Genomic DNA, 57,671 nt, shown 5'->3' on the forward strand with positions numbered 1-57,671 from the left:
TGCGCGGTTCGAAACGGTAGGTCGCACCCGCATAGGAGCGGATAGGGCCGTATGGCGTTTCAACTTGTGTATTCAGAAACGTGCCTTCATTGAAATACAATGCCCCGTCCTGCCCGAAAGTAAACGCATGCGTGGCATGATGGCTGTCTTCGGAGCCGAAGCCGCTCAGGACCACCTCGCGGATATCAGCCTTGTCGTCGCCATTGGTGTCTTTGAGAAAAACAATGTCGGGCTCCTGCGATACATAAACCCCTCCATCGCCGAATTCGAAGCCCAACGGCAGGTAAAGGCTGTCGGCAAAAACCGTATGCTTGTCGGCCTTGCCGTCCCGATCGGTATCTTCGAGGATCACGATTTTGTCATGCACAGGGATGCCAGGGAAATACTGCGGATAAGTGGGCATCGTGGCCACCCAAAGCCTTCCTTTTACGTCGAAGTTGAAGGCCACCGGCTTTTCAATCGGGAAGTCTTTTTCGGAAGCGAATAAATTGATGTTATAACCGGGCGGTAATGTAAAATTATCAATAGTGGCTGGCGATGCACTGCTATGCCCCTCGTGTACGGCGGCGGCTTTTGCGGCTTCGCCCTGTCGGCCAGTCATATTCACAGTCGTTGCCAATGCCGGATCGAGCGGTTTGCCCCGCTGATCCACGATGGAAAGCGCCTCGGCGAAATGTTTCGGATCATCGCTTTTCGCCATTTTCCAGATCACCGAATCCAGTGCTGCGGTCATGTGGTTGAGTTTCCGGAGTTCAGGCGGGAAGGCAATCACGCCGAAAGGCTCCCTCCGCCGCCCGTATATATATTCGCCATTCACTGCCCGCCAGCGGTAGAAGAAATGGGCATCCTTCATTTTCACTACCGCCGCGAGAGTGCTGTTCGCCGGGCTGTTCAAATCGGGTACTTTCCGGGTTGGCGACAACGCACGGCCCATCCATCCTGCGGCAAGCCGATAGCCTCGGTCATTGAGATGAATGCCGTTTATCGTCAAATGATTATTTTGAGAAGACTGCATGGCGGCCAGCGACGGGGCATAGAGATCGATAAATCTGATCCCCAGCCGTTTTGCCGTTTCTGCCATGGCCTGCGTATATATTGCAAGGTTACGATTATGTCCGGTCGGATCAGGAAAATGGCCTCCCAGCTTTTCGTGGGCGATGGGCGACACCAGAACCACCTCAGGCGCTTTGCGGCCATTATAGCGGTGATTCTGCAAGTTTTGTATGAAAGTCTCGAGGCTCCTGCGAAACGCCGGTAACCCTGTTTCCCCTTTGAATGCCTCATTCATGCCAAAGCAGAGGAATATAATGTCGGCCTTCTGGTCCGTCAGGTCCTGGTTCAACCCGGGGAAGTTGAGGGGCACAGGCATGACGATTTTCTCGCCTTCGTGGGTAAATCCCTGAAACTTTATATCGTTTTTGCCTTCGGTCAACCGCGTTGTTTTCTCTCCGAAGCCCGGGAAATTAAGTGGGCGGGGTTGCAAACCCACTTCATCGGCGCTCCAACCCATATTACGGAATGTGAGGTTGCGGTCGGGGAATTGTTTTTGAAGTAATGTCTCGAAATAGCCATAATGCCGCATCCGGTCGGCAAAGGTATTTCCCAGAATGACTATATGGCTGTCCTTGGCCGGAGAGAACACCGGAGCCGGTCCCTGGGCTTGCAGTGAAGCCACGGATGAAAAAAGGAGCCACAATGCTGGAAGGTAGGGGAGAAGTAGGGTGCGCATATCCAGGCGGGATTGAGTTACGTACAAAAGAAATGGCCGGTTATTTTCTCCTTTAAGAAATTTCAGCCACAACCCGCAACGGATCGGTATGATGCGAGTGCCTTGATTATAAGGCTCATTTTATAGCACAATAATAGCCGCATTTCATTTGAAGTGCCTCCCGAAATGAGGGACTTGAGGCCCTGTTATATTGTTAGGCAGCAACTGGCGATCCCGAGAGCTTCCGGCACATCGCTCTTCCTGATCGTCAGACAAGCGAATGACCAAGAAGTTTAATAAAAACGCCGGAGGAGAACCACCGGCGTTCGAGGTTGAGCGTGTGTAGTAAAAATAAAACGGTTTAGGAATAGTAGCGTTATACGTCGAACAGAAGGGGAAAGAACTGCCCTTTTAGTTTTTCCCCTTTTGGTACCACCGGAACGCCGTCGAGTAATGGAGAGTCGGTGTCCGACAAAGTGCCGTCGGCAAAGACATTCAGTACAAATGCACGCCGGGAGCGTTCTGAACGGTTTTGGTAAGAGCCGTGGACCATCAGTGGATGATGAAAAGTGCCGTGCCCACGCTTCATTTCAATGGGGATCGGCCTAAATTCCGCTTTTTGCTCGTCTGTCAGGTACTGCATGAGGCCTTCCATGTCGCCAGCCAGATCAGGTTTATCCAGAAGGCCCCAGCGGTGGCTTTTGGGTACATAATACAGGCAGCCGTTTTCGACCAGGGAATCGTCCAGACCAGTCCAGCAGGTTAGGTGTTGCATCGGTACCGACCGTGTCCAGTAGGAATAATCCTGATGCCATGCCACCACACCTCCATGGCGTGCGGGCTTGCAAAAAAGCTGGTCATGCCAAAACCTCACCGACTTATTATCCAGTAACTGGCTAGCTGCCATCACGAAAGCCGGGTTCCAGAGAACGTCATGAAACCCCTCGGTGACACGCCATGCGCCCAATGCATGCAGGAGCACCGAATTCGGATCGGCGGATTCGTTGGAATGAAACTCGTAATATAAATGATGTCCGGGGTGTGAAGGATCGGTGCTGACGGCAAGTTCGTCGTTCAAAGCATCCACCTGCCAGTCTTCGAGGAGCTTGATGTCCGACAGATAGCCGTTTTCATGGAAAAATGCCACTTGCTCCTCGCTAAGCCGGTATTGTTCCCATTCCTCCCGACTAGCAGGCTGTTTGAAAAGGTCGGATATCAACTCATGATACCGCGAAAGGTCTCGGGTGGCTACTTCCATGATTTTTGTTCGGGATTAGTTTTAGTAATGCAAATATGAGAAGGTCAGGCCTTTTCGGTGTTGCTGATTTTGACTAATAAGTAAACTATTTTGTGGTCCGATAGTGTATGATGACGTAATGGATGTCTAAATAAGGTATAATTAAGTATTTTAGGCTCATGAAAGCACAATTCGAAGCGTTTCAGCCACTGCCAGCATCCTCTTTCCGTATTTTTGGCTATGAGGTGAAAGAATTCGATGCGCCCTGGCACTATCACCCAGAGTATGAATTGACCATCATTTTGCGAAGCGAAGGAATTCGCTATGTAGGCAACAGCATGGAAAGCTTTGAAGCCGGCGATCTGGTGTTGCTCGGGCCGAATCTTCCACATTGCTGGAAGAATGCGCCGGATCATCCTGGGCCGGCCAGCTCCATTGTCGTTCAATGGCCCGCGGAATTTATGGGCGCAGGGTGGCTGGATGTTGAGGAATTTAAGTCGATCAGGCGTTTGTTGCAATTGGCTGGGCAGGGTATCCGGTTTAATCTCGAAGTGTCGGCGCGTGTAAAGCCCATGCTAGACGAAATGCTTGAAATGCAGCCGTTCACACGTTTGATGAAGTTTCTGGAAGTGCTCGAATTACTGGCCGGTGTAAAAAACATCCATTTTCTTTGCGAGCAGGGTTTTGCATATCCACTCAATTACGAGGATAATCAGCGCATTAATACTGTTTACAATTACATCCGCGAGCATTATGGCGAACGTATTACACTCGCTACGCTTTCAGGATTGGTACATATGAGCGAGGAAGCGTTTTCACGTTTTTTCAGCAGGACCATGCAAAAACCGCTTTTTACCTTTCTGAACGAATACCGTATAAATATGGCCGCCAAATTGCTCATTGAAACCGATATGCAGGTAGCCGAGGTCAGTTTTGCATGTGGTTATGATAGTCCACCCTTCTTTTTCAGGCAGTTCCGTAAATTCGGCGGCATGACCCCCGCCGCGTATCGCAAGCAATTCAGGAGTACGGAGACCGCAGGATAATTGGTGATAGAACTAAGGTGAAAGTGCTTTTTCTTTTGGAATGGAAGCAATAGATTCGTGGCATCGAAAATCTAAACTCACACTGGAAAATGGAAATAGCTGACTTGCTTTCGACCGCGATACTTATTGCCACAGGAGCTCTGATAGTCTTTAAATTAGGTCGTTTTTTGTTCAATCTCTTTTATGGAGATATTGTCCTGACCAATCCGAGGACCGGAAAGTCGGTCACTTTGGGTCGGCATCACCGAGACGGCCTTTCCCAGGAAATTCAAGACGTGCTTGAATAATGCCAGCGCGGCAAAAGCCTCCGATTCCCTATCCGAAGAGTAAAGCCATTGCTACGCTTACAACGGCCTTTAGCGCTATCATTTACAAATTTCCTGACGGGAGAATCAAAGAAATCCTGTTGGTTTCGGTAGGCTTGATAGCTTATTTTACTTACGATAGTTTTGTGATAGTCAAACGCTTCGTTCTGCACGAAGTTAGCAGCTGGATTTCACTTAGTATTACTGAAAAAAGGGTAGGGAAATACGTCCACGAACTGGAAATTGAGCTTAGGTCTCCCAATACATCTTCTGAGCGACTTTGCGAGATCAAAAGTGAAATAAAGCGATATCGCGACCAGTTGGCCAGCCAGCGGTTTGAAAGCCTGAAAGGATAGGAACAGACGCGCATTCTACTGCCTTTAAATCCCTTCATTTCTATTTTCCGAGTAAATACTTAAAAAAAAGTGCTTAGACCAGTAGTAAACTTGGGTTAAGTACCTGTAATCTGTATATCCATTTCCTAAATCAAATAATCACGTACATGGAAAAAAAGAATACCGTTCAAGAGCAGCCTTCTTCTTCGCGGAGGGATTTCATTAAAGCAGCCGCAGGTACGGCAGCAGGTGTGATGATCGTTCCCCGCCACGTGCTGGGCAAAGGATATGTGGCACCCAGCGACAAGCTGACTGTGGCAGGAGTGGGTGTAGGCGGAAAAGGAACTTCCGACATCGCCAATTTCTTCAAAAGCGGTAAGGCCAATATCGGCTACCTGTGCGATGTGGACGACAGACGTGCAGCGACCTCCGTTAAAAATTTCCCTCAGGCCAAATACTATAAAGACTGGCGGGAAATGTTCGAAAAAGAAGCCAAAAACTTTGACGCTGTATCGGTGTCAACACCCGACCACACTCACGCGGTAGTGGCTATGGCAGCAATGCAGCTAGGCAAGCACGTGTATGTGCAGAAACCGATGACGCACGATATTTTCGAGGCGCGCATGCTCACGGAAGCTGCCGCCAAATACAAGGTAGTAACCCAAATGGGTAACCAGGGCTCATCCGGCGATGGCGTACGCCAGTTGCACGAATGGTATGATGCCGGTGTGATCGGGAATGTGCATTCGGTGTATATCTGGACCAACCGGCCCATCTGGCCGCAAGGTATTCCCTGGCCAACCGAAAAGCCTGCCGTACCGTCGGAGCTTGACTGGAACCTGTGGCTGGGTACCGCGCCGTACAAAGACTATGTGGACAACCTGATCCCGGGAAGCTGGCGTGGATGGTGGGATTATGGAACCGGCGCATTAGGTGACCTTGGTTGCCACCTGATGGAAGCTCCATTCCGCATTCTGGACCTTAAATATGCCGTAGACATGCAGGCCAGCGTTGGCAGCGTGTTCACTGCGTTTGGTAAACGCGGTATTTTCCCTGATAGCTGCCCACCGTCGAGCCACGCCACGCTCACGTTTCCTAAAACATCTAAAACCAAAGGACAGGTAACGATGCACTGGATGGATGGCGGTATCAAACCCGAACGTCCGGAAGAACTTGGCCCGAACGAGTTGTTTGGAGACGGTAACAGCGGTATTCTGTTCGTGGGTACAAAAGGCAAGATGATGGCCAGCGAATATGCGGCCAATCCGCGCCTGCTGCCGCTTTCGCGTATGGAGGAAGTGAAAGTGAAACAGAAATTCGCACGCGTGCCTGGCTCGGCAGAGGGCCATTATGCACAGTGGGTGGAAGGATGTATCGCCGGTTACGGTAAGATGGAACTGAGCTCGTCGTTTGAAAAAGCTGGGCCGCTGACTGAGGCAATCCTGATGGCGAACCTGGCCATTCGCGGTGCTGATATGCCAAAAGCGCGTGCAACTGGTAACGGTTTCGACTATCCGGGCTCGAACCTGAAAATGTTGTGGGATGCCCAAAATATGAAAGTGACCAACTTCGACGAAGTCAATCAATGGGTGAAACGCAGCTACCGTGAAGGCTGGAGCCTGGGTGTTTGATCGGTATGATAGATTGCTTACATTACTAAAATACCCTCTGCGAAAGCAGTAGGGTATTTTTTTGCTAGAACCGTGAGCGCTTTTTTGCATTGTCATGAATAATTTTCACGGCACAGGCAGCAATCGTTTCTCGCAGGCGATAGCCTTTACCGTGAAATTCTTCGTATTTCATTTGCTGACTGACATTTTTCGCAACATTCCTTATTTAGAATGGACTGCTGAAAGGTTGTCGGGGCCTGGTAACCATTTGGCTGCGGCCGTTTTAATGCATGTATTTAAGAAAAAGTATTTCAAAAATTATCTCAACAAGCGTATCCGCTGTGTGGGCTTTTACGGTTTCGGCCCAAAATACCGAATTATATGCCCCCACAGTCACGCCCGACCGCATTGTGCTTAACGTTACAGTCGATCCATCGACTTCAATGGCGGTCAACTGGCGGACTGCCGGAGCCGCATCGGAAAGTTTTGCAGAAATCGCGGTCGCAGAGGCCGATCCGAGGTTTGTCTCGAAGGCCAAACGGTTCAAAGCCAAAACCGAGAAACTGATTTGGGAGGACACGCCGACCGCGAATTACCACTCGGTGATCTTCGAAAAGCTGCAACCCGGTACCAAATACGCGTACCGCGTAGGCGCGGAGCCGGGATGGAGCGAATGGATCCACTTTACAACGGCGGGTACACGCGATCAGAAGCTGTCGTTCATTTATTATGGTGATGTACAAGTAAATATCTCGTCGCTGTGGTCGCGCGTGGCGCGCGAGGCATACGCAAAGGCGCCCGATGCGCGCCTGGCCATTTACGCGGGCGATCTTATCAACAAGGCCAACCGTGATGTGGAGTGGGGGGACTGGTTTCGGGGCGGTAGTTTTATTCATTCCATGATCCCCGCATTCCCGACGCCCGGTAATCACGACCATTTCGACACGCCGGAGGGCATCAATACGACGTCCGTATTCTGGCGGCCTCAGTTTACATTGCCCGAAAATGGCCCGAAAGGCCTAGAAGAAACCTGCTATTATTCGGATATTCAGGGTGTGAGGTTCATTTCGTTAAACTCAGACCAGGTGGATGTTTCGGAAAAATGGACGCAGGTCCAGAAAGAATGGCTGGAAGGAATCTTGCAGATCAACCCGAATAAATGGACGGTGATCACTTTCCATCATCCGATTTTTTCACCCAAAACCACTCGCGACAATATCCGCATGCGCGAGACTTTCAAACCATTGTTCGATCAGTACAAAGTAGATCTTGTATTGCAGGGGCATGACCACACCTACGCCCGTGGCATGGCCCATATTCCGATGAAGGAAAAAGGTGCGCAGTCAGGGACGATGTATGTAGTGTCGGTGAGCGGCCCGAAAATGACCGATTCAAATATCGAGCGCGCAGCCTGGATGGACCGTTCGGCGATTTACACCCAACTTTTTCATGTAGTAAATGTGCAGGGCGAGAAGCTTTCATTTGATACTTATACCGCTACCGGTGAACTATACGACGCATTTGATTTGATCAAACAAAAAGGAAAGACCAACCGCATCCTCGAACGAATCCCGACAAACATAACCGAGCGCCGCTAACGACCTCTGGCGACCACCTGACAACTCCCGACCAACATTCCCATGAAACGCATTGCCCTGTTTGCATTATCCGGTTTACTTGGTGCCTCGCTGCTGCTGGCCCTACACCCGCCGATAGCGGAAGAATTCCCCGCCGAAATTATCAAATTCAAGGCTTATGCAGGTAACCCGCTGTTCGAAGGCACGGGCGATTCGAAAACCTGGGACGAAAAGATCCGCGAACGTGGCTACATTCTCCGCGAGGGTAATAAATATTACATGTGGTACACCGGCTACACCAAAGCCACCGGCGACGATATCAAATACCTGGGCCTCGCTACTTCCGAGGATGGCCTGAAATGGACACGCTATGCGAAAAACCCTATTCATACAACATTATGGGTGGAAGATATGTGTGTGTTGAAAGACGGTAATACTTATTACATGTTTGCCGAAGGCAAGGACGACATCGCGCATTTGCTCACGTCCACCGACCGTATTAACTGGAAGGACCAGGGTGCCATCAATATCCGGCTTAAAGACGGCTCGCCCATGAGCGAAGGCCCTTACGGCACGCCCACTATTTGGAAAGAAAAGGGCATCTGGTATCTGTTTTACGAACGAAACGACGCGGCTGTGTGGTTGGCAACCAGTAAGGACCTGAAAATATGGACGAACGTGCAGGACGAGCCAGTCCTCGACGCCGGTCCGGAAAAATACGACGCATTTGCCGTCGCATTCAACAAGGTGATCCTGCATAAAGGCCTTTATTATGCCTATTACCACGCATCTGCATTCAAAGACTGGCGCGAATGGACAATGAACGTGGCCGTTTCCAAAGACCTCGTTCATTGGAAAAAATACGAAGGCAACCCCATCTTAGGCAGCGACTCGTCGAGCGGTTTCCCGGTATTCGACGGCAAGCAATACCGCTTTTACACCATGCACCCCGATGTGCGGGTTTATTTTCCTGAAAAACCTGGGAGATAAGTTGGTAAGAGACATGCAACATTGCATTTGCGGACCTAGATCAAATTCATGATTTTTTCTCTATTAGATTCATTTTCAATCCAACTAAAATTATCTACATTTACGGGCACGTGCCCGTAAATATTCCTTAACCTATTCTGACCCATGATCCAACCACCTACATCCAGAAGAGACTTTATCACAACAGGCCTTGCTGCTGTGGCAGGTGCTGGTCTGTCGGCCGCTTTTACACCGGCATTCGCCGTAACCGTCCGTCCGGCCGACAAGATCCGCCTCGGCATTATCGGAACAGGCTCGCGCGGTGCGGGCCTGGCGACGCTGATTCGGGAAATAACGGATTACGACCTGGTCGCTTGTTGTGACATTATTCCGGAAAACCTGCAAAAAGGGTTAAGTTTGGCCTCGGCGAACGCCAAAGGTTACACCGATTACCGCAAGCTGCTCGACGACAAGTCAATAGACGCCGTCGTGATCGCCACGCCTTTATACCTGCATTATCCCATGGCCGTAGCCGCATTGCAAGCCGGAAAGCACATTTACCTCGAAAAATCAATGACCTACGATATTACGCAGGCGATTGATCTCGTGAAGAAAGTAAAGGCCTCGGGCCTCGTGTTTCAGGTTGGCTACCAGTATCGCTACTATGGTTTGTACCACCGGGTGAAGGAAATCATGAAAGAAAACTGGCTGGGTAAGATCACCCATTTCGAATGCCAGTACAACCGCAATTCCAATTGGCGTTTCCCGGTAAAGGACCCGAAAATGGAGCGGGCAATCAACTGGCGTATGTACCGCGAATATTGCGGTGGCCCGTTGTCGGAGCTTTGTGCGCATGAGATCGATGTCGTCAATTACTTGACAGACAGCCGTCCCGTGAAAGTGGTGGGCTTGGGAGGCATCAACTATTGGAAAGATGGCCGCGATACTTACGACAACATCCGCACGGTGTACGAATATCCTAACGGCGTAAAGGCGAGCGTAACTTCTGTGCTTTCCAACGCGTATAATGGATACAGCATCCGCATTCTGGGCGATAAAGCGACAGTCGAGATCCTTCGTGACAAGGCATTTATTTATCCTGAAAGTACCAACAATGCCAAAGGCGTGGTAGACGGCGTTACCGGGGCAACCATTGCTGTTACGACTCAGGGAAAAGGTGTCGAGGTAAAATTTGGCAAGCCGGGAGAAGCCGAACTCGAACCGACGGTTTTCGCGCTGAAAGACTTTGCTGAATGCGTAAAAAATAAAAAAGAGCCGACTTCGAACGTCGAAACCGGCCGCGATGGCTCCATTGCGATCCATATGGGCAATGCGGCCGCCGATACGGAAAAAGTACAATACTGGAAACCTGAATATTCCGCATGATGAAACAAAAGGCATATTCCACATGGCTTGCCGCATTAGCAATATGCCTTTTTAATATTGCATCACGGCCCGGTGGTGCCCTGAAAACCTTCCGGATCAACGGTCGGGCGCAGGGGACTACTTACGCCGTCACCTATTATGCCGAACGGGAGGCCGTTTCGCAAACACAAACCGATAGCATTTTTAAAAGCCTCGACGCGTCATTGTCCATTTATCAGCCCGGCTCGTTGATCAATACTTTCAATGCATCGCGGGAAGGTGTTGAAATGGATTTGCATCTCAGCCGCGTTGTTGAGCGGTCGATGCAGATTTATAAGCAAACAGGTGGGTTGTTTGATATTACCGTGTACCCGCTTGTTAATGCTTGGGGCTTTGGTACCAAAGACGAAGATGGGCTTCCCGACAGCGCTGCCATCCGGCGAATTTTGCCCTGTGTGGGTTCAGTGAATTTGCAGACCAGCGGGAATAGCCTGGTCAAATCGAATCCCTGTATCCAAATAGATGTAAACGGCATTGCACAGGGTTATTCCGTCGATATTGTTGCCGACTTTCTGGAAGTGCGTGGCGTAAGTAACTACCTTGTCGAGGTGGGAGGGGAAATCAGGACGAAGGGTCGAAAGTACCCCGGCAAGGAAAAAATGTCGATCGGGATCGAAACGCCCTCGGCCACCGAGTTCGACACGCCCGTGATCCGCGAGGTTATCAGCATTGGCGACGGGGCCGTGACGACCTCGGGCAGTTACCGCAAATTCCGCCAATCAGGCGGCTTGCGGCTTTCACATATTATTAATCCAAAAAGCGGTTTTCCTGTGCAGCGCGAGATCATCAGCGCAACCGTAGTAGCGCCCGACGCGATCACAGCCGATGGTTTCGATAACGCGTTACTGGCAGCAGGCGTCAACGGGGCATTTGAAATACTCAAAAAACACCCCGAAATGGATGCTTACCTCATTTACAAAAAGACTGACGGAAATGTTGCCGACACCGCTTCGGCGGGTTTTGCGAGGCATGTAGTGCGTTAAATGTCCGAAGGCGCACCATGGACCATTGCCAAAGGATTAGTTTCGGCGGGTTTGCGGTGCTCTTCTTTATTGACGATGGATGAATTTAATAATCCATTGCCTTTTTGGAAATATACAAAGTGCCGCGGACGTCTTTGTCGTCGCACAGGGTAAGGTATCCATTCCTGTCGCAAAGCGGCGCCGAAGCAGCCACATACAATCTTGATTTTTGATCGAAGTAAACGTTCGTCAGCGCATGACGTTGCGGCAGGCTGATCTTGCGGCCGTTTTCGGTTTTGAGGCCGATGTCCTCTACAATGCCGCTGGAATGATAAACGCGGTCGATGCTAAAACGGATGCCATTACCGGAATTTGCATAATTGAGCGAAACTTTCATGTCAGGCATCGTCCAGCGCAAGGCAAGCTCTTCCCAATGTGTGCCTCCATCAACGCTGAAATAATAAGGACGGATCGCGTAACGATTGCCCGGGTCGCTGCTATTGCTGGTTTCTGTGTCCATCACAAAAAGCGTGTCGTTGCGCGACCCAAATCCCGACAAGCCAATACTGTTTTTGTAATCGGCTTGTGTCCACGTTTTGCCCTTGTCTCGGGTGTAGTAAATGCGGAGCCGGTCTGTGATGAGCAACGTGCCGTCGATATCGCCATAAACGGCCTGGATCTCGCGGTTATCGGGCGAGCGGAGGATGTGCCAGTCTTTGTCTTCCACTTCTGCGCCCGGTCCTGGCGTGTCTTTATCGTTACGGCATCCCAAAAACGACAATACAGCAAATAGGATGATAAATAATTTTTTCATGGCCAGATGGATAATAGCAAGTGTAAGTCGAGTAATGGTTACAATGTAGACATTGCCCGGTTAATAAGTAAAGCTGCAATATGATTTTATTGTAAATTTTATAAGTACCTAATAGTCAAGAAAATATAACTAAAATCAGTCCCCGGCCAACCGCAACAAATCCGACTGTGCGAGTCGGTAACTAAGCTGTGCAGCGAGGAGATCGGCCTCGGCTTTGGCGAGCAATGATCGGGTGCTGAGCATATCCGCTTCGAGGTTCAGGCCGGAAGCCTGCTTGTCGGTTTGCACTTTGAGTTCCTCAGTCCGGTATTTCACGGCTTTTTCTGCCACGGCAATCAGCGCCGTGGCCTGCGCGAGTTTACGGTGGGTTTTTGCAACATCGTTTTTGACCTGGTTTTGGGTATTGATCAGGTTCTCACGCGCCTGCTCGCTCAGGAAATGCCTTTGCCGGATCACGTGCTTGTTGGCGGCAAGGTCCTGGATATTCCATTTGAATTGCGCGCCTACAAATGGATTGTTGTTCGGGAAAAGCAGGTTGCCGGTCTGGTAGGAGTAACCTGCTACAAGGCCGACGTCGGGTAAACTGCTCTGTTCCGCGGCACGGATCGCTTTTTTTGCCTTAATCTCGGTGAGGCTCGCGATTTTGATGTCCGTATTTCCTGTGGCTGCATTGGACAAATAACCATCCAGTGGGCCGGCGGTCGTTGTAATGCCATGGACCGGCGTGAGAGCGACGCTATCGGCTTGAATGCCCGTCAGTTGTTTCAGGTCAGCAATATAATCCTCCGTTTGAATATGCAATTTGAGAAGATTTTGCTCCTCGTCGGCAATATTCGCTTGCAGGCCGGCTTTGCTTACGTCGATGGTTTTGCCTGATAGCAATGCGCTTTCCACATCATACAGCCGCATTTGCGCCAGACGGATCTTGGCAGTCGCTTCCTCTTCCTGCTTATGGGTGATCAACAAACCATAATACAGTTTCTCGATCGCCTGCCGGATTTGCAACGATGCCCTCGACTGCTCCTGCCTCGCCAATTCAGTATCCGTTTTTGCCACCTCAATGCCGGTTTTGATTTTTCCGAGTTGGGTGATCGGCTGGTAAAGCGTTACACCTGCATTGAAATTGTGGTGTTTACCCAAAGGAAAAGTCTTTTGCTCGTTGGGCAGTTCGATGCTCGTCCCGCCCAGTGGCAATGCGCCAAACGAGCCCTGTTCGATGACGAGCGAGCCCAAATTGACATTGTATTGGTACGAAGAACTGACCGACGCCACCGGAAAACGTTTGATCGCGTCTTCGGCTACCTTAGCTTCCTTTTCCGCCACTTGCAGTTTCCTGACATTCAGTAAATGGTTGTTCTGCAATGCAAGCTCCACAGCCTGGTCGAGCGTGAGCAACTGTGCCTGCTGCGCGTGTGTATGCGCCAGCGGGGACGCTAGAAGAGCGAGTATAGGGAGAAACAGCTTAGTTTTCATGGTGTTCAGCAACTGGGGTTACCATCAGGTCTTTTTTGTCGTGTGGTTTAATCATCGCGATGTAGAGCACTGGCACAGTGAGCAATGCCATCACCATCGACCATATTACCCCCACGGCGATTACGCTCGCGAGCGGGCTCCACATCGGCGAGCCGGATAGAATCATCGGCAACACACCGATGGCGGCAGCCATGGCTGTGAGGAATATCGGACGTAGGCGTCGCTTACCCGACTCGATGGCGGCGGTGCGGATGTCCATCCCGTGGCCGAGCAGTTCATTGGTATGATCCACCAGAATGATCGCATTCCGAACCACAATGCCCGAAAGACTGATCAGCCCCACAAACGCCGTAAAGCCGAAGTTGTTATGGGTAATATAAAGGCCGATCAACGCCCCGAAAAGGCTGAGCGGGATCGTCAGCATCACCAGTAAGGCCTCTTTCAGGCTGCGGAACTGGAATAGCAGAATGAAGAAAATAAGTACAAGGCTGATCGCCAGCACCACCATCATCTGGCTGAATGTTTCGTTCTTATTAAACTGCTCGCCGCCGTATTCAATGCGGTAACCGGCGGGTAAGGGTATCTCGGCAATTTTAGGGCTTACTTCTTTCACCAGGTCAGCAGGAAGCACGTCGCCTTCGGTTTCGCTCAGAATGGTAAGCGTGCGGACGCCATTGCGGTGCATGATCTTGCCGGTCTGCCATTGCGGTTTCAGGTCGGCAATCTGGCGGAGCGGCACGCTAGCCTCGGTAACCGGCGAGGTTAGGTAGATATTTTCCAGGTTATCGGACGACTGACGGTTCTGTTCGTCGAGACGGAAAACGATATCGAGCGGGTTGTTACCTTCGTACATTGTCGACACCGGTGCGCCGTTAAAACCGGTGTAAACCATTTGCGAAATGCTGCCCGTCGTGAACCCTAGCTTGTTGGCCTCATCTTTGAGCTGAATGCTGATGCCGTAATAGTCCTCCCGGAAATCCGGCTTAACCATTGCGCTGCCTGTGGCATTTTTGAGAATATCCTGCACCTGGGTACCGATGGCTTTCAGGCGGGTAATGTCGTCCCCCACAATGCGGACCTCCACCGGCGACTTGTAAGGCGAACCCTGTTGCATGAGCTTCACTTCCGGCGAGCCTTCCGGGATGAGCGACGCCAGTTTGCCTTCGAGCTCGTGCGCGAATTCCTCGGCGAGTTTGTCGTCCGTGGTGTTGATCAGGATCTGGGCGTAATTGGTAACCGGTACTTCGGGAGAGAAGTTGTAATAGAACCTTGGCGCGCTCGTGCCCGTGAACGTTGCGTAGGAAGTCACGCGCGGGTCGCCTTTGACAAGCTGCTCGGCTTTCAGGATTGCCTGGCCGGTTTGGTCGAGTTTGGTGCCGGTCGGCATCCATAGTTCAATCACAAACTGATTACGTTCTGCGGCCGGGAAGAATTTTTGTTTAATACCCTGATATACAAAAAGCGATACCACTATGGTTATCAAACTGACGCTGATGGTGAGCGTCGAATGCCTTACGCACCATTCGAGCGCCGCGTTATAACCATTTTGCATGCGATCGAGCAAGGTGACGCGTTTTTTCTTGTCGGTTTCCTGAGCGCTATGGTCGTGGAGACCTTTTTTGATAAATGTGTAGCAAAGCAATGGGGTCAAAATCATGGCCACGATAAAGGATGCCGCCAATGCGATGGTGACTGTGATGGGCAACGTATGTATGAACTCGCCCACAGAACCTGTCAGGATTACCATTGGCATAAACGAAGCGATAATGGTTACAGTAGCGGCCAAAACCGGGATCACCAGATCGGTCGCGCTACGCCAGGCGGCGGTCCAGCGCTCGACGCCCTCGTCCAGCAACTCTACATAATTGTCGGCGATCACAATGGCGTCGTCCACAACCATTCCCAACACGACGATCAATCCAGCGAGTGAGACCTGATGCAGCTCGATTCCAAATGCATTCAGCAACGCGAAAGTTACAGCGATCGTCATCGGGATCGCCATGGCTGCTACGGCGGCAATGCGGAGTGGCAGGAGCAATATTACTACGATCACAACCGAAAAAATGGCAAGAAAAAACTCCCGGATAAAATGCGTAATGTTTTCATCTACGAGATGCGGCTGGTTTACGACTGTCGTCAGTTTCACGTCGGCCGGCAAACGCTTTTCGGTTTCGGCCAGTTTGGCGGTCACTTCTTCCCCGAATTTCACGATGTTGTTCCCTTCCTGCATTTGAATGGCGAGCATCATGGCATTGTTGCCATTCACGGTTGTTTTGCTGGTTGGTTCGGTATATTCTCGCTTCACCCGGGCAATATCGCCAAGCCTGATCAGCTCTCCGGTTTGTGTTGCGCCCACGATCTGGTTGGCAATCTCGTTCTCGGTGTTATAGTAACCCGAAGTGTAAAGCGGCGTCTGACTCGTTGCCGTTTTGATATCGCCCGTCGGACTGATCACATTCTGCGATTGCAACACCTGTATGACCTGCGATAGCTTTACATTATAATGAGACAGTTTTTCGGAACTGCAGGTAACCGTGATCTGCTCCTTTTGCTCGCCAATGCGTTTGATCTTCGAAACCGATTTGACCGTTCGCAGCACGTCTTCAAGCTTTTGGGTATAATCCTTTAATTGCGAATAAGTGGCCTTGCTGCTTTCAATACCAATCACCAATGCCTCGGTATCGCCAAAATCGGAGTTGACGATCGGGCCGCGGACGCCTTTGGGAAAATCCACCTGTTTAGCCACCAGCAGCTGGTGCCGGAGTTTGCTCCAAAACACATCGGGGTTCTTTACATTTTCCCCCAGTTCCACATTCACGACCACCATGCCGTCCTGCGATGTGGAATAGGTTTTGTCCTTACGGATTTCTTCGAATTGAAAGAGATATTGTTCCAGTTTCTTGGTAACCTGGTCTTCCACCTGGGCCGAGTTAGCACCGGGGAAATAGGCGAGGACCAGGCCCTGCCGCACGGTGATTTTCGGATCTTCGCGCCGGGGCATATTGAGCAGCGAATAAACGCCGACTGCAAACACCAGCAACAATACCGACAGCGTGACCTGCGGATATTTGAGGGATGATTTGACGAAGTTCATAGCGCGGCTTATTGAGTGATGGAAATCGTGGTTCCGTCGGTGAGCTTGTGCTGCCCGCCCGTTACCACGTGATCGTTTTCGGTGATACCCGATGTGATCTCGATCTGGTTCTCGGTCAGTTGCCCAAGGCTGACCTTTCTTTTCAATGCGATTTTTCGGTCGGTATCGGCCACGAAAACATAGCTCTGGTTGTCCAGGTCGCGTAAAACAGCCTCGGTAGGCAGCACCATTGCTTTTTTCGACTGGTTGGAAGCCATGGTCACCTCGGCGATCATGCCGGGGCGGATCAGCAATTTCGGGTTGTTCAATACAATTTTGATGGTAAACGCCCGGGAGGCCGGATTGGCAGCGGAACCCACCTCGGTTACTTTGCCGGTAAATGTCTCGCCGAGCGACGAAACAAGCACTTTCGCTTGCTGCCCGAGTTTAATATTATGTAATTCACTTTCCGGGATATACGCATTGACTTTGACCGTCCGGATGTCGGACACCACAAACAGCGGCGTACCTACGCCGACGATCTCACCGACCTCCGCCATTTTTTTTAACATTACTCCACTGATGGGCGCGATGAGTCTGGTATCGGACAGGTTCCTGGCGTGTAATTTCTCTTGTGCGCGAGCCTGTTGCAGACCAAAACCTACTTTCGCAAAATCACTTTCGCTCAGGCTCCGCCGGTCGTGCATGACTTTCAGACGGTCGTATTCGTCCTGAATCTGAGCTACTTGCACCTCCGCTATCTCTTTGGCAATGCTATAATTCCCAGGATCCAGGCTGGATAGCAGTTGCCCTTGCTTCACCAACTGGCCTTCCGCAGCGGCAATGTAGTTGACTTTACCACCCACCATAAAACCCAGGCGGACGGTCTTGTTACCTTCGATATTTCCACTGACGGAGATCTGGTTGTTGGCGGTAATGTTCCGGGCTTGCTGGGTTAGGACGGGAACCGGTTTTTCAACTGACTTGGCCTGATCGCCGGGTTTGTTACAGCCCGCGAGCGCAGCCACTGTGAGGATGAGGTAGATAGGATTGCTTTTCATATATATGGACGACCGTTAGGTTGAGAAGTAATGCCATATGCGTATATGCCCGACCGCATAGACCGGCCAGAACCCTAACATAACCAATTCGCACCGAATACCCGCAATTCTCTACCAGATTTGGACTCACTTTCACCGGTAACAAAGCCAAACCGGCCTAACGTATAATGGATTGCATGTAGTATCTCCTAAACGCTAGCTTTGAATCGTCAAATCACTACTACACAACTTAACTTGATGACTAATTATGAAAACATTTAGCCTTCTCACTATGCTTTCCACCCTGGCTCTCACTATACGCACTATTCGTGGTTAAATTAATCGTAAACCGATCATTTCTATTCATCCAGCTCTATCCCCCGACATTATGAATGCGCTTAACTCAATCGAATCCGCCTCGCCCAAGGCACCGCAGGCGGTCGTTAACCCAATGCAAATTTCCGTGCATTTTATGGGCCGCACCATTACTCTTCACGCCGAACAGATCACTTTGCTTGAAGGGGATGGCAATTACACCTACGTATATACATGTGCGGGCACAAGATACCTGATCTGCAAAACACTGAAATCCCTGGCTTGCAAGCTGGACGATAATTTCATTCGCGTCCATAAATCATTCCTGGTAAACTCGAATTATGTAATCGGTTGCGCCCACGACGGCCGCGCGCTTAAAATGCGCTGTGGCAATAAGGCTGTGGTGAGTCGGCGTAAAACCAAAGAGATCATCAGCATATTTGGCGAGCGCACGCAGCGGATCAGCGCGTAAGCAGGCTGTCCTTGCGGATCATATCGAGCAACGCGTCCGAAATTTTATGATGACCTGAAGCTTTGATATGACCGTCGATAGGATAATAGTCCTGTGCTTTAAGCAATCGATCGGTGTGCATGAAAAGCAATCGCGCGTCACCGGTCCGTTTACCCTCTGCTTCAAAAGCGCTGATCATTTCCGGACGGGTATAACGGCCGTCGAGGTGCAGCACGATGATATTCCCCTGATAAAACCGCCGGATCTTAGCCAGTGATTTGAAAAAATACTCGGTATGGGCCTTCGTTTCCGAAGGGGTTTTAATATCGGGCGGTGTCACTACCGCGAGTTGTTTGCCGTTGATCCACGAAGTCAACGCACCTTGCATTTCCTCTAAAACCGCGGACGGGCTTGTCCATATCCGTTTCAAAAGGTCTTTTTCCCGAACAAAAAAATAAGTGTAGCGCATCGGGTAGTAGGTTTCGTTGATGCGGTTGAAAATGGTCGTATTTTCAAAACTCTCCGGGGTGAGCATTTGTCCTTGATTACTGGGTTCGTTGCGTGCCTCGTTTTCCTCGCGGTCGTTATCGCAGTATTGCAGGATCATTAGCTTGCAGGAATCCCTTTTTATTTTAGAAAAAAGAAGCATTTCCCGATAGGTACCATACGAGGAAATGCCCGCATTCAAGCTCTTCACACCCAGTTGCCGGCCAGTCAGATCTGCATAGGTCTGATCCTGGTCCACACCCCAGCCCATAGTAAACGAGTCGCCAAGGAACACGACTTTGGGGTTATCGAGCGAATTTTCATCATCGCGCACGCCAAAACTGTTGATTTTAAATGCATTGCTATATTCCAGGCTGGAATGCACGCCCTCGCTTTTCGGCCGGAGCACATATCCCAGATCAGGCGAATAGCTGGCGAATTGGCGATTGAACTGGATCACATCCCGGTAATTAATCCATTTGTTGAGCACACCCGTTTCGTGCCGGTCGGCAATCCGATTGATATTGATCACGTGCCGGATATAAAAGTACGATGCCATTTCAAGGGCTGCCAGGACAACGAGCACCGGCCAGAGCGGCCATTTGAACAAGCGTGCAATCGACCAGAAAAGCAGAAGAAAAGCAATTGGTACCAGTGCCTTAAAAAGGAAGATTGTCCAGGTAAAGTGTGTGAAAAATTGCCAACGGTACACTGTGATGGCAAGGAGCAGATAGCCGGAAAAAACAGATATCAGTCCTGTTTGTCTTCGTGTCATAAAATCACTGTAAGGGTTAGGCGCGCGGCTAATTACACCGGTTACTTATCTACAAAGCGCCTGAAAAGCCTGATTTATTCTTTAATTTCTCTTATTTTTTATCAAATATTTATAAATGATTGATCATGTGGCCAATAGAAATGAGCTAACGCAAAAACGGGTTACACTTTCGCATAACCCGTTTGGTGCAGCAGAATGTTGTCAAAACTTATTTCAAAGCCTCGCGGATAGCGGCTCCGGCTTGGAGCAATGCACCCTGTACAGCAGGTACTTGGGCCAGCGGGTTCAACAAACCGTAATCGTGGATCAGGCCCTGATATCTTGTCAATGTGGTTTTTACACCTGCGGCCTCGAGTTTGCGTGCATAAGCTTCGCCTTCGTCGCGTAGGACGTCGTTTTCAGCAGTTTGAACAAGGGCAGGAGGAAGGTCTTGCAACTGTTCGGTAGTAGCTTGCAGCGGTGACGCGTAGCGGTGTTTTCTTTCTTCGGGATCAGTCGTGTAGTTATCCCAGAACCATTTCATCATGTTTTTGGTCAGAAAACGGCCTTCGGCGAACTGGTTGTAAGAACCAGTTTCAAAATTGGCATCCGCAACCGGCCATAGCAGCACCTGCAATTTGATTTCCGGGCCATTGTTATCTTTCGCTTTCAGCGCCGTCACAGCCGCCATATTACCACCGACGCTGTTACCGGCAACCACCAGCCTGCTGCCATCGACATTGATTTCGTCGCCATGTTCGGCCACCCATTTGGTAGCCGCATATATCTCATTGATCGCCACGGGATACTGTGCTTCCGGCGATGGTGTATAATTTACAAATACCGCCGCTGCACCGGAGTAAACCACAAGGTCGCGGACAATGCGTTTGTGGGTAGGAAAGTCGCCTAGTACCCAGCCACCGCCATGGACGAAAATGAAGACCGGCAGTTGTTCGGTAGCACCGGCTGGTTTAACGATATCAAGTTTAACGGTAATGTCATCCTGTGTAATGGTCTTTTCTGTGGTTTCGATGCCCGACAAATCCACTTCCACCGAGTTTTGCGCCCCTATGAGTACGTTACGCGCGTCTGCGGGTGACAGCTGTTCCAGCGGAGTGCCACCGCCAGAATTCAATGCATTGAGGAACGTTTTTACATCTTCAAAAATAGCTGGGTCGTTGGCGGGGTCGATGATATTCAGAGTTTCCATGATCTTGAAAGGTTTTGAGATCTAATATTCATTTCGTGTTGTTGTGCTTGATTTGATAGGACAAAACTAAAACCGAGCATGGCCGGAAACATTAACCTAGGTTAAGAAATAGGAATGAGGGAAAAAAGTTAGCGTCATTTACTTAGCCACAAATAAATCGCCGCGTTACACCGATCATCTCAGCTTGCAACTGGCAAAAATAGAATTATCAAACGTCTAATCTCCCAACCGTTTCACAATCCAAGGCAGCGTCAACCCCTGTCCGAGCAATGTAAATAGCACCACCGCCACGGAAATGAAGATGATCGCATGTCGCAGGGGGAACGGTGTGCCGTCGGCGAGGTGTGTTGGGAGACCGATGGCAATGGCGAGCGACACAATGCCACGCATGCCCGACCAGCTGATGATGAGACTGTTTTTGAAATCCAGAAGGGCGTTTTCGTTGATCCTGCCTCGACCGCTTTCGAAGCCTTTTTGGAGATTAGCCCTTTGCCAGAACACACGCACCATGCGTAAGACGAGCGCGATAATGGTGATAATCAGCGCATAACCGATGTAGGGAAGGAACTGGTCGTTGCTGATATTCTTGATCACGTAGGGGAATTGAAGTCCTATCAATATAAATATGAGTCCGTTGAGCAGGAATATGATAATCTCCCAAATGGCTTTGGATTGCTGTTTGAGCGGTGCAGGGAATATTTTCTTGCTAAAATCGGCAATGCCCAGGCCGAGAATGACTACCGCAATCACGCCTGATACTTCCAGTTCCTCCGCCACCCGGTAGGCAACGAACGGCATCAGGAGCATCATGCTGATGGTTGCTTGTGGATTATCATGAATGCGCATGATGATAAATCCTAGAATACGCCCGATCACTAGTCCGACGATCGCGCCGCCGAGTAGCAAGACCGCGAATTCTGCCGATGCTTTCCAGAATATAAAGGCCGAGCCTGTCACAGCCGCCACCGAGAACCGGTAGGCCACCAGCGCTGAGGCGTCGTTGACAAGGCTTTCGCCTTCGAGAATGGTATTGGTTTTGGACGAAAGCCCCAGCCCTTTGGTAATACTCATCGCCGCGACCGCGTCGGTGGCCGATAGTATAGAACCCAATACGAATGCCAGCGGCCAGGTCATACCCGGAATAAGATAGTAAGCGACAGCCGCAATGCCGGACGCAGTAATAAATACGAGCGAAATGGCGAGCGTGCTGATGGTATTCAAATTGGTCCTGAAATCCTGGAAATTGATATTAAAAGCAGCGTCGTAAAGTAATGGCGGCAGGAAAAGGAGAAAAACGACGTCCGGGTTGAGCTCTACTACGGGCAGTGCTGGAATAAAACCAATGGCAATGCCGGCTGTAATGAGCAACACCGGATAGGGTATTTTGATGTGATCGGCTATTGAGGAAAGGCCGATCATGATGGCCATAATGATGATAACAACACTGTAATTCTCCATAGGGTTTTGGTTATGCTAATGTCTTGGATGGGGGCCGCATAATTTCAAATCTAAGGATGATCTGGAAAAATCAAGGCTTCCGGCGCGAAAAATGGGTGGTGACGGTTTCGTTCTATTTTCAGGGACGGCCGGCTTCTAGTTTTGCTTTAAATCAAACCAAACAAAACAATGATAGCCATTACAGGAGCAAACGGAAACCTTGGGAAAGCCACCCTCTCATTCTTATTAAAAAAGACATTACCCAAAAACATTGTTGCGATTGTCCGCGACGCCAACAAACTGGCCGAGTATGCCAAATCGGGTATCCAGATCCGCGTGGCGGATTATGAAGATCAGGAATCGCTCGAAACGGCACTTGCGGGCGTCGAGCGGCTGTTGCAGATCTCGTCGTCGGCCACAGGTGTACGTGCTATGGCGCAGGAAACACGGGTTGTGCATGCGGCTGTGAAATGTGGTGTGCAGGAGATTGTTTACACGAGCACGCTTTTTCCACACGAATCGGCGCATTTTCAGGCAGCACACATTTGCCGCAGTACCGAAGCATTGATCCGCCAGAGCGGCTTGCGGTATGTTTTCTTCCGCAACAGTATGTACCACGAAACAATCCCGTTGTTTATCGGCGAAGCGATGGGCGACGGCCGGATTTTCTATCCTTCGGGAACAGGCCGCGTCAGCTTTGCATCACGGAAAGATATTGCCGAAGCGCTTTCCAATGTGCTGACGGGACCGACATTCGGAAATTCCACTTTCAACATTACGGGATCGTCGGCGCATAGCTTTGCCGATATTGCTTTGGTATTGAAGGAAATTGCCGGGTTCAATGAGGCTGTGCATATCGATATTCCGGCCGACGATTACCGCAAAGGCTTGCTGGGTTTCGGAATGCAGGACGAGGAAGCCGGTTTCTACGCCAGCATGGCCGACAGCATCCGGGCCGGGGAATTCGAAGGGGCCGATCAGGCGTTGGAAGGCTTTCTGGGACGCAAACCACTTGGTGTTCAGGAATATCTGCGCGGTTTATTTTAAAAATCGATAACTTGCCCTATTACAAAATAGCCATGAAATACCATCAGATACTGCCGCCACCGCATTTGCGAGATTATGTGCGTTATTACTGGGCGCTCGAAAGCACAGGCCAACCGGATGAGCAAGTGCATTTCGTGACGATTGCCGACGGTTCTCCCGGCATTATTTTTCAGCAATCGGTAAGCACGTCTTTTCAGGAGGATAAGGAACTGGCACCGATCTTTTTATACGGGCAGGCGACCGCCCACACGCGGATCATTTCACCCGCCAGGTTCAGCACCATCGGAGCATATTTTTATCCGCATGCATTGAAATCCATTTTTGGCATGGATGCGAATGAGCTTACAAACGATTGTCTCGACCTGGATCTTTTCCTAAACGGCAAGCGACTGATGGAAAGACTGGAAAACGCTGTTGATGTCGAAACGAAAGCGGAAATTATCTCAGATTGTCTATGGGAGCAGATTTCCCGGAATGACCACAGGCTGCAAGCCGCCACCCGGTATGCTTTGCAGCGTATTATTCAGTCTCAAGGCGGTGTTTCAATGAAGGATTTGCGCCAGGAGCTGCAAGTTTCGGAGCGCACGCTGGAAAGGCGTTTTCAGGAAGGCATAGGTTTATCGCCCATGCTGTTCGCCCGCATTTGCCGTTTTCAGGCTTCGCTTAACCAGCTTCGGAGCCAGTCATACGACAAGCTTTCGGACATTGCCTTCGAACAGGAATATGCTGACCAGTCGCATTTTATACGAAATTTCAAGGAGTTTACAGGCCTGACGCCATTCCAGTTTCGCAAAAGCACCCGCGAAACGGTTGAGAATTTTCCGGTATTGGTTTATTCATAGGCAATTACATCTTCCAACACATTCCATTCAAACCGGGCCGAAACAGGGTGGTGGTCCGAGAGGGGTATTCCCTTGGCATTGGTGAACAATTCCTTTTCCAATGCGTAGGCGGCCGGTTTGAGTTGAATGAAAGGGCTGCTCCGGAAAAGGATCTTGTCGATGGTTTCGCAGGAATCGGTGAGGCCGAGAATGTCGCTGGCAGGTATGGCATCGCTGGGAGAGGGAAGCTGGTTGGAACAATGCATATTGACCCAGGCATCCGATAGGCCGTTTTCTTTCAACAACCAATGCACATTATCCCGCCCGAAGCTGTACCGGCCATTGAGGTCGCCCATCACCACCACCGCTTTGCCAACCGAATGTAGCCGGATATAGGCCGAGAGCTGCTCCATATTGTGACGACGCGCGAGGGCGGCACGTGGGTGATTGTAGGCATTGGCGTGCACATTATAAAAGTCGATAAAGCGGTTACGGGCGATCTCGATCCGCGTATAGGTGAAACCCTTGGGCGTGAGGCAGTCCGCACCGGTGCAGTCGGTCCACGCGACGCGGTGAAGGTTTGTTACCGGGAACTTCGAGAGGGTGTTGAGGCCGTCGCCATTCATGACGGCACCTTTGGTGGGCGTGCGGAATGGGTGGGCATTCCCTGAACCATACAAATGCTGGTTGTAATTGAAATCTTCCTGGACATGGGCGATGTCATAGCGGTTGAGCAGGTGCCCGATGGCTGCAATGCTTTCTTTTCGGGGACTAACGGCGCTGGAAATGATCTGAGGAAGGCCTGCGATGTTGTAGGTGATCACAGAAAAGCTGCCGGAGGTGGATTCGGAAGGAAATTGAAATGCTGCGGGCGCTGCCTGCTGCCGGGTGTGTCGGACAGGCGGTGTGGCTTCGGAAAGAGAAAAGAGGATGAACAGCCAGGATGCCGATTTGAGGACCCTGTTTTTGTCATGAAGTAGCGTTGACCACATAAAATGCCGGTTGGTACCCCCAAAGCTACCGGCAGATTGTGGCCAGGATAATTCCAAATTGTTAAGAATAGGTTATTTTTCAGGCGAATACAGGTGTCCGGCGCTTCAACCGCTTATTTTAGCACCAGTTCTATTTTTTAACAGTGATAACTATTCCATGAACCACCCTTTTAATCAAATAACATCTTTACTGACAAGTTTCTTATTGCTTGTGCTCAGCTCCGCATTTTCGCAGTCCATTCCAGGAAAATCATTCCTCGTTTGCGGCGATAGCAAAGTGATGATTGTGGACTACGCGCGTTCGAATGACAGCATTCCTGAAATCGCCTGGTCGTGGGACGCACACCAGGCGATGGATTTGCCCGAGCATTTCCGGACGAAGCTGTTCAACACCATGGACGATTGCAAAGCCATTCGTGGCGGTAAGCAAGTCCTGGTGTCCTCATCCAGCGGAGCTATCGCGGTGGTGAATGTTAAGGATAAAAGAGTGCTCTTTCACACAGCCGTTCCCAATGCCCATTCGATCGAAGTACTACCCGGCGACCTCATCGCCGCTGCGGCTTCTGTGCATCCGAAGGGAAACATGCTGATGCTTTTCTCACTAAAACAGCCCGACAAACCGCTTTATACCGACAGCCTCTATTCCGCGCACGGCGTCGTGTGGGACGAGCAACGCAAAAGCCTTTTCGCATTGGGTTACGACGTGTTGCGCGAGTACAAAATCGTTTCGGGGAATAGCCTTAAAATGGTGGCCAAATGGACGATCCCCGGCATAGGAGGGCATGAACTGCAACCTGCCAATGCAGCCGGCGACTTGTTTGTCACCGAGCATCACGGCTCCTGGTTGTTCAGCCTGGCCAAGCAACAGTTCACGAAAATCGAGGGTTTCCCGGATGCAGAGAACATTAAAAGTTTAGGGAGGGAAAAATCAGGGCAATACATTTATACCATTCCAGAAGAAAGCTGGTGGACTTTCCATGTAAAATTCCATGGGCCGGCGCGCAAGTTCGCTTTCCCGGATTTACACGTATATAAAGCGCGGTGGTTCGAAAACAGGCGTTAAGCTGGAATGCCGGTTTTTAAATAATTGTTATCAAAATGGCGCCCGTCGGCCGACGCATGCCATTTAAGCAGATATTTGCGGCAATTCCCGGCCACAATCACTATTTAAACAGCCGGCTTGCCATTATGAAAGCTATTTGCCAACTATCCATTTCCCTTTGCGCCCTTATACCCTGGGCCGTTAGCGCTCAAACCAGCACCGAAAACCCGCTTTCGCGTGCGCATTCGCATAACGATTACATGCAGGCAGCGCCATTTATCCTCGCTTACCAGAACCAGTTCGGTTCCATGGAAGCCGATGTGCATTTGCGAAACGACACGCTTTTCGTGGCACATGATACGAAGGATATCAGCTCCGACCGTACTTTCGACAAGCTGTACTTGCAGCAAATAGCGAAGCAGGTCGGTAACAACAAGGGTAGCGTTTATCAGGATAAGAGCCGCACGATGACCCTTTTAGTCGACCTTAAAACCACATCTAAACCTACTTTACAGGCGCTGGTAAAAGCATTGGCCCCGTACGAAAGCCTTTTGGTCCCGAGAGGGAGCGTCAAAGTAGTGGTCAGCGGGGACACACCTGCCCCGGAGGTGTTTGACCAGTATCCTGCCTATATCTTCTTCGATGGTCGTCCGGGGATCAATTACACCACCGCCCAGGCCACGCGGCTGGGGATGATCAGCCAGGATTTTCACCGTTACTCGCAATGGAACGGAAAGGGTATCCCGGTTGAGAAAGACCGCAAGGCCATTACGGACGTGATCGCGCAGGCACATGCCTTAGGTAAACCATTTCGTTTCTGGGCGAGCCCGGACAATATCAATGCCTGGAAAATATTGATGAACCTGGGTGTCGATTATATCAATACCGATCACGTGGCCGAACTCGGCACATTTCTGAGCAACCGCAAAAACGCGGAGTATAAATCGACGGAGTTTTATAGACCTTACCAGCCGACCTATAATAACAACGACGCGCTCGGCAAGGTGAAAAATATCATTTTGCTGATTGGCGATGGAATGGGGCTGGCTCAGATTTACTCGGGGCTTACGGCCAACCGCGGGGAGCTGAACCTGGGTAAATTTTTGAATATCGGTTTTTCCAAAACGGCCTCTTCCGATAATTACATTACCGATTCCGCTGCGGGCGCAACGGCATTTGCATCAGGTAACAAAACCCGCAACCGGGCTATTGGCGTAGATTCGAACCTGGTAGCGGTGCCGTCTATTATCCGGCAGGTGAAGGCAACTGGCCGTAAAGCGGCGCTGATCTCGGCGGGCGACATTACGGACGCTACTCCGGCCGCTTTTTATGCCCATCGGCCGGAACGTAGCATGATGGACGAAATTGCGACAGATTATCTGAAGGAACCGGTCGACATCCTGATCGGAGGTGGTTTTAATCATTTTGCCAAAACCAAAACCGCCGATTCGCTTAAAGCACGAGGATTTCAGGTATCGGACAATTGGAGTGACCTGGCGGATATGAAAGCACCATTTGTGCTGCTCGATGACAAGCACACCGTCTCCATGTTGAAAGGCCGGGGCGATTTTCTCAAAGATTCATTTCAAAAATCACTGCAAACGCTGCAATCGAACCCCAAAGGCTTTTTCATGATGGCCGAAGGCGCGCAAGTCGATTACGGCGGCCATGCCAACATCGTTCCGTACGTAGTGACCGAAATGCTCGATTTCGACAAACTGGTAGGAGAGGCCCTCCGTTTTGCAGACTCGAACGGAGAAACGCTCGTGATTGTCACCGCCGACCATGAAACGGGCGGACTAACGCTCCTCGACGGCAACCTCAAAACCGGCTACGTCGACGGCCAGTTCAGCACCACCGACCACACGGCCATTATGGTACCAGTATTCGCCTACGGCCCTCATTCTCTCGACTTCCGCGGGGTTTATGAGAATACGGAGATTTTTTTCAAAATGAAGAAGGTGCTTTTGAAGTAGGGGGCGGTGACGGCTGGCGGCTGACGGCCGACCGCCGACCGCGGTTTGGGTGACGATTTTGACCATGGACCATGGACGATAGACCATGGTTTTTTGTATTCATGGTCTGCGGTCCATTGTCTGTTCCCCCGCCCGTCGCCCCATCGCGAACGGCCGTCGGCCTTGTACCGATGGTCTACGGTCCATCGTCTATGGTCAACAACCCTCCCCGTCACCCTACCGCATCAGCCGTCGGCGGTCGGCGGTCGGCGGTCAGCGGTCAGCCTTGTACTCATGGTCTGCGGTCCATCGTCTATGGTCAACAACCCTCCCCGTCACCCTACCGCATCAGCCGTCGGCGGTCAGCGGTCGGCGGTCAGCCGTCAGCCTTGTACCCATGGTCTATGGTCCATCGTCTTTGGTCAACAACCCTCCCCGTCACCCTACCGCATCAGCCGTCGGCGGTCAGCGGTCGGCGGTCAGCCGTCAGCCTTGTACTCATGGTCTATGGTCCATCGTCTATGGTCAACAACCCTCCCCGTCACCCAACCGCATCAGCGGTCAGCGGTCAGCGGTCAGCCTTGTACCCATGGTCTACGGTCCATCGTCTATGGTCAACAACCCTCCCCGTCACCCAAACCGCGGCCGACCGCCGACGACTGACCGCCGACCGCGGTTTGGGTGACGATTTTGACCATGGACCATGGACGATAGACCATGGTTTTTTGTACTCATGGTCTGCGGTCCATTGTCTGTTCCCCCGCCCGTCGCCCCATCGCGAACGGCCGTCGGCGGTCAGCCTTGTACTCATGGTCTGCGGTCCATCGTCCATGGTCAACAACCCTCCCCGTCACCCTACCGCATCAGCCCGTCAGCGGTCGGCGGTCAGCCCGTCGGCGGTCGGCGGTCGGCGGTCGGCGGTCGGCGGTCGGCGGTCAGCGGTCAGCGGTCAGCCTTGTACTCATGGTCTACGGTCCATCGTCTATGGTCAACAACCCTCCCCGTCACCCTACCGCATCAGCCGTCGGCCTTGTACTCATGGTCTATGGTCCATCGTCCATGGTCAACAACCCTCCCCGTCACCCTACCGCATCAGCCGTCGGCGGTCGGCGGTCAGCGGTCAGCCATCCCCCTTTTAAAATATCAACATTTTATATCTGTATTTTCATATTAGTTCCGTTTTGATGTTTACATTTGTACGAATCTGTTTGGTATCCCCTTGAAGATAGACGCGTTACATAACGAAACGGAGTTGCTGACTGAAATTGCAGCAGGCAGCGAAAAAGCGTTTGCTGCTCTATTTCACTGGTATCGCGATAAGGTCTATTCCACCGCATTGCGCCTGACCCATTCCAGTTTCCTGGCCGAAGAGGTCGTTCAGGACATATTTTTAAAATTATGGGTCAAGAGAAGTTCGCTGTCAGAAGTCGTTGGTTTTGAGGATTATCTGTTTATCATGACCCGAAACCATGTTTTTTCTATACTGAAAAGAATGGCTCGCCAGCAGCAGCTCGTCGACGACCTCCAACTTGAAATGCCTGTTGCCGAGAACACCACTTACAACCGGATTATTGATCTTGAGATAGAGGAAATCGTGCATCAGGCGGTGGAACTCTTGCCGGCTCAGCAAAAACAGATCTACCTCATGAGCAAGGAACAGGAATTGAAACGGGATGAGATCGCGAAAACGCTTCGTATTTCCTCAGAAACCGTTAAAACGCACCTCGCTCGGGCATTGCGCCATATCCGCGCTTACAGCAAATTGAAACTCGAAATCACGATTTCCTGGTTGCTGTTTTTCTTGGTAAATTAATTTTTTAACTTTTTTTTATCTCATTGTCCCCCAAAAATGGTTGGCAGTAGTCTTTATGGATGCAGGTCGGTAAAAGCCGTCCGTAATCCTGACTAAACTATGCAAAACCAACGCCTGGACGATTTGTTTTTCCGGTATTGTGAAAAAAATATCACCGACGAAGAGCGGGACGAGCTCATGACCATGCTGCTGGCGGACGACAACCGGGAGCAGATCAACAGCCTGATCGACCAGTTCATACGCCGAGACGGGACGAAGCATTCGTTGTCCCATGAGACGGCCGACGACATTCTAAGCTCCATTTTCTCGGCGACAGCGCACGCGATTTCGTCACGGGATACCATGGAAGAAGTCGGGACCGAACAGGAAGCGGAGCCGGATGAAACGCGGACGCGTCCATTGTGGCTGTTCAAACTGGCTGCCGCATCGGTGGTGCTGCTCCTGGTGTACGGGGGTTACCGCTGGCTCAACCGTCCGTTGCCTTCGCAACCGGTGGTGGTGATGCAAAGCGTTTACGGCGACGATGTGCGCGCGGGAGGCAATAAGGCCAGCCTTACCCTCTCCGACGGGCAAACCTACGACTTGTCGACGATTACTGAAGGCATTTTGTCCACCCAGCCGGGCACCAAGATTGACAAATCGAAGGGAGAGGTGATTTATGGTAAAAATGCCGGTACTGTGGCGTACAATGTACTGAGGACACCTCTGGGCGGACAATATAAGATTGTGTTACCGGATGGTTCAAGAGCCTGGCTGAATGCAGGTTCCAGCTTAAAATACCCTACTGCGTTCACAGGCGACCAGCGAGGTGTGGAAATGAGCGGCGAAGTCTATTTTGAGATTGAGCCCGACAAGACAAGGCCCTTTCAGGTGCGCGTAGTGGGCAAGAACGTAAAGGGGAAAGACATGGAAATCACCGTGCTGGGAACGCATTTCAATATTAGCTCCTACGGCGACGAGCCAACCATGCAGACGACCCTGCTGGAAGGCTCCGTACGGGTCAACAAGGACGAGGTGACCAAAGTGCTCACGCCGGGCCAGCAGGCGCGGGTGGCTACCGGCGAAGCAGCACGTGATATTTCGATCAAAACAGTTGATACCGAAAGTGTGGTGGCCTGGAAAGAGGGACGTTTTGAATTCAATGGCAATATCCGGGAGATTATGCGGCAAATTTCACGCTGGTACGATCTCGATGTGAAATATGAAGGAAATGTGGAGCGAAAATCTTTCGCAGGGACGATCTCGCGCAAGAACAATGTGTCAGAGGTATTGAAAATGCTCGAAATGACCGGTGGAATCCAGTTCCGGATCGACGACAGGAAAATTACCGTGAAGAATACCGATTGAATACCTTCAACTTAACCCTGAATATAACATGAGACTCCTGAATTCCTCCTGAGCAGCAAACGAAAAGGATGATAAGGAAAAAGACCGGATGCGTTGCGACCGCACCCGGCCCGACCTGATTAGTCCTGAGATCATTGGACAACGATACATTCACTTTTAACCAAGCATACAAAACTATGAAATTTGTATACAAGGGCAAAACTGTCCTGCGGATAGCGTATATACTAATACGTTCTCGATGGGAGGCATATGCCGTAAAAAAACACCGACCCGACTTTGGTAAAGTCCTCCTGGCAATGAAATTAACCGTGTTGATATTCCTGATTGGTACGTTGCAGGTGCTGGCCGAAGATACTTTTGCCCAGCAGGTATCTCTTAAAAAGAAGGACGCAACTTTACTGGAAGTGCTCAAATCCGTGCGGAAGCAGACGGGCTACGTCTTCATTTGCGATCTGGAAATGCTCGATCAGGCGGGAAAAATCAATATAAATGTAACCGAAGCGCCTTTAAAAGAAGTGCTTGACGCCTGTTTTGCCGGGCAGCCATTGACCTACAACATCGTCGACAAAACGATCATCGTCAGGAAAAAGCGCGAGCCGGCACGTAAGCCGAAGGAGCAGACGAGCCTGAAAGAACCGTTCTCGTTCACATCCGACCCGGTTTTGAAGGAACGGATGACCGAGCTGATGCGCAGGAAAGTTGACTTGCAAACGATCTTCGATATCAGTGTAACCGGTAAGGTCAGCGATGAAAAAGGTGAACCGCTCGCGGGTGTGAACGTAATTCAAAAGGGCACGCAACGGGGGACATCCACCAATGAGCAAGGAATTTTTAATATCGACATTACGGACGCCGATGCCGTACTGACATTTTCTTTCGTGGGCTTTATGTCCCAGGAAGTGATCGTGGGCCGCCGCAGTCAGATTGACGTGACATTAAAAGTTGATAACAAAGCACTGGAAGAAGTGGTCGTGGTGGGTTATGGCACACAAAAGCGCTCGGATCTGACTGGCTCAGTATCGTCGGTGAAGTCTGAGGAAATCAGAAACCTTCCTGTGCGCAGCGTGAACGAGGCACTACAAGGTCGTGCTGCGGGCGTGCAGGTTACGCGTAATGACGGCGCTCCGGGTGGTTCTTCCGACATTGTGATCCGTGGCGTGGGTTCCATCGGCGGGATGTCGCCGCTCTACATTGTGGACGGGATCAGGATGTCGGCAGGCAATAACTTCAACTTGCAGGATGTGGAATCTATTGAAGTACTGAAGGACGCAAGTGCCGCTGCGATTTATGGGGCGCAGGCTGCTGGCGGCGTAGTACTCGTGACCACGAAGCGCGGGGTAGCGGGTTCGGACAAGATGAATATCAATTTCAACGCTTATTATGGTGTGCGGAAGCCTGTTAACTTATATAGTATGCTCAATACACCCGATTATGTTAAAGCAAAAGCAGCTTCGGGCGTGAATACAAGCGGATGGGGCGATCCGGCGACATTGCCCGATAACGACTGGGTTGATCAGGTTTACCAAAACGGCAGCGACCAGAGCTATTCACTTTCGCTGTCCGGCGCGACGGCCAAGACGAATTATTACCTGTCGGCCAACTACCAGCGCGAGGGCGGTACCATCATCGACAACTGGTTTGAACGCTACGGTATCCGTTCGAATGCCGATTTCAAGATCAATAACCGCCTGAAAGTGGGAGAGACCTTATACGGCTGGCGGACTGGCAATAACCCTGTGCAAACCAGCACATTCCCATTCCGCTCCGCACCGTTGATCCCCGTGTATGATCCTACTAACCCGGTGGGTGGCTGGGCAAAGACGGGCACGTTTTTCACCGGCCCGAACCTGGTAGGCAATGAGTACATCAACCACGCCAAAAATATTCAATACGCGCTGGAAGGTAACGTTTATCTGGATTGGGAGGTTTTGAAAGGATTAAACTTCCGCTCGACATTCGGCGCATCCATTTACAGCGGTGCAAACTATAAATTTACCGAAGCCTACGATTTTGGTACACTGAAAAACGTGAACGCGTTCCTGAGCCGCGACCTAAATAACTCCCGCAACCTGACCGCGAACTTCGTTTTAACCTACAATAAAATGTTCGGGCGTCACGAGATCAAGGCGATGGCGGGTTACGAGGCATATCAGTCGGATTTGAGCAACTTGCACGGAGAGGCGCAGGGTTTCCAGGTGATTACCTATAATCTTGGCATGACCACCAATCCGAGCACTTACAAAGCCAGCGGCGGTGAGTTCCCGCAGACCCGCTTGCTTTCTCAATTTGGCAGGATCAACTATACTTTTGCAGACAAATACCTCTTTACAGCCAATGTGCGCCGCGATGGTTCCGATCGTTTCGGGCCTGCCAACAAATGGGGGGTATTCCCCTCGTTTTCGGTAGGTTGGAAGGTAAGCGAAGAAGCATTCGTGCGGGACAATTTTTCGCAGGTTTCGAATCTGAAAATCCGCGCCAGCTATGGTAAACTCGGTAGCACCAGCAGCATCCCGCAATATACTTACCAGGCATCCTACGGTGGTGGTGGTGGTACCAATATCCTTGGCCTGCCCAACGGCGACCGGGCCAAGGGCTATGCACTAACGGCCCAACTGCCCAACCAGAATATCAAATGGGAGCAGGTAAACCAGACCGACATTGGTCTCGATTTAGGCTTGTTCAAAAATGCATTAAATATCACGGCAGACTGGTACAGCCGCCAGACACAGGATATGATCTACCAGGTTCCGGTGCCGGTTTCGGCGGGCTTTTATGGCACGAGTGGTGTGTACACCAATATTGGCCAGATGAGCAACAAAGGGATCGAGCTGGCGATAGATTATCGGGGTAAAGTGAAGGACTTTACTTATGCTATCAGTGCCAATGCGGCATTTAATAAAAACCTGGTAAAGCAACTGAGCGGGACCAACAACAACCCGATCAACGACGGAGCGGCGGGTGATTATCTTGAGAGTACCGTTACGCGTACCCAAGCCGGCAAGCCGCTGAGCCAGTTCTATGGCTATGTCGTCGAGGGGCTGTTTAAAACCGATTCGGAAGTAGCCGCATTGAACCAAAGCGCCCAGGAGGCCGCCGCGGCAGCGGGTAAGCCCACGACGGGCGTGTTCTTTCAGAATTCGGGTACCGGTGCGGGCGACCTCAAATTCCGCGATGTGAATGGCGATGGCCGCATTACGATCGACGACAAAACCTACATCGGAAACCCCTGGCCGAAGATCACCTACGGATTTTCACTCAATCTGGGCTGGAAAGGCATTGACCTGCAGGCGATGTTTCAGGGCGTACAAGGCGTGGATGTTTTCAATGGAAACAAATATTACACCCAGTTCTTCGTCGGCGATTACAATACCACCAACGACATTTTCAACACGTCATTTTTCAATGGTAATGGTCTGACCGACCAGCCGCGCGTAGGAACGACAGACGCCTCGGGCAACTATGTACGTGACCCGAACTCCAACTATACCCGCATTTCCTCTTTTGTGGTCGAAAATGGTTCATTCCTGAAACTGCGGAACCTGCAGGTAGGCTATACCTTGCCCTCGTCGCTGGTAAAACAATGGAAAATGAGCGGGCTGCGGATCTACTTCCAGGCACAAAACCTGCTCACCTTCACCGGCTATTCGGGCCTCGATCCGGAAGTGCTTGGCCGCAACGGTACGACGGCGCGCGGGCTCGACACGATTTATTCGTATCCCCGCACCAGGCTCGTTTCCATGGGTATTGATCTGAATTTCTAATTGATTTAACAGCTAGCAAGGCTATGAAAATATTCCACAAACTTCTCCTGCTTTTGGCGTTGACCGGTCTGTATTCGTGCAGTGACGATTTCGTCGACGTCGAAAACCCCGGTGCATTGGCACCATCGCAATACCCGGCTTCCGTAGCCGATCTGGAACAGCTGCTCACGGGCGCATATGCCACCCAACATGCCAACGGACTTTTTGGCCATACCATGCTGGGTAAAAACACCTGGCTCTGGGACCATACCCTCGATCTGAGCTGGCAGGGAACGCCCACCTGGATTCAGATGGGACAGAACAATTCCCAGCCTAACGACAGCTTCCTGTACGACACCTGGCGCGAGCTATGGCGGGGCGTGCAACGCAGCAATACGCTTCTGGCCGCCATCGAAACCTATCGCCAGAAAGCACCCAACGACGCGGCAGCTATCGACCTCATCAAGGGGCAAGCGCTGTTCCTGCGCGCATGGTACTACTTCCATCTGGTATCTTATTGGGGGGAAGGCTTCAATGCAGCCACCGAAGGCGCCAAAATGGGTGTTCCGATCATTACGGAAGTGGCTTCCGGCCTCGACGAGACGCAGGTTCCCCGGAAAACTGTCAAGGAAGGCTGGGATTTCGTGATCGGCGACCTCAAAGCTGCGGAAGGCTTGCTCAATGGTGTAAACTGGACTGGTGCTACCGACAAATACAAAGTTTCCGGCTGGGCAGTGAAAGGGTTTTTAGGTAAAATCTACGCCTACCAGTCCGATTGGACGAATGCCAAAACTTACCTCGGCGATGTGGTAAATAACAGCGGCAAGTCGCTGGTAACTTTCGATGTGTACAAGGATATGTTCAACGGCAAAAATGAGTTTACTACCGAATCCATTTTCGAGCTAAACCTGAATGTGGATATGACGGCACGCGGTGGTGATGACCAGTCGATGGGAACGAGTATCGGGATGGTCATCGCACCGACTTATGTGGGCGATAACGGTGGACAGGCGGCTTCGGCATGGTCCAATGTGTTTCCGCATGCCAAGAACATTGCGCGTTTCGGCTTTAATGAGGGGCATTATTTCAAATCCGGCACCACAAGTGCGAATATTGCCAATGTGGACCCGGCCTATATTACCCGCTCTATTGAAGCGAAAAAGAAGCAGACCGTAGATCCTCGACTTTGGGTGGCTTGTTACCAGCCCTATGTGGATTCGATGATCGTGAGCGGCCGCAAGCGTCCTATATCGCATTATCTTGACATTACCGAGCTGGATATGGAGGCCTGGAGTTTCCGAAAATTCACCAATCCGAACGGTACCGAGGCAGAAATCAATATGGCTAACGGCGCGAACATTCCATGGCTCCGGCTCGCCGACATTTACCTGCTCTACGCCGAGACACTCTCGCATTCAGGGGATAATGTCAATGCATTGGAATACATTAATAAAGTAAAAAGGCGCGCATACGGATTACCCGTCAATACGCCTTCGGCAGTTGATTACAAAAGCCTCACCGACCAGACCAAAGCCAGTGATGCCGTCCTGAAAAACGACCCACTCAAATACGAACGCTGGGCCGAGCTCTTCGGCGAAGGGCACTGGTGGCTCGACGTCCGCCGCTGGCAGATCGGTGATAAGGAAGCGACTTATTACCAGCGCATCCGCGGCGGAGCGATCCAATGGGACCCAACCGATTACGCCCAACCGATCCCGATCAATGAGATCACGGCAAACGTGAACATGCGGCAGAATCCGGGGTATTAATGATGCGAGCCCGAGTGCAAATTGTCAGTCTGAGCGCACCTGGCCGCCCGGCAGTCGAAGACAGTCCGAACGGCAGAAATGTGTCGCTTGTACATGCCTTTTGACCGCCCGGCGGCCCGATGCGCTCAGACTGACAGTCCGCGCAAGGCCTGTTGTACCAGGGGATAAATTGACCTAAATCCAACTTCATTCATGCATTCGAACCAACCAAGAAAAGTCGGTCCGCCGGGATTTTTTGCGCGAATAGCGGCTTTTCTGACCATAACTTTACCTCTTGCCGCACTCGTCGGGCTGCACACTGACGATCGCAATGCCGACTGGCTGGCCTATGGCGGGAACAAGGCAGGCAACCGTTATTCGCCGCTCACGCAGATCAATCTCAGCAATGTGAAACAACTGAAAGTCGCTTGGGAATACGACGCTACCAAGCCTGCGGCGGGCGCGCCTGCTCCCGGCATCGCCGCGCCCAGAAGGCCGATGGAAATCCAGTGCCAGCCGATCATCGTGAATGGCATCCTGTATGGCACCACGCCGCTTTTGAGCCTTTTTGCATTGAAAGCAGATACCGGTGAGGAGCTTTGGCGTTTCGATCCGTTCACCGAAGGCACGCTGCGGTTCCATGTGAGCAGAGGTGTGATGTTCTGGCAAGACGGTCGCGATAAAAGGGTGATCTACACCGCCGGGAACCAACTTTGTGCCGTTGACGCCGCCACTGGAAAACTTGTGAAAAGTTTTGGTAACGGCGGAAAAGTCGACCTGAGAGAAGGCGTGACGGGGCGGCCCGGACGTGAAAATGATAAGCTGTCGGTGGATGCCACTTCACCCGGCGTAATCTATAAAGATATGCTGGTGATCGGCTCGCGTGTTTCTGAATACGGCGACGCCGCGCCAGGGCACATCCGCGCATTCGACGTGCGTACAGGAAAGCTCAAATGGACATTTCATACTGTGCCTGAACCCGGTGAGCCGGGCCACGATACCTGGCCGAAAGATGCCTGGAAACGTATTGGCGGAGCCAACAACTGGGCTGGTATGGTGCTCGACGAGAAACGCGGTGCAGTGTATTTCGGTACCGGATCGCCTTCGGTGGATTTTTATGGTGCCGATCGGGAGGGGAAGAATTTGTATGCCAATTGCGTGATCTCGCTGAATGCGGAAACAGGAAAAATGAACTGGTACTATCAGACGGTTCACCATGATTTGTGGGATAGGGATATTTCCTGCCAGCCTAATCTTTTAACAGTAACCCACAAAGGGCCGAATGGAAGGTCCAGAAAGATCGACGCCGTGGCGCAGGCTACCAAGGACGGTCTCCTTTTCCTGCTCGACCGGGATACAGGGAAACCATTGTTTCCCGTGGAAGAACGCCCGGCATTGACGGATTACCATTTGCCCGGTGAACATCCCTGGCCCACACAGCCTTTTCCGACCAAACCGGCACCTTTTGCCCGCCAGAGTTTCACGGAGGCGGAAATCACCGACCGCACGCCCGAGGCGCACGCATTTGTGAAGAAAAAGTTTGCCCAAACACGCTCTGGCAATAAGTACATGCCGCCCAGCAGGGAAGGGAGTCTTTACCTCGGCATTGGCGGAGGCGCGGAATGGGGCGGCAATGCAGCCGATCCACAAGGTATTTTGTACCAGAACTCCAACGAAATGGTGTGGGACCTTAAAATGATGGACTACAATGGTCCAGCTGCAGGTGGTTCGAGGCAAGCAGCTAATTCACCGGGACAACTCGTGTACATGCGCAATTGCGCTGCCTGCCACCGTGCCGACCGGCAGGGGAGCGGGCAGGAATACCCGAGCCTTGTGCAAGTGAGCAACCGAATGTCGAAGGAGGAAATCTCGAACATCGTTAAAACCGGTCGCGGACGAATGCCTGCATTTCAACACATTTCCGACCAGGAGCGCAATGAGCTGGTGGCTTTTCTTACCAATGCGGAGCAGAAGGCATCTGTTGCCGAGAACCATAGCGCCAGCGAAGCACCGGTGGAAGCTAAGTCGGCATTTCCTTACATCCCTCCGTACATCAACAATGGCTGGACGCGTTTCTTCGATCCGGATGGTTACCCGGCCATCAAGCCGCCCTGGGGTACGCTCAATGCCATCGACCTCAATACCGGCGAATACCTCTGGCGCGTACCGCTGGGCGAGTTTCCTGAGTTGACCCAAAAAGGCATCCCTGTCACCGGTACCGAAAACTACGGAGGTCCGATTGTCACAGCAGGCGGATTAGTATTTATCGCGGGTACCAAAGACGAAAAGATCCGTGCATTCGACCGCAAATCCGGCAAAACCGTTTGGGAGTACCAACTACCCGCAGGCGGCTTCGCCACACCGGCCACTTACATGGTCAACGGAAAGCAATATGTGGTAATCGCAGCCGGCGGTGCAAAGAACGGTCACAAGCCCGGCGGTAAATACATCGCATTCGCATTGCCATAGTCCGCAACCAGTTTTTCACCCGTATTTTTTGACAACCCCAAATTAACATTGACTATTCCTGACCATAACTGACCATTCCCAACCCCTTAACCCATTCCAACCTAACCCAATCCATTCGTCCAATTCCTAATCCAAAAACAACGATGAAGAACAATACATCTGAGCCCGTCCAAAACCGTCGTGACGCATTAAAAATGCTGGGAGCCGGTTCGGCCGCAGGTTTGCTGGGCGTGCTAAGTGCTGCGGACAATGCGCATGCGCGTGAACATTACACGCGGCCCGCCCATGCAAAAGGCATGGCACCGGTCAAAATCAAAAGCGTGAAGGCCATCGCAACGGCCCCGCAAGGATCAAACCTGATTGTGGTAAAAGTCGAAACGACTGAACCCGGGCTTTACGGCCTTGGTTGCGCCACATTTACGCAGCGCGCAGCCGCAGTGGTAACGGCGATAGACACTTACCTCAATGAATTTTGCGTCGGAAAAGACGTCGACAATATCGAGGACATGTGGCATTCGACCTACGTGAGTTCCTACTGGCGGAACGGTCCGGTGCTGAACAATGCGTTGAGCGGGCTTGACGAGGCTTTGTGGGACATCAAAGGCAAGCGTGCGGGCATGCCGGTGTATCAGTTACTTGGCGGCAAAGCCCGTTTTGCGATACCGTGTTACACCCATGCGAACGGCAACACGCCCGAAGCCGTCGCCGACGACGTCCAGCGCATTATGGACCGTGGTTTCAAATACATCCGCATCCAGCAGGGCGGTTACGGAGCGGTGGGCGCGACCGAGCAGAAGCCTGACTTCAAGGCGGCGGGCTTCGGGGGACCCACTGATAATTACATGAATGAACGCGCTTACCTGAAATCTGTTCCTAAGCTGTTTGAAGCAGTCCGAAAGCGTTGTGGGGATGAAATTGAATTGCTGCATGACATCCACGAACGGGTGCAGCCAATGGACGCCATTAATATGATCAAGGCACTGGAAGAGTACCGTCCGTTTTTCATCGAAGACCCGTTCTCGCCCGAAAACATGGGCTGGTTCCGGCAGTTGAGGCAAAGCACCACCGTACCGATTGCGATGGGTGAGCTGTTCAACAACGTAAATGAATTCCGCGATCCGATGGCCAACCAATGGTTCGATTACATTCGTTGTCACGTGTCCCAGATCGGCGGTATTACTCCGGCCATGAAAGTGGCGAGGCTGGGTGAATGGTTCAATATCAAAACTGCCTGGCACGGCCCGGGTGACGTTTCGCCGGTAGGGCATTCGGCGCACGCGCATGTCGATCTGGCGGTCTGGAATTTCGGGATTCAGGAAGCCGTGAGCTTCAATGATAAAACCCAGGCTATTTTCAAAGGCTGTCCGACCATGAAAGATGGTTATATGTCGGTGAACGAAGTGCCGGGACTCGGCGTGGATATCGATGAAAAAGAAGCGGCGAAATACCCGATTACCACCAAATCCAATTGGCAGGTTCGTAAATTTGACGGAACGAGTATCCGGCCATAAGCACGTAAAAGCATTTCAATGAAGCGTCAATCTGTTTTTAAGGTTATTGCCGTGTTAATGCCCTTTCTGGTACTGTTTGTACTGGAAGGGGCATTACGATTGTTTGGCTATGGTCATGATTTGGGCGTTTTTACCGACGATCCAGCCCGGAAAGGCTATCTGGTATTAAATCCACATGCTTCGAAGCGCTATTTTGCCAACCAAAAAAATGCTACTTATGGCAATGCAGAGGCATTTCCTATGAAAAAGGTGCCCGGGACATTCCGGATTTTCGTGCTGGGGGAATCCACGACAATCGGTTACCCTTACATGAATAACGGCTCTTTCCACCGCTGGTTGCAATACCGGCTCATGCACACCTATCCCGATCGGGATTTTGAAATTATTAACCTGTCCCTCACCGCTGTCAATTCCTACACGGTTTTGGATTTTGGCAAAGCAGTACTCGACTACGAGCCCGATGCCGTGCTGGTTTACACGGGGCATAACGAATATTACGGCGCGATGGGCGTCGCTGCCACCGAGGGGATTGGCCACAGCCGGTGTTTGGCACGGCTGTTGATGACATTACGGGGCCTCAGGCTTACCCAACTGATCGCTTCTGTTACCGACAAAGTCACTGGACTGATTTCCGGTAAGCAGGTCGATTTGCGCGAGAATCTTATGAAACGCATGGCGGCTAATGAGCAGATTGCGTTCGGCTCCGAGGAGTACGGGGCGGGCGTGGAGCAATTCAGGGCCAATATGGATGAACTGGCGGCAGCGATGAGCAAAAAGGGTATTCCGTTGCTGATCGGAAGCCTGGTCAGCAATGAGAAGGATTTGAAACCTTTCATTAGCATTAAAGACAAACAGGGGCAGTCGGCGGATGCGCATTATCGATCCGGTGCTGCGCTCTATCAAAAGGCCGATTACCGCCATGCAAAAAAGGAATTTGTCCAGGCGAAAGAACTCGACGCATTGCGCTTCCGCGCGCCGGAAGCTTTAAACCAGATTATTAAGACAATCTCGGTCGCACACAAAGGCATTACATTTGTGGATATACGCGCACTCTTTGAAGCGCATTCTGCGGGAGGGATTTTAGGTAAAGAAACATTGCTGGAACACGTTCATCCCAATTTGCAGGGCTATGCATTGCTTTCTGAGGCCTTCTATCAATCCATGAAAAAGGCGGGAACACTGCCAGCGCCTACCGCCGAAATGTCATTCGAGACACTGAAACGACAAATGCCCATCACAATGGTCGATTCATTGAAAGGGGAGTTTGAAATGATGATCCTGAAAGAAGGCTGGCCGTTCAACGCTCCGATGCCTGCCGAGGAAAAGCGGGAAAAAACCGAGGAAGAGCAGTTGGCAGGGGCATTGGTCGTAAAACAAATCTCCTGGCGGGAGGCTATGGCGCGATTACAGAAGTATTACATAACCAAACGAGACACGACGGAAATGCTGCGGGTTGCAGAAGCGCTGGCACTCGACGATCCATTGAACCCAGTGCATTACGAACTGTCCGGAAAGCTGAGTGCGGCGCTGAATTTAAATGATCACGCGGTTCATTACCTCAAAAAGGCGTTCCGAATGGAAAATAGCTTCGAGCGCGCAAGAATGCTTTTTGTTATACTGCTTAAAATGGATGAACCTGCCGAAGCTTTACCCTACGTGGCTTATGCAGCTGCGAATAACAGCTCGGGTTTTAGCTTGAATGAGTTGCATGGCTTTGTGCAACAGTTGGTGGAAGTTAAAAAGCGCTTGGCTGGTGATAGTAATAATGTGGGATTAAACAATCAGTTGGCCGCTGGTTATCTGAAATTTGCAAACATAGCGGCTGCAGAAAAGTACATTCGGAAAACACTGCAAGCAGATCCGCGCAATGTCGCGGCGCTGGAAATGATGCAACAGGTCAGAAGCATTAAAAGATAGCTGTTTCTTTTACCGCACTGGTGCAAATCTGCTGATTAATACCTAGTATTTGCAGGCCTCCGGCCGGTCATTACCGCAATATCGTTTTGCAGTTTTGACCGGCCGGAGGCCTGCGAATAGTTGTTACGAAGCAGGAGCTTCGTAACATACTACTTGCGGAGGGTACTGAAAAACGATACTTGACCGTCTGTTTTCACCATCAGCACGTCAGCTTCTTTGCCTTTGGTAACGGTCACGAAGTAATGGTCGGCGTCTTCGAATTGAGTGCCGTACAGCAACATGTTGGTGTTGTTGTTTTCGTTGTCATTATACTCTATCACCGCCCCGATAGCATAGTTTTTGAATTGTTTTTCAATTTCCTTTTGTGCTTTTGCAGGGATGTCGGCAAATTTTTTGTTGAAGGTTGTGCCTACGAGCATAAAATGGTCATCATAAAAAGCGGTCTGTTTCTGGCCGTCTTTGGTGAAGGTAACCTCATCGAACTGCGGGCCTCTGGACCATTGCGCGTCGTTGACCTGGCCGAAATCGGCGTAGAAACTGTCTTTGGAACGGGCGCTTACGCCGTTGCGGGCTTCGGCGCGTTTTTCGGTTTTGTTTTCTTTTCTGATCTCTTTGGCGAGGGTCTGCGCCTGTGCTCCTGTAATGGCCAATGCGGCGATAATAGCGGAAGTGATGAAAGTTTTCATGTGATGCTATGTTTTAATGGTGATTGATCCGTTTGAATGATTCAAAACTACCAGGTGCCGCCCAGGTGGGAAACAGCAAGTAGGCAGAAGGGCAAAAGGTGTCGGTGAAATCGGTGAAAGTGTCTTTTAATTTCTTTTCCTTACCTTGGTTTTAGGATTCCTCCAACCTAACCGGATCGTTAAATATGAATTGCCTGGTTATCGACGACAACATCATTGCCCGCACCACCTTAAAGCAACTCGTGAAGCAGGATAAGGAGCTGGTACTGGCAGGTGAATGCGATAATGCGATGGACGCCTACCGCAAAATCATGGACGAGCCGGTAGATCTTTTGCTTCTCGACATCGAAATGGAGGGTATGACGGGCATCGAGCTCGTGCGGAGTCTCGGTAGCAGAAATCCGGTAATTATATTTACCACCTCCAAAAAAGAATATGCGGCCGAAGCATTCGAGCTCAATGTGGCCGATTACATCACCAAGCCGGTCACGCCGGTGCGGTTTTTACAGGCGGTTGAAAAGGCAAAGGAAATTTTCAGGAGCAAAAGGCAGGAAGTAAAAATGGAAGACAATAATTTTCTGTTTATCCGTGATTCTAATATCGTCCGGCGTTTGAAAATAGACGACATTTTGTATGCCGAAGCCATGGGCGACTATGTCAAGCTTTACACGTTAGAAAAGTTTTATTCCGTGCATTCGTCCTTGAAGGACGTTGAAGCGAAGTTATCGGAGCCGAAATTCCTGCGCGTGCACCGGTCATTTATTATTCAGGTCGGTAAGATCGATACCATTGAAGGCGGCACGCTCATTATCAACCGGAAAATGGTGCCCGTGGCAGATACTTACCGCGCGGCGCTGAACCGGCGGTTGAATGTTTTGTAATAACAGAATGAAAAACAAGCATGAGAGTCCGCACGCTCGTCATATACATTACCATCGGGTTCGTCGCTGCTGTGCTGGCGTTGGTGACGGTGCAGTACATGACGCGGCGCAATTTAGAAGATCTCATCAGCGCAAACGAAAATCTGCTCGACGAATACCGGATGAGCAGCGGGCTTTCTCATCAGGCCGATAGCACTAGTCGCGCCGTGCTCGCCCGGAAAATGGATGTCGTCGACCAAAGCGGGCAGCGGGTTTTGCGCTGGAATCTCTATGTGAATGTGTTGGTCTTCATTCTCCTGGTAGCTGTTTTCGCCATCATTGTAAGCCGCATGAAAAAGCAGGCGGAACTGATCGGTCAGCTCAATACGAGTGAAAAAAAGTTAAAGGAGGCGGTATTGGTGAAGGAAAACTTTCTGGCCAATATGAGCCATGAGATCCGGACGCCACTCAATGCAATTTTAGGCTACACCAATTTACTCCAAAAGAAAAAGCTGGACGACGATACGCGCCTGCATATCAATACGGTACAGCAATCGGGTGAAACGCTGCTGGCGATTGTGAACGACATCCTGGACCTTTCTAAAATAGAATCCGGCATGATGCGGATCGAGCGCGTGCCGTTCGATCCCGAAGCGTTGGTGCATTCTGTGGCAACGATGTTCCATCACCGGTCGGAGGAAAAGCATGTGCCGCTGATCGTGACTTTCGATCCTGCTCTTCCCGAAATGATCACCGGCGACCCCACGAGGTTGACCCAAATACTGGTTAACCTCATCAGTAATGCATTTAAATTCACCGAAAAGGGCGAAGTCAGGCTTCTTATCGAGGCTGGCCAGGTGCATGGCGGCCAGGTCAGGATTTCGTTCGGGATCATCGATACAGGGATAGGCATTGAGGCCGCAAAGCTCGAAACCATTTTTGAACGTTTCAGGCAGGCGCAGGACTCGACCACCCGGCAATATGGCGGAACGGGCCTGGGGCTTTCGATTGTGCGCGACCTCGTGCAATTGCAGGAAGGGGATATCGGGATAATCAGCGAGCCTGGCAAGGGTACATCCGTGAAAGTGACAATCCCCTACCGGATCACACCCGCCGGTGAATTGCCTGTCAAGGTTATGGGCACGGAAGCGTCCCATCACCGGCATCCGGGATGGAAGGTGCTCATCGCCGAAGACCACCCGATCAACCAGGGCCTTATGACCCGCCTCATGGAAGAACGCGGCATCGAAAGCCTCATTGCAGGAAATGGGGAAGAGGCCGTCGAAATCCTCAGAAGCGAACGTTTCGACCTGGTTTTTATGGATATTCAAATGCCTGGAATGGACGGTTACCAGGCCACGCGCGTGATCCGCGAAGAACTGAAACTGGACGTACCAATCGTAGCCATGACGGCGCACGCCATGGAAGGAGAAAAGGAAAAATGTATTGGTGTAGGTATGAACGATCATATTGCCAAGCCCGTCAGAGAGAGCGAGCTCGACAGGGTATTCAGGGAGTTTGCAAAACCGGTTACCAACGGCCGCCGCCCCGCCAATGGCCATACTGCCGAGGGATTCAAGGTAATCGACCTGGATTATATGCGGGAAATAAGCGATGGCGATGTAATGTACGAGAAGCTGGTAACCGAGCAGTTTCTCCACCTCATGCCGCGCGAGCTCGAAGCTTTGTCATCCGCAGCTGAAAGGCACGATACTGTTGAAATCCGCCGCATCGCGCATGGCATTAAAACCACTATTTCGATTATGGGATTGAATGCGTTGTTGGACAAGCATTTGGATATGTTGGAAAATGAAGTCGCCGGCGTTGAGGCGGTCGTAGAGCGCGTCGGCAAAGTGCTGGCCATTTGCAAAGAAGCGCTGGGCGAAGCGGGAATCCTTTACCGCCGGTTCCAGGATATGTGAATAGGAGTGGTCTTTAAAATAATGTAAACAGGAATGCAACGTTCCAAGGGATCTGACTTGTCAGGCTGGTTATGTTAATTTTTTGTGTTTTATTGTAACCAAAGTTGACCTGTTAAACGCTATATGCCCCGCAACAAACTCTCGCCTATCATTTATTTCGTTTTCCTGTCATTTTGCGCAAAGGCGCAGATCCGCTTCGAGAAGGGTTATTTTATTAGTAATGACAACCTCAAGACAGTTTGTGCCATCCGGAATGTAGATTGGGACAATAACCCGACATCCTTCCGATACCAACTGCCCGGCAGCGACGAAGTGCTCGAAGGTACAATCCGGGACACGCGGGCCTTCGGGATAGAGAATGGCTACACCTACGTGCGGGCGCTTGCGAACGTGGACCACAGTTCGACCAATTTAAACCGGCTCTCGACGCGGCGCAATCCTGAATGGAATGAGGAACTGGTTTTTTTGAAGATATTGGTGGATGGGGAGGTGAAACTTTTACAATACAAACGGAGTGAAACGAACCAGTTTTACTATCAAAAAACGGATTCGACTTACATTCCACTTATTTACAAACGCTATATTGATGGAAATGGCGAAATGGCCACGAACTTCGCTTTCCGCCAGCAATTGCTGAACGATCTTTCCTGCTCAGGTATCACGCAACTGCAAATAGAGCGCACTAATTACCGGGAAAGTGACCTTACCCGGTTTTTCGAACGTTATAATGCCTGCAAAAATCCGCAGAAAAAAGCCGCGGCAAGTCACGCACGAAGAGATGCCTTCAACATTAAAATTACACCGGGCGCAGATTTGACCTTGTTATCGACCTTCAACTTTACCTTTACCGACGATGGAAAACGCTCGGGAAACGTGGCGTCGTTCCGCATCGGTGTAGAAGGCGAATACTTCGCCCCGTTGCACAAAAACAAATGGTCGGTTCTGGCTGAGCCTGCCTTTCAGTATTACAAGCTCCCGCTTTGGATACCGGGCATCAAGCTGGACGTTAATTTCTGGACCATCGAACTGCCAGTGGGTATACGGCACCATTTTTATCTTTCAGACAAAACAAAAATCTTCATAAACGCCCTCTATGCCTGGACGTTGAAAGAGTACGCGATGGATAAAGAGAACGTGAATACCGATTACCGCGTCATTGCCGGATCGAATTTTGCGGGCGGGGCCGGCTTTGCGCACGGGCCATTTAGTGTTGAAGCGCGTTACTATTTAAACCGGAGCCTACATGCATACCGCGCGCGCATTGATTTGGATTATAGCAAGTTGTCGGTGATTTTGGGTTACAGGCTTTTTTCGAGATAAGCAATTAGTGAAAAAGTGGGGTTGGTCGCGTGATCGCGAAATGTCGTTAGGCATGTAATATCGGTCGCAAACCGCGTCAAGCTTTCCGGCAAAATGCCGTCAGGCATGTAACAAGAATGAATGTGATTTGCGATCACAATTGGTAGAACAGACGTGGAAATACGCTTTTAATGCAAAACCAATTCCTGAACCCCGCATGAAGCCGCAGCTCGCACAGGTACGCTGGTACCGGATTATCCCCGTTGTTTTTATCACGTACAGCCTCGCTTACCTCGATAGGGCCAATTTTGGTTTCGCCGTAGCAGGCGGCATGGCCGACGACCTGCACATTACACCCAACACATCCACGCTGCTGAGCTCGCTGTTTTTCCTGGGCTACTTCTTTTTTCAGATCCCCGGCGCGCATTATGCAGCCACGCGCACCGCCAAGAAGCTGATATTCATTTCGCTGATCCTGTGGGGTGCACTCGCCGCCTCAACAGGAATGGTAAACGATACTAATGCGCTGATTGTCATACGATTTATGCTCGGCGTCGTGGAAAGCGCCGTAATGCCCGCCATGCTGATATTACTGAGCCAATGGTTCACGAAGGAAGAGCGGTCGCGGGCCAATACATTCCTCATATTAGGCAACCCGGTCACCGTGCTTTGGATGTCGGTGCTTTCGGGTTACCTCATCGATTCCGTCGGTTGGCGGTGGATGTTTATCATTCAGGGCGCGCCGGGTATTGTGTGGGCGTTTATCTGGTGGAGGCTGATCGACGAGCGGCCGATGAATGCGAAGTGGCTTACGGAGGAGGAGAAAATGGCCGTCGAAGAGAAACTGAAAGCGGAACAGGCGGGTATCAAACCGGTCAAAAACTATGCGGAGGCATTCAAATCAAAAAAAGTGATCCTGCTTTGCCTGCAATATCTGTTGTGGAGCGTAGGCGTTTATGGCTTCGTAATGTGGCTGCCGTCGATCATCAAAGCCGCGCCGAACATGAATATGGTGACGACGGGCTGGCTGTCGGCAGTACCCTATCTTTTCGCGGTTATCGGGATGCTTGCGGCGTCTTATTTTTCGGATAAAACCGGCAACCGGAAGGTGTTCATCTGGCCGTTTCTGCTGGTAGCTGCGATATGCCTGTACGCGGGGGTGTGGCTCGGACCGGATCGGTTCTGGCTCTCCTATGGGCTGCTGGTTATTGCAGGGGGTGCCTTATACACGCCGTACGGGCCGTTTTTCGCCGCTATCGCTGAAATTTTGCCTAAAAATGTGATCGGCGGGGCGATTGGTCTTATCAATAGTTTGGGCGCATTGGGCTCATTTGCGGGATCTTACCTGGTCGGTTATTTGAATAGTGAAACCGGAAACTTCAATGCTTCCTATACATTCATGGCGGTTGCGCTGATATTGGCCACAATCTTTACCATAGCTGTCATTCCGGCCCCGAAGCCCCCATTACCAGTAGCAGAAGAGGTTTAAAGGACGGATTTTTGTCGAACCGGCGGTTAAGTTCGTCAACTTCCGTTCTTTCTATATATTGAATACGCTGCTAAACACTTAACCCAAAGTAAATGAGAAGTTTCAGACTGCCGGTGTCACCGGTTTGTGTTTTTCTGTTGTTTTTAACCCTCGTCTGCCGACCTACCTTTGCGCAGAACAAAAGCCCGAACAGCAATGCGGCATTCTCGCTGAAAGACGGCGATCGGGTTGTTTTCCTCGGGAATTCCATTTTTGAAAACGAGTTCCAATATGGCTACCTCGAACTGGCACTCACGACGCGTTTTGCTGAAAAAGGCGTGACCTTCCGTAACCTCGGCTGGACCGGCGATAATGTGTGGGGAGAAGCACGAAGCACCTACACCAATCCGCCGACGCCCTACGAGCATTTGATGGAAGACATCACCAAAGCCGCGCCGACGATCGTTTTTCTTGCATACGGAAGCGTGGAGGCACAGGAAGGCCAGGAGGGTGTCGCACATTTCAAGGAAGGTTTGAATAAATTGATTGATAAATTCGAATCTTTGGGCGCGAAAACTTTGCTGCTATCGACGTTGCCGGTCGTTTCTTCCGACACGTCCCAGCGTATCGGGAGCCGCAATGAGGATCTTCAATTGTATTCCAAAGCGATCTCGGAGGTGGCTTCACAGCGCAGTAAGCAGTTTATCGATATCTACAATCCGGTGCTCGATATGAGCAAAAAGGCCGATATCATTGAAAATACCGTCCATTTGAACGAAACAGGCTACTATTACCTGGCGGATGTGCTGCAAAAAGCATTGGGATTACCCACCGACCGTGAGACATCGACGATCACCATCAGTAACCCGACTCCGTATTCTTCCAATGTCAGAATTCTCCCGGGCAGTAAGGGCGATATTGTGCGTTTCGTAGCCGCCGACAAACACCTGCCATTGCCGTTCCCGCAAGCCAGCAGCTGGATAGGCAACAATGCCAACGTGGTGCGGATCATCGGTTTGAAAAAAGGCTATTATACTCTTACGGCTGCCAACAGCCAGGTGGTGACCGCCTCGGCGAAAGAGTGGGAGAAAGGTGTGGAGATCAAGCAAGGGCCTCAATTTGAACAATCGGCGCGCATCCGGGAAATGATCATCCGTAAAAACGAGCTGCATTTCTTCCAGTACCGCCCATTGAACCAGACCTACATCGTCGGTTTCCGCAGATACGAGCAAGGCCGCCACGTGCAAGGCCTGGAAGAACAAAACATCCTGATCAAATGGCTCGAAGGACAAATCATCATTAACAGCGAGCCGAAGGAAGTGGTGTACGAGTTGCGAAAGTTGGAGTGATGGAGATTGCGTATTTAGCAGAAAGCATACGGCTAACCGCCGAAAACCCAAATATGAAAAAACTACTTTACGGAGCATTGCTCCTTCCGCTGGTGCTGCTAACCTCCTCGACCGAGCCGGCGCAGCATCCATTCAACCTCGACCCAGATGTTGAAAAAGAACTGAAATCTTTCAAAGTCGCCGAGGGTTTTGAGGTTACCTTGTTTGCTGCCGATCCCATGGTGGCGAAGCCTATCCAGATGAACTGGGATAGTGAAGGTCGCCTCTGGGTGGTGAGCAGTACGGTTTACCCGCATCTGAAAACGGGTGAATCGGCTAACGACAAAATCTTCGTCCTCGAAGACACGGACGGCGATGGCAAAGCCGATAAATCGGCCATTTTTGCCGAAGGCTTGATCCAGCCAACCGGTATCCTCCCGGGTGACGGCGGCGTGTACGTGGCCAACTCGACGGAAATCCTGCATTTTGCCGATACCGATGGCGATGGCAAGGCCGACAAAAAGCGCCGTATCCTGAATGGCTTCGGAACGGGCGATACCCACCATTTGATCCACACTTTCCGCTGGGGACCCGAGGGACGGATGTATTTTAACCAGTCGATCTACATTTACAGCCATGTGGAAACACCCTTCGGCATCAAACGCCTCGAAGGCGGTGGCGTGTGGCAGCTCAATACGCGCAATCTCGACATGGACGTGTACGCACGCGGGCTGGTCAACCCATGGGGATTGCAATTTGACCGCTGGGGGCAGTCATTTCTTACGGATGGTGCAGGAGGTGAGGGTATTAACTACGCATTCCCGGGTGCTACATTCGTAACGGCTCCCGGCGCTGCCCGTCTTTTGCGAGGTTTGAATCCCGGGCAGCCTAAGCACAGCGGTCTGGATGTTGTTTCCGGTTCGCATTTGCCGGAAGCGTGGCAAGGCCGGATGATCACCAACGACTTCCGCGCCAACCGGATCAATAGTTTCAAACTGGAAGAGCAGGGGAGCGGCTACGTTTCGAAGCAAACCGACGATTTAATGTGGTCCGACAATGTGGCTTTTCGCCCGGTGGATATCAATGTAGGACCGGATGGCGCTATTTACGTTGCGGATTGGTATAACCCCATTATCCAGCATGGTGAGGTCGATTTTCACGATCCACGCCGTGATCAGCAGCATGGTCGCATTTGGCGGATCGTGGCCAAGAACCGCCCGCTCGTGAAAAAACCGCAGCTCGCCAAAGCAAATGTGAATGAGTTGCTTGAATCGCTTAAACTTCCCGAAGACTGGACCCGCCTGCAAGCGAAGCAGGTGTTAAAAGCACACGGCGCCAAAGAGGTGTTGCCTGCATTGGAAAAATGGGTAGCTGCTTTGGATAAAAACGATGCGAAATATGAGCATAACTTGTTGGAAGCATTGTGGTTATACCAAACATTGGAAACCATTAATGAGCCGGTATTGCTCAATTTGCTGAATGCGAAGAGCCACAATGTGCGTGCGGCTGCATTGCGCGCGCTGGCCCTCTGGTATCCCAAGGTTTCTAATACGCCTGCATTGCTGGCCAAAGCAGTGGGCGACGAACATCCGCAAGTACGACTAGAAGCGGTGATCGCGTTGCGTAAAACGAAAACCCCGCAGGCCGCCAAAGCCGCATTGACCGTTTTGGATGGGCAAATGGACGAGTTTTTGGATTTTGCATTGTGGCAAACCGTCCGTGAACTGGAACCGGTGTGGGTAGCGAAACTGAAATCCGACCCCAATCTCCTCGGTGACGCCAAGAAAACAGCCTATGCATTGAAATCGGCCACGAGTGCCGACGCTGCGGCGTTATTGGCAGCTTTGTACCAAAAAGGGCAGGTGCCGGACGACTATCAAAAAGATGTCCTGGCTTCCATCGCACGCCTCGGACAGCCCGCGGACCTGAATATGCTGCTCGATCTGGCTGTTCAACCCAATAACAAAAATGCAGCCGCTCAACTGGCCGCATTGGAGGAAGCGGGTAGCCAGCGCAAAGTTATTCCGAATAAAAACCCGGAGCGGATCGCTTCATTGATCGGTAATGAGGAAGAAGCGGTAAGCCTGAGTGCCATTCGCCTGATCGGTCTTTGGAAAATCGGATCATTGAATGACAAGCTGACCGGCTTGATCCAGACGGGAAATCCGGCTACCAAAAAAGCAGCACTCGGCGCATTGGGAGCGATCGATAAACCAAAAGCATTGCAACTCGTCACCGACCTGACCGGTCCGAAAAATACGCCGGAAGTACGCATTATTGCCGCAGCGCAACTGGCGGGACTGGACGAGAAAGCAGGAGCGCGCACCAGTGCCGAGCTCATGCGAACATTGCCAGCGGACACGGATATGTCGGAGTTGTTCCTCGCATTTATCCCCTCCAACTCAGGGTCAGCGGCATTGGCAGAGGCCATTGCGGCAAAGAAAATACCCGAAGCCGTCGCCAAACGCGGCCGCCAACTCGTGCAGCAACGCGCCGGCTGGACACGCCAGAGCATAGACGAGATTGCTGCATTGAAAAAGGCCCTGGAAGCGTCCGGCGGCGCATTACCAGCGGCGAAAATGCCACAAGACCTGGACGATAAAACGATTGAAGAACTGGCCAAAGTTGCCCGTGAAAAAGGCGACGCTGCCAAGGGAGAGCTTATTTTCCGCAAGGCAGAATCGAGTTGCACCACCTGCCACGCCATTGGCGGCGCGGGTGGGCTGATCGGGCCGGATTTGAGCAGCCTTGGAACCAGTTCGCCGGCCGAAACCATTATCCGCTCGATCCTGTATCCAAGCGCATCCATCAAAGAAGGTTACGACCTCAAACGCGTCGTGAAAAAAGATGGCTCCGAACTCCTGGGCTACCTCGCCTCCGACGGTGCGAACGAGATCGTGATCCGCGATGTGACCGGCAAGGAAGTATCCATTGCCAAAAGCCAGGCGCAGGTGATGGAAAAAGTGCCCGGCTCGCTCATGCCTCCGGGCCTCACCGCTAGCCTCGACCGCGACCAGTTCGTAAACCTCGTCGCATTTCTGACCAAACTCGGCGAACCGGGCGATTTCCGGGTCTCAAACACGCGCTATGTACGCAGATGGGAGAATATCACACTTAGCAAGGACCTTGCCAGTAAATTCTCGACGGAAGCAGCCACCATCGCAGGCAAAGGCGCTAAAATCACCGCTTCCCCGGTTTACAGCAAGGTATCCGGAGATTTGCCGATAGACGAGTTGGTCGAAATGCAAAACAGCGCAGGTAAACCATTCAGCATCGTCCGTTTCGACATCGAAGCATTAACCAAAGGCAACGTTACTTTCGCGTTAAACGAAACGAGTGGCATTACGGCGTTCAGCGGTAACAAACCACTGAAAGTCGTCAACGGCACAATCACAGCCGATTTAGGCCAGGGCATTCAGCCCATCACCCTCGTCATCGACCGGAGTGTCGTAAAGGATGGTGGTTTGAAAGTGGAATTGAAAGACGTTTCGGGCGGCGCGCAAACGCGGTTGAAGGTGGGGAGGTAAGGTGTCCCTAATGTTCCAGCTGCCTAACCAGTAAATTTTTCCGCACTTTTGTTTTAATACTAGTTATATCAAATTCAATTCATCGAATCCAAAACATCATGCTCAAAAAATTACTGGCCCTTTCTCTTGTGATCGGGAGTGCGGTGGCGGCGCATGCGCAGCAGTTCAAGGCTTTACTTTTTACCAAAACCGCTGGTTTTCACCACGTTTCTATCCACGAAGGTGTGGCTGGAATCAGGAACCTGGCATCGCGACACAACTTCTCGGTCGATTGGCAGGAGAATGCCGACGTTTTCAATGACAAAAGTCTGGCGAACTACTCGGTGGTGATTTTCCTGAATACGACCGGCGATATCCTCAACGACACGCAGCAGGCGGCGCTCGAAAAGTATATCAAAAGTGGAAAAGGCTGGGTAGGCATTCACGCAGCAGCGGATACCGAATACGACTGGCCATGGTATGGCAAGCTGGCAGGCGCCTACTTCAAAACCCACCCGGCGCAGCAAACGGCCTTTCTCGACGTAAAGGACAGCAACTTCCCGGGCCTCGAACGCTTCCCGAAACGCCTGCTTTGGACCGACGAATGGTACGAATACAAAAAGCCGCTCAACGTCGACGACCTCAAAGTGCTCATTACACTCGACGAAAAGACTTACGATCCTAAAACCAACCAGGGCACCGGCATGGGCGACCACCCGATCGCCTGGTATCATAACTTCGACGGCGGCCGCGCGTTCTACACCGGCCTGGGCCACATCGGCTTGGTATATTCCGACCAATCGTTCCTAGATCACCTCTATGGCGGTATCTATTGGGCAGCGACAGGAAAGGGAGTGAAGTAGTATTGGTGCAGGATGGTACCAGTTTTTTGACCATGGACCGCCGACCATAGACCATTGTTTAATAATGTGCTAAGCAAAATGGGCGATCGATCTGGAAATGGGCAAGAACCGTCGTCCATGGTCGATCGTCTATGGTCTAGAAATTACTTCCCGTCACTAAAAAGCTTAACCGTGTAATCCAGCAATGCTGCGTCGCCAATCTTACCGTGTCCCGGTATCACGAACTTCACGTCGGTATATTGCGCTTTGATTTTCGTCACCGTCGCGGGCCAGGCTTCTTCGTTCGCGTCAGCCAGGTTGCCCTTGGTCGCATTGAGCTCTTTAATCAGGCAGCCGCCGAACATTACTTTTTCACTCGGGAAATAGCCAATAACGTTGTCACGCGTATGACCTTCACCGTAGAATGCCGCTACGACAGCCTTGTTGCCCACTTTCAAATCCAGCTTGTTATCGAAACCTTTTTGAGGGACGGGAAATTTATGCTCTTTGTCGAATGCAATGGTCTTGTTGGTCGCATAGGAAGCTATTCCGTGATCGTGAAACGCCTTCAACCCCCCGACGCAATCCTCGTGAAAGTGGGTCGCAACAACCGCTTTCACTTTGCAATGGAGGCTATCCTCCACCCATCGGATCACCTTTTCCGACGTTGCATCGTCCACCGGCGTATCAAAAATCACTGCCTCATTCCCGTCGAACACGATCATGCCATTGCATGCGACTTTGCCGAAACTCTGGGTTTTCAGATAGGTAATGTGATTATAGACATGGTCGGATACTTTTTGGATGATCAGATCATCGGCGGTGAAACTTTTGTCAGGTGTTTGAGCGTGTACGAGGGTGTATAGGAGCAATAGCAAGCAGGTTAAGACGTAGTTTTTCATGATTAATTAGTGAATAGAAGTGAACGGAGATTGAGGTCGGTAAGATAAGGGAAATTGCTATATTTGGGTAAATAACTTGTAAAACCATGACCAAGCAAGCGATCATCGAAAGAACTTTGGAGGCCATTAATCAACTTCCAGTTGATAAGGCAGAGGAAATTTCAGACTTCGCTGAGTTTGTCCGCAAGCGTCATGAGGAGCAGCAACTTACCGAATGCATCCAAAGGTTGGTTGAAAACAGCGAGGCGTTTGATTTTCTGAAAGGGGAAGAGGAAATTTATTCGGTGGGAGATTTGAAAGAAGTGTATAATGGTTAAAGGAGATATTGTACTCATCCCTTTTCCATTCACCAACCTGAAAGGCAGCAAGCTGCGACCAGCCGTGATACTCATCAATAACGAGATGGACATCACGGTTTGTTTTATTACTAGTCAAGTCGATCGTCGGGAACCAGCAGATGTGATACTTCTTCCAAACCAACTCAATGGTTTAAAAGTGAGCTCACTAATCAGGACCAGCAAAATGGCGACCCTTGATCGGAGTTTGGCAAAGGGCTTACTCGGCAGGCTGTCCATTGATGAAATCGCTGATTTAAATTTAAAGTTGAAAATGTTATTACAACTGACATAAAATAATACTAAGACGTCTTTGTAAACAAACTCCGAACCCATGCAAACACTCGGTACCATCCTCGTCGCCCTCGTCGCGCTGGAACATCTTTACATTCTTTACATCGAAATGTTTGCCTGGGAAACGAAAGGCAAGGAGACCTTCAGAGGCTCCCTCGCGCCGGAGCTTTTCAAGCCGACCAAAGTTCTCGCCGCCAACCAGGGCCTTTATAACGGTTTTCTTGCCGCGGGCCTCATCTGGTCGCTGTTCATCGAGGATCATCATTGGCGGTTTCATATTGCTATTTTCTTTCTGACTTGCGTGATTGTCGCCGGGCTTTACGGGGCAGCGACGGCTAGTAAAAAGATATTTTATGTGCAGGCGTTACCGGCGATTGTGGCGTTGGTGGTGTTGCATTTGTGAGGGACAAGTCCTTTAAAACAGGTAGTGAACCACTTTGCTTGAAATTTCCTTATCTTCGGGTAAACAGTAAGGTTATGAGGACATTGAATGTTTCGATTTCGGAAAACGAGTTTGAGAAGTTAGGATTGAAGGACGAAAATCTCACATTTGCTGAGCTTTTCAATCTGGTCAGCAAGGATTTGGTTCGTCAGAATCTAGAGAGATCGGTTGAATTGGCTGAAAAATATGGTCTGTCGAATATGACGATGGACGAGATCACCGCAGAGGTGAAAGCTGTACGCACACATGCAAAAAGTAATCATTGATACAAATGTTTTTGTATCAGCACTTATTCAAAGGAGTTATCCCCATCTGATTGTTCGAGAACTATTTGTCGAACAGAAAATTGAGCTATGTGTCTCCGATGAACTACTAGCTGAATACTACGATGTACTTTCTCGACCGAAATTTTCAAGATTTCCGGACTTCTTTATTCGAGCGGAAGTCCTTCTTGCAGATATCGATCGGAGAGCGGTAAAGTATTTTCCTACGACAAAAATCGATCTTATTTCTGATCGAGATGATAATAAAATATTGGAGTTAGCGGACACTTCGCAGGCCGATTTCATTGTTACCGGAAATGTTAATGACTTCACTTTCTCTCTGTATAAAACCACACGGATCTTAACGCCGAAAGAATACTGGACGTTAGTTTAGGAAGGCTGAGGGCATTCTGAGTTCCTGTCTCTGATGTTTCGGGACGGTCAGGAAATGATCTTGAAACTGGGATCATACACAGCTTCTTCGCCGCGGTTGAGTTTAAAGTGGGTGGAGATGATGATAATGGTGTTGATGATCAAAAGGGCGAAAATGACGCACAAAACGGCCATGGGGCTGATCAAGACATTGAGAATGCCGGACATCATGCCGACGAACGTGATCCCGTAGACCGCCAGCGACCAGGTGATCTGGAAGTTCAGGATGCGTTTTCCCAATTCACTCACACCGGCGACCGTGTTTCGTTTGTACATCCAAAGCGCGAAGGGGATCAGTATGTTTCCAAACGGTATGAACCAGAACGACAATGCCGAAAGGTTCAGCAGTTTAAGTATGCCCGGATCTTCGAAAGCGGCTATCGGTGCGGGATCGGGTGCAGGTGAGAGTGTTTCCACGGGTACTCCAAGGGCTTGGGCCAGCAGTCTCAATGTCTCCCCACGC

General features: G+C 50.9%; 44 protein-coding genes (2 of these 44 running past the window's edge). 31 read left to right on the top strand and 13 right to left on the bottom strand.

Annotation, left to right across the window (positions count from 1 at the left end; translation table 11 throughout):
- On the bottom strand, positions 1–1,729 hold the 5' portion of the coding sequence (locus LZD49_RS28135) for a PVC-type heme-binding CxxCH protein (protein WP_234671183.1). It extends 1,634 nt beyond the left edge of the window; only the first 1,729 of its 3,363 coding nucleotides appear in the window; it begins with the start codon at positions 1,727–1,729; the stop codon falls past the left edge of the window.
- Between the two features lie 355 nt (positions 1,730–2,084).
- Positions 2,085–2,966, bottom strand: coding sequence for a phytanoyl-CoA dioxygenase family protein (locus LZD49_RS28140; protein ID WP_234671184.1), 882 nt, complete (start codon positions 2,964–2,966; stop codon positions 2,085–2,087).
- Positions 2,967–3,124: 158 nt separating this feature from the next.
- Here LZD49_RS28140 and LZD49_RS28145 point away from each other — a divergent pair, with 158 nt between their 5' ends.
- The 7 genes from LZD49_RS28145 (at position 3,125) to LZD49_RS28175 (ending at position 11,195) form a co-directional block, all read left to right on the top strand.
- Positions 3,125–3,991: an AraC family transcriptional regulator gene (locus LZD49_RS28145; protein ID WP_234671185.1), complete on the top strand. Its 867-nt coding sequence runs from the start codon at positions 3,125–3,127 to the stop codon at positions 3,989–3,991.
- Positions 3,992–4,277: 286 nt separating this feature from the next.
- Positions 4,278–4,652, top strand: coding sequence for a hypothetical protein (locus tag LZD49_RS28150; RefSeq protein WP_234671186.1), 375 nt, complete (start codon positions 4,278–4,280; stop codon positions 4,650–4,652).
- A 146-nt stretch (positions 4,653–4,798) separates the two neighbouring features.
- A complete protein-coding gene (locus tag LZD49_RS28155; RefSeq protein ID WP_234671187.1) occupies positions 4,799–6,262 on the top strand; it encodes a Gfo/Idh/MocA family protein in 1,464 nt (487 codons plus the stop codon).
- A 269-nt stretch (positions 6,263–6,531) separates the two neighbouring features.
- Positions 6,532–7,839, top strand: a complete 1,308-nt coding sequence (locus LZD49_RS28160) for a metallophosphoesterase family protein (protein WP_234671188.1) — start codon at positions 6,532–6,534, stop codon at positions 7,837–7,839.
- Between the two features lie 42 nt (positions 7,840–7,881).
- Positions 7,882–8,808, top strand: coding sequence for a glycosylase (locus LZD49_RS28165; RefSeq protein ID WP_234671189.1), 927 nt, complete (start codon positions 7,882–7,884; stop codon positions 8,806–8,808).
- A gap of 144 nt (positions 8,809–8,952) precedes the next feature.
- Positions 8,953–10,173: a Gfo/Idh/MocA family protein gene (locus tag LZD49_RS28170; protein ID WP_234671192.1), complete on the top strand. Its 1,221-nt coding sequence runs from the start codon at positions 8,953–8,955 to the stop codon at positions 10,171–10,173.
- Positions 10,170–11,195 (top strand): FAD:protein FMN transferase, encoded by a 1,026-nt coding sequence (locus tag LZD49_RS28175; protein ID WP_234671193.1) that lies wholly within the window; start codon positions 10,170–10,172, stop codon positions 11,193–11,195. Before LZD49_RS28170 ends, LZD49_RS28175 begins: the two co-directional genes overlap by 4 nt.
- A gap of 85 nt (positions 11,196–11,280) precedes the next feature.
- Here the strand turns inward: LZD49_RS28175 and LZD49_RS28180 are convergent, their stop codons facing one another.
- The 4 genes from LZD49_RS28180 to LZD49_RS28195 all read right to left on the bottom strand — a co-directional run bounded on the left by LZD49_RS28180 (position 11,281) and on the right by LZD49_RS28195 (position 17,595).
- The gene (locus LZD49_RS28180) at positions 11,281–11,988 is read right to left on the bottom strand and encodes a sialidase family protein (protein WP_234671195.1); all 708 of its coding nucleotides are present in this window, start codon (positions 11,986–11,988) and stop codon (positions 11,281–11,283) included.
- Positions 11,989–12,123: 135 nt separating this feature from the next.
- Positions 12,124–13,461: a TolC family protein gene (locus tag LZD49_RS28185; RefSeq protein ID WP_234671198.1), complete on the bottom strand. Its 1,338-nt coding sequence runs from the start codon at positions 13,459–13,461 to the stop codon at positions 12,124–12,126.
- On the bottom strand, positions 13,451–16,555 hold the full coding sequence (locus LZD49_RS28190; RefSeq protein WP_234671200.1) for an efflux RND transporter permease subunit: 3,105 nt from the start codon (positions 16,553–16,555) through the stop codon (positions 13,451–13,453). Before LZD49_RS28190 ends, LZD49_RS28185 begins: the two co-directional genes overlap by 11 nt.
- 8 nt (positions 16,556–16,563) lie before the next feature.
- Positions 16,564–17,595 (bottom strand): efflux RND transporter periplasmic adaptor subunit, encoded by a 1,032-nt coding sequence (locus LZD49_RS28195; protein ID WP_234671201.1) that lies wholly within the window; start codon positions 17,593–17,595, stop codon positions 16,564–16,566.
- Positions 17,596–17,962: 367 nt separating this feature from the next.
- Between LZD49_RS28195 and LZD49_RS28200 the strand changes: the two genes are divergently transcribed.
- The gene (locus LZD49_RS28200) at positions 17,963–18,361 is read left to right on the top strand and encodes a LytTR family DNA-binding domain-containing protein (protein ID WP_234671203.1); all 399 of its coding nucleotides are present in this window, start codon (positions 17,963–17,965) and stop codon (positions 18,359–18,361) included.
- Here the strand turns inward: LZD49_RS28200 and LZD49_RS28205 are convergent.
- The 3 genes from LZD49_RS28205 to LZD49_RS28215 all read right to left on the bottom strand — a co-directional run bounded on the left by LZD49_RS28205 (position 18,351) and on the right by LZD49_RS28215 (position 22,248).
- Positions 18,351–19,601: a hypothetical protein gene (locus LZD49_RS28205; RefSeq protein WP_234671204.1), complete on the bottom strand. Its 1,251-nt coding sequence runs from the start codon at positions 19,599–19,601 to the stop codon at positions 18,351–18,353. The two genes, LZD49_RS28200 and LZD49_RS28205, sit on opposite strands and share 11 nt — an antisense overlap.
- Positions 19,602–19,809: 208 nt before the next feature.
- Positions 19,810–20,790 (bottom strand): alpha/beta hydrolase, encoded by a 981-nt coding sequence (locus tag LZD49_RS28210; RefSeq protein WP_234671205.1) that lies wholly within the window; start codon positions 20,788–20,790, stop codon positions 19,810–19,812.
- Positions 20,791–21,006: 216 nt separating this feature from the next.
- The gene (locus LZD49_RS28215) at positions 21,007–22,248 is read right to left on the bottom strand and encodes a Na+/H+ antiporter (RefSeq protein ID WP_234671206.1); all 1,242 of its coding nucleotides are present in this window, start codon (positions 22,246–22,248) and stop codon (positions 21,007–21,009) included.
- A gap of 168 nt (positions 22,249–22,416) precedes the next feature.
- On the opposite strand from LZD49_RS28215, the gene LZD49_RS28220 reads away from it, so the two are divergent.
- Positions 22,417–23,274: an NAD(P)H-binding protein gene (locus LZD49_RS28220; protein WP_234671207.1), complete on the top strand. Its 858-nt coding sequence runs from the start codon at positions 22,417–22,419 to the stop codon at positions 23,272–23,274.
- Positions 23,275–23,306: 32 nt separating this feature from the next.
- On the top strand, positions 23,307–24,116 hold the full coding sequence (locus LZD49_RS28225) for a helix-turn-helix domain-containing protein (RefSeq protein WP_234671208.1): 810 nt from the start codon (positions 23,307–23,309) through the stop codon (positions 24,114–24,116).
- Here LZD49_RS28225 and LZD49_RS28230 read toward each other — a convergent pair.
- Positions 24,107–25,087 (bottom strand): endonuclease/exonuclease/phosphatase family protein, encoded by a 981-nt coding sequence (locus tag LZD49_RS28230; protein WP_234671209.1) that lies wholly within the window; start codon positions 25,085–25,087, stop codon positions 24,107–24,109. The two genes, LZD49_RS28225 and LZD49_RS28230, sit on opposite strands and share 10 nt — an antisense overlap.
- Before the next feature lie 157 nt (positions 25,088–25,244).
- On the opposite strand from LZD49_RS28230, the gene LZD49_RS28235 reads away from it, so the two are divergent.
- From LZD49_RS28235 to LZD49_RS28275, 9 genes are all read left to right on the top strand, one after another.
- Positions 25,245–26,150 (top strand): DUF6528 family protein, encoded by a 906-nt coding sequence (locus LZD49_RS28235; protein ID WP_234671210.1) that lies wholly within the window; start codon positions 25,245–25,247, stop codon positions 26,148–26,150.
- A gap of 125 nt (positions 26,151–26,275) precedes the next feature.
- Positions 26,276–28,105 (top strand): alkaline phosphatase, encoded by a 1,830-nt coding sequence (locus tag LZD49_RS28240; RefSeq protein WP_234671211.1) that lies wholly within the window; start codon positions 26,276–26,278, stop codon positions 28,103–28,105.
- A gap of 1,198 nt (positions 28,106–29,303) precedes the next feature.
- A complete protein-coding gene (locus LZD49_RS28245) occupies positions 29,304–29,897 on the top strand; it encodes an RNA polymerase sigma factor (protein ID WP_234671213.1) in 594 nt (197 codons plus the stop codon).
- Positions 29,898–29,996: 99 nt separating this feature from the next.
- Positions 29,997–31,244: a FecR family protein gene (locus LZD49_RS28250; RefSeq protein ID WP_234671215.1), complete on the top strand. Its 1,248-nt coding sequence runs from the start codon at positions 29,997–29,999 to the stop codon at positions 31,242–31,244.
- Between the two features lie 296 nt (positions 31,245–31,540).
- Positions 31,541–35,005: a TonB-dependent receptor gene (locus tag LZD49_RS28255; RefSeq protein WP_234671216.1), complete on the top strand. Its 3,465-nt coding sequence runs from the start codon at positions 31,541–31,543 to the stop codon at positions 35,003–35,005.
- Positions 35,006–35,028: 23 nt separating this feature from the next.
- A complete protein-coding gene (locus LZD49_RS28260) occupies positions 35,029–36,753 on the top strand; it encodes a RagB/SusD family nutrient uptake outer membrane protein (RefSeq protein ID WP_234671217.1) in 1,725 nt (574 codons plus the stop codon).
- Between the two features lie 192 nt (positions 36,754–36,945).
- The gene (locus tag LZD49_RS28265; protein ID WP_234671218.1) at positions 36,946–39,201 is read left to right on the top strand and encodes a PQQ-binding-like beta-propeller repeat protein; all 2,256 of its coding nucleotides are present in this window, start codon (positions 36,946–36,948) and stop codon (positions 39,199–39,201) included.
- A 194-nt stretch (positions 39,202–39,395) separates the two neighbouring features.
- A complete protein-coding gene (locus LZD49_RS28270; protein ID WP_409021358.1) occupies positions 39,396–40,712 on the top strand; it encodes an enolase C-terminal domain-like protein in 1,317 nt (438 codons plus the stop codon).
- 18 nt (positions 40,713–40,730) lie between these two features.
- Positions 40,731–42,629 (top strand): GDSL-type esterase/lipase family protein, encoded by a 1,899-nt coding sequence (locus tag LZD49_RS28275; protein WP_234671220.1) that lies wholly within the window; start codon positions 40,731–40,733, stop codon positions 42,627–42,629.
- A gap of 149 nt (positions 42,630–42,778) precedes the next feature.
- On the opposite strand, the gene LZD49_RS28280 is transcribed toward LZD49_RS28275, so the two are convergent.
- Entirely contained in the window at positions 42,779–43,315 is a 537-nt protein-coding gene (locus LZD49_RS28280) for a hypothetical protein (protein ID WP_234671221.1), read from the bottom strand.
- 185 nt (positions 43,316–43,500) lie between these two features.
- Between LZD49_RS28280 and LZD49_RS28285 the strand changes: the two genes are divergently transcribed.
- From LZD49_RS28285 to LZD49_RS28315, 7 genes are all read left to right on the top strand, one after another.
- A complete protein-coding gene (locus tag LZD49_RS28285) occupies positions 43,501–44,196 on the top strand; it encodes a LytTR family DNA-binding domain-containing protein (protein ID WP_234671222.1) in 696 nt (231 codons plus the stop codon).
- A gap of 20 nt (positions 44,197–44,216) precedes the next feature.
- Positions 44,217–46,097 (top strand): hybrid sensor histidine kinase/response regulator, encoded by a 1,881-nt coding sequence (locus LZD49_RS28290; RefSeq protein ID WP_234671223.1) that lies wholly within the window; start codon positions 44,217–44,219, stop codon positions 46,095–46,097.
- 123 nt (positions 46,098–46,220) lie between these two features.
- Positions 46,221–47,417 (top strand): hypothetical protein, encoded by a 1,197-nt coding sequence (locus LZD49_RS28295; RefSeq protein WP_234671224.1) that lies wholly within the window; start codon positions 46,221–46,223, stop codon positions 47,415–47,417.
- A gap of 196 nt (positions 47,418–47,613) precedes the next feature.
- A complete protein-coding gene (locus tag LZD49_RS28300; protein WP_234671226.1) occupies positions 47,614–48,885 on the top strand; it encodes an MFS transporter in 1,272 nt (423 codons plus the stop codon).
- A 92-nt stretch (positions 48,886–48,977) separates the two neighbouring features.
- Positions 48,978–50,213, top strand: a complete 1,236-nt coding sequence (locus tag LZD49_RS28305) for a GDSL-type esterase/lipase family protein (protein ID WP_234671227.1) — start codon at positions 48,978–48,980, stop codon at positions 50,211–50,213.
- Between the two features lie 53 nt (positions 50,214–50,266).
- The gene (locus tag LZD49_RS28310) at positions 50,267–53,719 is read left to right on the top strand and encodes a PVC-type heme-binding CxxCH protein (protein ID WP_234671229.1); all 3,453 of its coding nucleotides are present in this window, start codon (positions 50,267–50,269) and stop codon (positions 53,717–53,719) included.
- Positions 53,720–53,817: 98 nt separating this feature from the next.
- Entirely contained in the window at positions 53,818–54,561 is a 744-nt protein-coding gene (locus LZD49_RS28315; protein ID WP_234671230.1) for a ThuA domain-containing protein, read from the top strand.
- Between the two features lie 143 nt (positions 54,562–54,704).
- Here the strand turns inward: LZD49_RS28315 and bla are convergent, their stop codons facing one another.
- Positions 54,705–55,442 (bottom strand): subclass B1 metallo-beta-lactamase, encoded by a 738-nt coding sequence (gene bla, locus LZD49_RS28320; RefSeq protein WP_234671232.1) that lies wholly within the window; start codon positions 55,440–55,442, stop codon positions 54,705–54,707.
- Between the two features lie 86 nt (positions 55,443–55,528).
- Here bla and LZD49_RS28325 point away from each other — a divergent pair, with 86 nt between their 5' ends.
- The 5 genes from LZD49_RS28325 (at position 55,529) to LZD49_RS28345 (ending at position 57,170) form a co-directional block, all read left to right on the top strand.
- The gene (locus LZD49_RS28325; RefSeq protein ID WP_234671234.1) at positions 55,529–55,759 is read left to right on the top strand and encodes a hypothetical protein; all 231 of its coding nucleotides are present in this window, start codon (positions 55,529–55,531) and stop codon (positions 55,757–55,759) included.
- A complete protein-coding gene (locus tag LZD49_RS28330; RefSeq protein WP_234671236.1) occupies positions 55,752–56,072 on the top strand; it encodes a type II toxin-antitoxin system PemK/MazF family toxin in 321 nt (106 codons plus the stop codon). The genes LZD49_RS28325 and LZD49_RS28330 overlap by 8 nt, the downstream gene beginning before the upstream one ends.
- A 39-nt stretch (positions 56,073–56,111) precedes the next feature.
- Positions 56,112–56,474, top strand: coding sequence for a DUF1304 domain-containing protein (locus LZD49_RS28335; RefSeq protein ID WP_234671238.1), 363 nt, complete (start codon positions 56,112–56,114; stop codon positions 56,472–56,474).
- Between the two features lie 74 nt (positions 56,475–56,548).
- The gene (locus LZD49_RS28340; RefSeq protein WP_234671240.1) at positions 56,549–56,779 is read left to right on the top strand and encodes a hypothetical protein; all 231 of its coding nucleotides are present in this window, start codon (positions 56,549–56,551) and stop codon (positions 56,777–56,779) included.
- Positions 56,760–57,170, top strand: a complete 411-nt coding sequence (locus LZD49_RS28345; RefSeq protein ID WP_234671242.1) for a putative toxin-antitoxin system toxin component, PIN family — start codon at positions 56,760–56,762, stop codon at positions 57,168–57,170. Before LZD49_RS28340 ends, LZD49_RS28345 begins: the two co-directional genes overlap by 20 nt.
- Positions 57,171–57,217: 47 nt before the next feature.
- Here LZD49_RS28345 and LZD49_RS28350 read toward each other — a convergent pair whose 3' ends face one another.
- Positions 57,218–57,671: the 3' portion of a helix-turn-helix domain-containing protein gene (locus tag LZD49_RS28350; RefSeq protein ID WP_234671244.1), read on the bottom strand. The gene runs 134 nt beyond the window's last position; only the last 454 of its 588 coding nucleotides appear in the window; the start codon falls outside the window, past its right edge — the gene reads right to left on this strand; it ends in the stop codon at positions 57,218–57,220.

It is taken from the genome of Dyadobacter sp. CY261, assembly GCF_021440085.1.
GTDB lineage: Bacteria > Bacteroidota > Bacteroidia > Cytophagales > Spirosomataceae > Dyadobacter.

Coding starts and splice junctions, on each gene's coding strand:
- bla (WP_234671232.1), bottom strand. CDS start 55,442: ATGAAAAACTACGTCTTAACCTGCTTGCTATTGCTCCTATACACCCTC.
- LZD49_RS28325 (WP_234671234.1), top strand. CDS start 55,529: ATGACCAAGCAAGCGATCATCGAAAGAACTTTGGAGGCCATTAATCAA.
- LZD49_RS28335 (WP_234671238.1), top strand. CDS start 56,112: ATGCAAACACTCGGTACCATCCTCGTCGCCCTCGTCGCGCTGGAACAT.
- LZD49_RS28305 (WP_234671227.1), top strand. CDS start 48,978: ATGAGAAGTTTCAGACTGCCGGTGTCACCGGTTTGTGTTTTTCTGTTG.
- LZD49_RS28185 (WP_234671198.1), bottom strand. CDS start 13,461: ATGAAAACTAAGCTGTTTCTCCCTATACTCGCTCTTCTAGCGTCCCCG.
- LZD49_RS28200 (WP_234671203.1), top strand. CDS start 17,963: ATGAATGCGCTTAACTCAATCGAATCCGCCTCGCCCAAGGCACCGCAG.
- LZD49_RS28180 (WP_234671195.1), bottom strand. CDS start 11,988: ATGAAAAAATTATTTATCATCCTATTTGCTGTATTGTCGTTTTTGGGA.
- LZD49_RS28140 (WP_234671184.1), bottom strand. CDS start 2,966: ATGGAAGTAGCCACCCGAGACCTTTCGCGGTATCATGAGTTGATATCC.
- LZD49_RS28220 (WP_234671207.1), top strand. CDS start 22,417: ATGATAGCCATTACAGGAGCAAACGGAAACCTTGGGAAAGCCACCCTC.
- LZD49_RS28205 (WP_234671204.1), bottom strand. CDS start 19,601: ATGACACGAAGACAAACAGGACTGATATCTGTTTTTTCCGGCTATCTG.
- LZD49_RS28150 (WP_234671186.1), top strand. CDS start 4,278: ATGCCAGCGCGGCAAAAGCCTCCGATTCCCTATCCGAAGAGTAAAGCC.
- LZD49_RS28160 (WP_234671188.1), top strand. CDS start 6,532: ATGTATTTAAGAAAAAGTATTTCAAAAATTATCTCAACAAGCGTATCC.
- LZD49_RS28170 (WP_234671192.1), top strand. CDS start 8,953: ATGATCCAACCACCTACATCCAGAAGAGACTTTATCACAACAGGCCTT.
- LZD49_RS28345 (WP_234671242.1), top strand. CDS start 56,760: ATGCAAAAAGTAATCATTGATACAAATGTTTTTGTATCAGCACTTATT.
- LZD49_RS28260 (WP_234671217.1), top strand. CDS start 35,029: ATGAAAATATTCCACAAACTTCTCCTGCTTTTGGCGTTGACCGGTCTG.
- LZD49_RS28300 (WP_234671226.1), top strand. CDS start 47,614: ATGAAGCCGCAGCTCGCACAGGTACGCTGGTACCGGATTATCCCCGTT.
- LZD49_RS28285 (WP_234671222.1), top strand. CDS start 43,501: ATGAATTGCCTGGTTATCGACGACAACATCATTGCCCGCACCACCTTA.
- LZD49_RS28255 (WP_234671216.1), top strand. CDS start 31,541: ATGAAATTAACCGTGTTGATATTCCTGATTGGTACGTTGCAGGTGCTG.
- LZD49_RS28295 (WP_234671224.1), top strand. CDS start 46,221: ATGCCCCGCAACAAACTCTCGCCTATCATTTATTTCGTTTTCCTGTCA.
- LZD49_RS28290 (WP_234671223.1), top strand. CDS start 44,217: ATGAGAGTCCGCACGCTCGTCATATACATTACCATCGGGTTCGTCGCT.
- LZD49_RS28210 (WP_234671205.1), bottom strand. CDS start 20,790: ATGGAAACTCTGAATATCATCGACCCCGCCAACGACCCAGCTATTTTT.
- LZD49_RS28275 (WP_234671220.1), top strand. CDS start 40,731: ATGAAGCGTCAATCTGTTTTTAAGGTTATTGCCGTGTTAATGCCCTTT.
- LZD49_RS28225 (WP_234671208.1), top strand. CDS start 23,307: ATGAAATACCATCAGATACTGCCGCCACCGCATTTGCGAGATTATGTG.
- LZD49_RS28235 (WP_234671210.1), top strand. CDS start 25,245: ATGAACCACCCTTTTAATCAAATAACATCTTTACTGACAAGTTTCTTA.
- LZD49_RS28270 (WP_409021358.1), top strand. CDS start 39,396: ATGCTGGGAGCCGGTTCGGCCGCAGGTTTGCTGGGCGTGCTAAGTGCT.
- LZD49_RS28250 (WP_234671215.1), top strand. CDS start 29,997: ATGCAAAACCAACGCCTGGACGATTTGTTTTTCCGGTATTGTGAAAAA.
- LZD49_RS28265 (WP_234671218.1), top strand. CDS start 36,946: ATGCATTCGAACCAACCAAGAAAAGTCGGTCCGCCGGGATTTTTTGCG.
- LZD49_RS28340 (WP_234671240.1), top strand. CDS start 56,549: ATGAGGACATTGAATGTTTCGATTTCGGAAAACGAGTTTGAGAAGTTA.
- LZD49_RS28240 (WP_234671211.1), top strand. CDS start 26,276: ATGAAAGCTATTTGCCAACTATCCATTTCCCTTTGCGCCCTTATACCC.
- LZD49_RS28195 (WP_234671201.1), bottom strand. CDS start 17,595: ATGAAAAGCAATCCTATCTACCTCATCCTCACAGTGGCTGCGCTCGCG.
- LZD49_RS28175 (WP_234671193.1), top strand. CDS start 10,170: ATGATGAAACAAAAGGCATATTCCACATGGCTTGCCGCATTAGCAATA.
- LZD49_RS28215 (WP_234671206.1), bottom strand. CDS start 22,248: ATGGAGAATTACAGTGTTGTTATCATCATTATGGCCATCATGATCGGC.
- LZD49_RS28280 (WP_234671221.1), bottom strand. CDS start 43,315: ATGAAAACTTTCATCACTTCCGCTATTATCGCCGCATTGGCCATTACA.
- LZD49_RS28190 (WP_234671200.1), bottom strand. CDS start 16,555: ATGAACTTCGTCAAATCATCCCTCAAATATCCGCAGGTCACGCTGTCG.
- LZD49_RS28145 (WP_234671185.1), top strand. CDS start 3,125: ATGAAAGCACAATTCGAAGCGTTTCAGCCACTGCCAGCATCCTCTTTC.
- LZD49_RS28330 (WP_234671236.1), top strand. CDS start 55,752: ATGGTTAAAGGAGATATTGTACTCATCCCTTTTCCATTCACCAACCTG.
- LZD49_RS28315 (WP_234671230.1), top strand. CDS start 53,818: ATGCTCAAAAAATTACTGGCCCTTTCTCTTGTGATCGGGAGTGCGGTG.
- LZD49_RS28165 (WP_234671189.1), top strand. CDS start 7,882: ATGAAACGCATTGCCCTGTTTGCATTATCCGGTTTACTTGGTGCCTCG.
- LZD49_RS28230 (WP_234671209.1), bottom strand. CDS start 25,087: ATGTGGTCAACGCTACTTCATGACAAAAACAGGGTCCTCAAATCGGCA.
- LZD49_RS28310 (WP_234671229.1), top strand. CDS start 50,267: ATGAAAAAACTACTTTACGGAGCATTGCTCCTTCCGCTGGTGCTGCTA.
- LZD49_RS28155 (WP_234671187.1), top strand. CDS start 4,799: ATGGAAAAAAAGAATACCGTTCAAGAGCAGCCTTCTTCTTCGCGGAGG.